The organism is Mesorhizobium sp. NZP2077, from assembly GCF_013170805.1.
GTDB lineage: Bacteria > Pseudomonadota > Alphaproteobacteria > Rhizobiales > Rhizobiaceae > Mesorhizobium.
This window is the reverse complement of sequence record NZ_CP051293.1, coordinates 6529363-6587033: the sequence shown is the minus strand read 5'-3', so window position 1 is coordinate 6587033 and position 57671 is coordinate 6529363. Positions and strand designations below refer to the sequence as shown.

Below are 57671 nucleotides of genomic sequence, written 5' to 3'. Positions count from 1 at the left end.
CGGCTGCGGCACCGTCGCCGCGGCCACCGTGGTTCCGGCAGGGACGATCTTCATTGTCTTCACCGGAATGGTCGGAATGCTTTGTTCCTGGCTGGCGGCTGCCTGCCGCTCGCTCGTCGGCAATGCCAGCCAGAGCGCCACCGCGGCCACGCCGAGCAGCGCGGCGGTGCCGACCGCTGCAATCACCAGATGCGAGTTCGAACGGACTTCCTGCCAGAAGGACGGCCGCATGTCGTATCCAAACTGCATGGCAAAGCGCCGACGTTCCGGCGTACCGAAACTGAAGGGCTCTCTCACTCTTGCCACCTCCATAAGCGGGCCGGTGTTCTTTCGATCGCTGCCGGAAGTCCGGCGTCTGATCGGCATCGGTCCCAAAAACAACGCGGACAAGCCCGCAGCAATCCCCGAATAATCGCCCAGAAGCGGGAACCTTTCGCCCGCGATTGTGGCATCAGTACGCCTTAACTGGGGATTCTGCGCCTTTGCCGGCATTTGCGCAACGTGCCGCTAGGGCAACAAATGTTACAATGAATATTACAATATTACATGAGGTCGTGATGGCGATCTGATCCTGCCTGAAGCGCATCGCGTCGAAACGGATTCAGGCGGCGCGGTTCTGGCCTTGTTTTCATGCATGTCGTTCTCTCAAAACCGGGGGCCACTTTTGGGCGACATGCACTAAATTCTGTCGCGCAGCGCGAACCAGTTGAGCGCCAGGAAAAGCAGCGGTGTGCGGAAGCGTCGACCGCCGGGAAATGGCGGAATTTTCAGGTCCTCGATCAGCTTCAGCCGGTCGCGATTGCCGGCAACGGTCTCGGCATAGAGCTTGCCGAAGAAGTTCGACAGCAAGACGCCATGGCCGGAATAGCCGCCGGCCGAGATCACATTGGGCATGACTTCGCGCACGAATGGTTTCCGCGGCACGGTTATGCCGACATAGCCGCCCCAGCCATGGGTGATCTCGATATCCTTCAATGCGGGATAGAGTTCCACGATCTGGCGGCGGATATGGATGTGGATGTCCTTGGGGTCATTGACGCCATAAACCTCGCGTCCGCCGAACAGCAGCCGACCGTCCCTCGACCGACGGAAATAGCGCACGACGAAGCGGGAATCATCGACGGACTCGCCCCCGGACAGCACTTTTGAATCTGTCCCCAAAGGCACCGTCGCACCGATGAAGGAGCCGATCGGCATGATGTGCGCCGCACTCACCGGCTCAAGCGTACCGCCATAGGCATTGACCGCGATCAGGCACTTTTGGGCCGTGACCGTACCTCTTGGCGTCGAAACCTTGACTATGCCGCCTGCTGAAACGATGCCTGTCGATGGCGTCCCTTCGAACAGCTGCGCGCCGGCCTGTGCCGCCACCCGCGCCGTGCCGATCACCAGCTTCATGGGATGGATGTGGCCAGTGCCGGTGTCGCGCGTGCCGCCGAAATAGGCGCTCGAGCCCAGCCGCTCCGCTGTCTCCTTCGCGTCCATGAAGGAGATATGCGGATAGGAGAAACGGCTGGCCATGATCTCGGCATGGGCCTTGTAGTCGTCGACATAGCGCGGCTTGTGCGCGACCGAGAGCTGGCCCGGCATGTAGTCGATATCGATCTGATTGATTGCGACGAATTCGATGAGATGCGCCTTCGCCTCCTCGGCGAGATCGAACAGCGCCTTGGCTCGGGACAGACCGTATTCGGCCTCCAGGTCCTCGGCCCAGGCGCGCTGCCCGGTGCCGAGCTGCCCGCCGTTACGCCCGGAAGCGCCGTCGCCGAAACGATACGCGTCGATCAAAACGACATTCGTTCCAGCCTTGGCCAGATGCGTTGCCGCCGACAGACCGGTGAAGCCACCACCGATGATGACGACGTCACAGATCCGGTCGCCGTCAAGCGCCGGGTATTCGGGTCTAGGCCCCGCGGTTTCTTCATACCACGAGCGGCCGGGAGAGATCGGAGATTGATAACTCATGATGGGTCAGACGTTGAGTAGAAGGTACTCCCGCTCCCACGGACTGATCACTTCCATGAACGTCTCGAATTCCGCCCGCTTGATCGCCGCATAGGTGGCGGCGAAGGACTTGCCCAGCAGCGCGCAGAGTTCCTCGTCGCCCTCGAACAGGTCGACGGCTTCTAGCAGGCTGCGCGGCAGGTCGATCTCGTGCGCGTTGGCGGTGGTGAGCACCGGAGGCTCGGCCTTGAGCTTGTTGGTGATGCCGATCAGTCCGCAGGCAAGTGAGGCCGCCAGCGCCAGATAGGGATTGGCGTCGGAGGACGGAATGCGGTTTTCGACGCGCCGCGCCGCGGGATCCGAACGCGGCACGCGGAACGCCGTGGTGCGGTTATCATAGCCCCATTTGTTGTTGACCGGAGCGGAGGCCGCCTGTGTCAGCCGGCGGTAGGAATTTACGTAGGGCGCGAACATCACCAGCGCGTTCGGCACGTGCTTCTGCATGCCGCCGATGAAATGGAAGAACTCCTCGGTTTCCGAGCCGTCTTCGGCCGAGAATATGTTCCTGCCCGTCTTCTTGTCGACGATCGACTGATGGATATGCATGGCCGAACCCGGCTGGCCCTGGATCGGCTTGGCCATGAAGGTCGCGTAGATCTCATGCTTGAGCGCGGCTTCGCGAATGGTGCGCTTGAACATGAACACCTGGTCGGCGAGCTCGATCGGGTCGCCATGGCGCAGATTGATCTCGAGCTGGCCAGCGCCCTCTTCGTGGATGAGTGTGTCGATCTCCAGGCCCTGGCTTTCGGAGAAATGGTAGATGTCGTCGATCAATTCGTCGAACTCGTTGACGCCGGCGATCGAATAGCCGGCGCCGCCGCCGATTGCGCGCCCCGAGCGGCCGACGGGCGGGGTCAGCGGATAGTCCGGATCCGGATTCTTGCGCACCAGATAGAATTCGATCTCGGGTGCCACCACCGGCTTCAGCCCAAGCTTGTCATAGGCGGCAAGCACGCGCTTCAGCACATTGCGCGGCGTGAATTCGACCGAGCGGCCATCCTGGTGGACGAGGTCGCAGATGACGGCGGCCGTCGGGTCTTCTTCCCAAGGCACCACCGTCAGCGTCGACAGGTCCGGCATCAGCTTGAGATCGCCATCGTCTTCCGGATAGTGGAAGCCATTGCCGTCTTCAGGATAGCCGCCGGAAATCGTCGTCATGAAGACGGCCGAAGGCAGCGCCAGCGAGGTGTTGGAGGTGAATTTCTTCGACGGCATCATCTTGCCGCGCGCAACGCCAGCCTGATCAGGCGTGATGCATTCGATGTCCTCGATGCCGCGCCATTCCAGCCATTCGCTGACTTCCTTCCAGTTCTTCACACCACGCAGGTTTTTCACGAAGGCAGGCGTGCGCGCCCGTCCTCCGCGGCTCGACGGACGGACTTCCTTTTTTGCAGGCGGCATCATTCACCAGATTGGGTTGCGGATTTCGGAGTATAGCCGTGCCCCCCTGTGGAAGGGAAGGGGAGCCGCCGCCGGCATTTGCCACTGAGGTTGAAAATCGCGCCGGTCGGCTTAGGTTCGGGCGGCTCGCAACCCGGAAGGCATCGATGCGAAAAAACAGCGAACTGACGACCATCGGCTTCGATGCCGACGACACGCTTTGGCAGAACGAACAGTTTTTCCGCATGACGGAAAAACGCTTCGCCGCCATGCTTGCCGACCATGGCGAGGAGAAACGGATTTCGACGCGATTGCTCGAGGCCGAACGGCGCAACCTTGCCGTATATGGCTTCGGCATCAAGGGATTTACCCTGTCGATGATCGAAACGGCGATCGAGGTCACAGACGGGCGGGTGCCGGCCGCGGTCATAGCGGAGATCCTCGACGCCGGCCGCGAGATGCTGAGCCACCCGATCGAGGTCCTGCCGCATGTGCGTGAGACGGTGGAAAAGCTCGCAGGCGATTACCGCCTTGTGCTGATCACCAAGGGCGACCTCTTCGACCAGGAGCGCAAGCTGGCCGGCTCCGGCCTCGGTGACCTGTTCGACGCGGTCGAGATCGTCAGCGACAAGAATGCCGCGACCTATGCGCGCCTCTTCAGCCGCCACGGTGACGGTCCGGCAAAGAGCATGATGGTCGGCAATTCGCTGAAGTCGGACGTGGTGCCGGCGATCGAGGCCGGTGGCTGGGGTGTCCATGTGCCACACGAACTGACCTGGGTGCTCGAGCATGTCGAGGCGCCGGTCGCCGTGCCGCGATTCCGCCAGATCGCCGATCTCGGGCTATTGCCCGAATTGGTCGAAAGTATCACGAGTTGATCGTGGTTTAGCGGCTGATCAGGCGATCGATCACCGGTTGCAGCCGCTCGGGCGTGATCGGCTTGGCGACCACGACGTCAATCACGCTTGACAGGCCCAGGCTCTCCGGCGTGCCGGTCTTGGTTGAAAGCAGGATGACGGGAGGATGCGATTTGCCCGAAGCCCGCCGCAACGTTTCGATGCCGGACATCAGAGTGTCGCAGTCCTTGTTGTCTGCGCCGCCGTCCAGCACAATCACGCCTGGCACCAGCGTCCGCAAGGTTTTCGCCGCCATATCGGGCGATTCCGAGATCGGTCTGAGCCCGGATCGCTCGACGATCTTCGACACCACCACGCGATTGATCGGCGATTTCGCGACAACAAGCACTTGCGAGGGACTGCGGGTCATCTCGGCGCTTGAATCCTGGGTCACCAGATTCGGATGTTTTGCGGTCTCGCCCTCGCTATTCACTGGGCACCCAAGTCGGCCAAGAAGCTCCCCCCTATTTCAATGCAGAGTTGAATCTGGCCGACAATTGGCGTGAGATCGCACCCCATGTCAAGTTGAAATAAAAGGCCTTTGGAAACTCTTCCTCCGACAGTGGAGCCAAGCAACAGTACTGTACTGCCCTGTCCATGGATTGGTTGCGTAAAAATAAGATTCACCTGCGCATACGCTGCGCAGGTGAAGGGTCGGTTGCAACGATTTCCGGTCAGCCATGGCTCTGCTGGGTGACGATCACCGGGATCAGCAGATCGCCCCAATTGCCGTCGCCGCCATGGTGCCTGGCCGAGCGCACGAGTTCCACGGAAACGCCCGCCTCGACCGCCTTCATCACCGACTGGTTCAGTCTGTGCAGGTCGTTGGCCAGCATCCGGATCGTCGCCTGCTGGTCGACGCTCATCGTCGTCGATTGTTCTTCCGCCCGTTCCTTGACGCGGCTTATCGATGCCATTGGTCTTCTCCTGTGTCTGAAGCCCTGGTGGGCGTTTCCTCGGTGTTTTCTGATCCGCTATTCGGCGGCCGGCTTGAACTGTGCGTGCTCGGTCGATTCATGCATGGCGGTGGTCGACGACTTGCCGCCGGTGATCGCCATCGACACGGCGTCGAAATAGCCGGTGCCGACTTCGCGCTGGTGTTTGGTCGCGGTGTAGCCATTGGCCTCCGCCGCGAACTCGGCTTCCTGCAGCTCCGAATAGGCTGCCATCTGCCGTGCCTTGTAGCCACGCGCCAATTCGAACATGCCGTAGTTGAGCTGGTGGAAGCCGGCGAGCGTGATGAACTGGAACTTATAGCCCATGGCGCCGAGTTCCCTCTGGAATTTGGCGATCGTCGCGTCGTCGAGATTCTTCTTCCAGTTGAACGAGGGCGAGCAATTATAGGCGAGCAGCTTGCCCGGATGATGCTTACGCACACCCTCGGCGAATTTCTTGGCCTGTGCCAGGTCTGGCTTCGAGGTCTCGCACCAGATCAGATCCGCGTAAGGCGCATAGGCGACGGCCCGGGCGATGCAGGGCTCGATGCCGTTCCTGACCTGGTAGAAACCTTCCACCGTGCGGCCGGCTGCGTAGTCGACGAAAGGCTGGTCGCGTTCGTCGATATCGGATGTCAGAAGCTTTGCGGCCTCGGCATCGGTGCGCGCCACGACCAGCGTCGACGTGCCCATCACATCGGCTGCCAGCCGCGCCGCATTGAGGTTGCGGATATGCGCGGCGGTTGGGATCAGCACCTTGCCGCCGAGATGGCCGCACTTCTTTTCCGATGCCAGCTGGTCCTCGTAGTGGACGCCGGCGGCACCCGCCTCGATGAACGCCTTCATGATCTCGAAGGCGTTGAGCGGTCCGCCGAAGCCGGCTTCGGCGTCGGCGACGATCGGCGCGAACCAGGTCTCGACCGAAAGCCCGTTGCCCTCGGAGGTCTCGATCTGGTCGGCACGCTGCAGCGTGCGGTTGATGCGCTTGACCAGTTCAGGCGCCGCATTGGCCGGATAGAGCGACTGGTCGGGATACATCGCCGAGGCTGTGTTGGCGTCGGCAGCGACCTGCCAGCCCGACAGGTAGATCGCCTTCAGCCCGGCGCGCACCTGCTGCATCGCCTGGTTGCCGGACATGGCGCCGAGCGCGTTGACGAAATCTTCTTCGTGGATGAGTTTCCACAGCCGGTTGGCGCCCATTTCGGCCAGGCTCTGGCGGATCTGCACCGAACCGCGCAGCCGCTTCACATCCTCCGGCGAATAGGGACGTTCGATGCCGTCGAAGCGACCTTCCGGCGCCGAGGGAACGAGATTGTAAAAATCAGTCATGGGTCACTCCGAAGGATTGCTGCACTACGTCCGGTGGCCAATCGTTTGCCCCCGTTGGAATGTGACTGAATTTACATTGCGGTGCGAAATGAGCCAGATAAATCAACCAATATGGCAGGATATAAGGGAAAACCTGTATTGTGTTTGACAGAAGGCTCTTGTAAATTTGTCACGATTGTAAAGGTGCCGGTGGCATGGAGTGCCGCCAAGTTGTGTAAATTCCTGTCAGGGGCAGTCGATGGCCGACCAGAAGATTTTCGCAGGGCCGCGCATCCGCCGCATCCGCAACGCCAAGGGCCTGACCCAGACGGCGATGGCCGAGGGGCTCGGCATCTCGCCGTCCTATCTCAACCTGATCGAGCGCAACCAGCGGCCGCTGACGGTGCAACTGATCCTCAAGCTGGCGTCCGTCTACAAGGTCGACCCGCACGAGCTGCAAGGCGAGGCAAGGGGGTCGGTCGCGGCCTTGAAAGAGGTGTTCGCCGATCCGCTGCTGGTCGGCGAACTGCCCGGAGACCAGGAACTGATCGAACTTGCCGAGGCGGCGCCCAATGCATCCGCCGCCGTGATAAAACTGTTCCGCGCCTATCGCGAGCAGGCCGAGCGGCTGTCCGACCTCAACGAGCTTCTGGCGCGCGAGGGGCGGGCGACGGCGCTGTCCGGTGCTCGCCTGCCGATCGACGAGGTGCATGAGACCTTCGAGCGGCGGTCGAACCATTTTACAGCACTCGAGGAAGAGGCCGAGGCGTTCACCTATGTGCTCGATCCCGGCGACGATTTGTTCGGTGCACTGAAGGCCTGGCTAAAGCGCGAATACGGCATCGTCGTCAAGGTGCTGCCGGTCGCCACCATGCCGAACTGGCGCCGGCGCTACGATCGCCATTCGCAGCGCCTGTTCCTGTCTGAGCGGCTGTCGCCGTTCGACCAGCTGCGCGAGGTGGCGATGGAGGCCTGCCTGATCCGCATGACGGTTGCTGTCGCAGGCGAGATCCAGGCACTCAAGCTGAGCACCGACGAGGCCCGCCGTCTCGCCCGCTTCGAGCTCGGCCGCTATGCCGCGCATGCGCTGATGATGCCTTACCAGGCCTTTCATGCGGCTGCCGTTCGTGCCCGCTACGACATCGATGTCCTGCGTTCGCGCTTCGGCGTCTCCTTCGAGCAGGCGGCGAACCGGCTGACCATGTTGCAGCGGCAGGGCGCGCCGGGTGTCCCCTTCTTCATGCTGGAGGTCGACAATGCCGGGAACCGCTTTCGCAGGGCCGGCAGCCAGGGCTTTCCGCACAGCCGCTTTGGCGGCGACTGCCCCAAGCTGCCCGTGCATGCCGCCTTCTCTCAGCCCGGCCAGATCTTCGTCGAAGCGGTGGAAATGCCCGACGGCGCCGAGTTTCTGTGCATCGCCCGCACATTGGAAGGGCCGCAAGGCGCGTTCTCGGAACGTCCGCGCCGCACCGCGCTGCTGCTCGGTTGCGACATCGGCTTTCGCGACGACATTGTCTACGGCGCGGCTCTGCCCGGCGCTGCGGCTGCGGGAAAGTCGGGACAAGGCACCGTCGCGGCGACGCAGGTCGGACCTGCCTGCCGGCTTTGCGAGCGCGTCGGCTGCCTGGCGCGCGCCGAGCCGCCGGTGACGCGTCCGCTCGGCCTCGACGAGATGGTGACGGGCCTGAGCGCCTTCGATTTCCAGTAACGCGGCAGCAAAAGGTGCCACAATCGTCGCCGGTGTCTGGATCACCCGCGACTCAAGTCTTTGCGTTACGCGAACAGAGCAGTTTTTTGTCGTCCCTTGCGCATCGTCCCCTCCACAAAAGCTCGACAGTCGCGCCCATGACAGACGCAGCATCATCGCCCGGCCTTGTTACTTCGACATCCTCGCCGCGCGAGGAACGCGTCGGCATGCTTCTGGTCTTCCTGTCGGCGCTGATGTGGAGTTTCGGCGGCACCATCGCCCGCTTCATCACCGTCGGTGACAGTTGGACGGTTATCTTCTGGCGCTCCGTGTGGGCCGCCGCTTTCCTGCTCTCCTTCATGGCCTGGCGTGACGGCTGGCGCGGCATGCTGAGATCCTTTCGCGACATGGGCCTGCCTGGCCTTGCCGTCGGGTTCTGCTTCGCCATCGCATCGACCGCCTTCGTCGTGGCGCTCGCCTACACCACCGTCGCCAACATCCTCTTGATGCAGGCTGGCGTGCCGCTGCTGGCGGCGCTGTTAGCATGGGCGCTGTTTCGCGAACGGGTTGGTGTCGTGACCTGGGTGGCGATCGCCGCCGTCATCGCCGGGGTCGCCATCATGGTGTCGGAATCGCTCGATGGCGCCGTCTCGCCCATAGGCGACGGGCTGGCGCTGCTGATCGCGTTCATGTTCTCGATCGCCACCGTCATCACAAGGCGGTTCGCCAGCGTGCGCATGACGCCGGCGACCTGCCTCGGCACGATCCTGGCCGCGGCCTTTGCCGCCTCGCAGGCGTCGACCTTCACGGTCTCGGCCGGCGACATGGGCTTTCTGTTCGCTTTCGGCGTGGTCAATCTCGGCATTGGCCTTGCCTTCTTCGCCACCGGCGCGCGGCTGATCCCGGCCGCCATCGCGGCACTGCTCGGCACATTCGAACCAATCCTTGGGCCGATATGGGTCTGGCTCGTCCATTCCGAGGTGCCGTCCGGGCGCACCATCGTCGGCGGCGCGGTGGTGGTCACGGCGCTGCTCGTCCATATCGGGCTCGAGTTCAAGCGCCAGGCACGGCCGCAGCGGGCAGGGGTCACCGGGGTGCCGTCGCCGAATTGATGCAAGCCGCTGAAGCTTTGCCATTGACAACGTCGCCGCCGCCCGGGCAGGCTGTGAGCACGGCAACAACAAGACAGGCGTATCTTGCCAAGTCTCCCCGCCGGTCCGATCGAGACCGGTCCATATTTCTGTATTTCGGTCCGCGCGGCGGCGAAAGCTTCTGACGGCATCGTGATTCCTTCCAGTCCTGGACAATTGCCCAGTCCGGGGCAATTGCGCGGCCGCGATCGGCGCGCCAATTGGCGCTTGTTGTCCCCTGGAAAGCTCAATAGTCTGAAACAAATGCCCGGCCGCGCGCATGTCGCGACGAGCCGGCGATGGAACACTCACCAAAGGAGAATAGCATGATCCGCAAAGCGCTCTGGCTTTCGGCAACCTCGGTATTTCTGACATTGTTCACGCCTGCCGGGCACGCCGAGGACCGCGTCGTCAATGTCTTCAACTGGTCCGATTATATCGACCCGACGATCATCGACGACTTCACCAAGAAGACCGGCATCAAGGTCGTCTACGACACGTTCGATTCCAACGAGATCCTCGAAACCAAACTGCTCGCCGGCGGCAGCGGCTATGATGTCGTCGTGCCGAGCGGCAATTTCCTTGCCCGCCAGATCCAGGCCGGCGTGTTCCAGAAGCTCGACAAGTCGAAACTGCCCAACCTCTCCAACATGTGGGACACGGTTTCGGAAAGAACCGCCAAATACGACCCCGGCAACGAGTTTTCGATCAACTACATGTGGGGCACGGTCGGCATCGGCTACAACATCAAGAAAGTGCAGGCAGCGCTTGGCACCGACAAGATCGACAGCTGGGACGTGTTCTTCAATCCCGAAAGTCTCGCCAAGCTGAAGGACTGCGGCGTGTACGTGCTGGATTCGCCGGCTGACATCATTCCAGCGGCGCTGAAATATGTCGGCCTCGACCCGAACAGCACCTCGCCCGACGACATCGCCAAGGCCGAGGAAACCCTGATGAAGGTCCGCCCCTTTATCAGGAAGTTCCACTCGTCCGAGTATATCAATGCCCTCGCCAATGGCGACATCTGCCTGGCGGTCGGCTGGTCCGGTGACGTCTTCCAGGCCCGCAATCGTGCGGTCGAGGCCAAGCAAGGTGTCGAAATCGGCTATTCCGTGCCGAAGGAAGGCGCCCAGATGTGGTTCGACCAGATGGCGATACCGGCCGATGCGCCGCATGTCGCCGAGGCGCATGAATTCCTCAACTACATGATGACGCCGGAAGTGATCGCCAAATCGTCGAACGCCGTGCTCTACGCCAATGGCAACAAAGCCTCCCAGCAGTTCGTCGACAAGGCCCTGCTGAGCGACCCGGCCGTCTATCCGGACGACGCGACCTTGCAGAAGCTCTACACGGTCTCCCCCTACGATCCCAAGACCCAGCGCGTCATCACGCGCACCTGGACCAAGATCGTCACCGGCCAGTAGACAATTCGACACGGACCCCGGCAGCCAGCTGCCGGGGTCGATTTCTCTGCAGCAATTCCAGGAAAAGTGGGGGAACGGTTTTCCGTCCGGAATTGCGTCAAAACCAGGAGATGGAGCGGTTCTGCGTTTCCGAGAAACGATGAACAGCGCCGGGGAACTACAAAGCACGGAGTGGGGATATGAAATCGCTTGGCAGCATCCGCAGGGATTTCGCGCCATGGAACGACCCGAACGCCAAGCCATATATCCAGTTCGACAACGTCACCAAGAAGTTCGGTGACTTCACCGCCGTCAACAATTTGTCGCTGACCATCTTCGAGCGCGAATTCTTCGCCCTGCTCGGCGCCTCGGGTTGCGGAAAGTCGACGCTTCTGCGGATGCTTGCCGGCTTCGAGGAACCGACATCAGGCCGTATCCTGCTCGATGGCCAGGATCTGCGCGGCATCCCGCCCTATCGCCGGCCCGTCAATATGATGTTCCAGTCCTATGCGCTGTTCCCGCATATGACGGTGGAGAAGAACATTGCCTTCGGCCTCAAGCAGGAAGGCATGCCGGCGCCCGATATTGAAAAGCGCGTCGCCGAGATGCTGAAGCTTGTCAAGCTTGAGCAGTTCGCCAAGCGCAAGCCGCACCAGCTGTCGGGCGGCCAGCGCCAGCGCGTCGCGCTGGCCCGCTCGGTCGCCAAGCGGCCGAAAGTGTTGCTGCTCGACGAGCCGCTCGGCGCTCTCGACAAGAAGCTACGCGAGGAAACCCAGTTCGAGCTGATGGATTTGCAGCAGAACCTCGGCCTCACCTTCGTCGTCGTCACCCACGACCAGGAAGAGGCGATGACGATGGCCGATCGCATCGCCATCATCGACAAGGGCGAGGTGATGCAAGTGGCGACGCCGGCCGAGGTCTATGAAGCCCCGGCCTCGCGCTTCGTCGCCCATTTCGTCGGCAATGTGAACATGTTCGAGGGCAAGGTCTCCGAGCGGTCGGCCAACACCACCCGCATCACGGGCGCAACAGGTGCCCAGATCGTTGTCGAAAACAGCGCCGCTGCCGCAGCCGGTTCCGATATCGTCTTCGCCATCAGGCCGGAGAAGATCAAGATCTCGTCGAAGAAGCCGGCCGATGCCGTCAATGCGCTGGAAGGCGAGGTCTACGACGTCGCCTATCTCGGCGACATGACCGTCTACCACATCAGGCTGGATGACGGGCAGATCATCAGGGCAAGCGCCTTGAACGCGGCGCGCGTGACCGAGGATCCGCTGACCTGGAACGACCGCGCCTGGGTCTCCTTCCGGCCGGACGCCGGCGTCGTGCTGGCGCGGTAGGGGGCTGATATGTCCAACATCGCCGTCACCGATGCCGCGGCCCCATCGACTGCCGCCAAGCCGTTCCTGACGCGCCTGGGTGCCGGCTTCGTCAACCGGCTGGTCATCATCGTCCCTTACCTCTGGCTGCTGTTCTTCTTCCTCATTCCCTTCGTCATCGTCTTCAAGATTTCGCTGTCGCAGACGGCGATCGCCATGCCGCCCTACACGCCCGTGCTCGATTTCAGGGACGGCATTTCCGGCTTCTTCGCCGGCTTCCGCAACCTCAACTTCGACAATTATGTCTGGCTGACGCAGGACTCGCTCTATTTCAAGGCCTATGTGACAAGCGTCATCATTGCCGCCATCTCGACCGTCCTGACGCTGATCGTCGGCTACCCGATCGCCTATGGCATGTCACGCGCGCCGGCGACGGTCCGTCCGACATTGCTGATGCTGGTCATCCTGCCGTTCTGGACCTCGTTCCTGATCCGCGTCTATGCCTGGATCGGCATTCTCAAGCCCGAGGGGCTGCTCAACCAGCTGCTACTGTCGCTGCACATCATCAACCAGCCGCTGGTCATCCTCAACACCTATACGGCGATCTTCATCGGCATCGTCTATTCCTATTTGCCGTTCATGGTCTTGCCGCTCTATTCGTCGCTGGAAAAGATGGACTGCTCACTGATCGAGGCGGCCAAGGATCTCGGCTGCCCGCCGACCTCAGCCTTCTGGAAGATCACCTTCCCGCTGTCGCTGCCCGGCGTCATTGCCGGCTGCCTGCTGGTGTTCATCCCGGCCGTCGGTGAGTTCGTCATCCCCGATCTGCTCGGCGGCTCGTCAACGCTGATGATCGGCAAGACATTGTGGAACGAGTTCTTCGCCAACCGTGACTGGCCGGTGTCGTCGGCCGTCGCCGTCATCCTGCTGTTGTTGCTGACCGTTCCGATCATGCTCTTTCAGCAGGCGCAGGCTAAGGCGCAGGAGCAGGGCAAATGAACGCCACCTGGAGCCGCTTCAACGTCACCTCGATCGTGCTTGGCTTTGCCTTCCTGTATTTGCCGATCGTGCTGCTCATCGTCTTCTCGTTCAATGAATCCAAGCTTGTCACCGTTTGGGGCGGCTTCTCGACGAAATGGTATGTGTCGCTGTTCCACAATCAGGGCCTGATGGACGCCACCTGGGTCACGGCGCGCGTCGGCGTCATTTCGGCGACGGTAGCGACCGTGCTCGGCACGCTGGCGGCACTCACCCTGACGCGCTACACGCGGTTCCGGGGCAGGGTGCTGTTTTCTGGCATGGTTTTCGCGCCGCTCGTCATGCCGGAAGTCATCACCGGCCTGTCGCTGCTGCTCCTCTTCGTTGCCGTCGGTCTCGACCGCGGCTTCTTCACGGTGACGCTCGCCCACATCACGCTGACAATGTGTTTCGTGGCGGTCGTCGTGCAATCGCGCCTGGTGTCTTTCGACCGATCGCTGGAAGAGGCAGCGATGGATCTCGGCGCAACGCCGGCCAAAACCTTCTTCCAGATCACGCTGCCGGTCATCCTGCCGGCGATCGTGTCCGGCTGGATGCTGGCCTTCACGCTGTCGCTCGACGATCTGGTCATCGCCAGCTTCACCTCCGGCCCGGGCGCCACCACGCTGCCGATGAAAATCTACAGCCAGGTCCGCCTCGGCGTGACGCCGGAGATCAACGCCGCCTGCACCATCCTGATCGCCGTCGTCGCGGTCGGCGTCATCATCGCTTCGATCGCCAACAAGCGGCGCGAGGTGCAGCGCCAGCTCGACGAACAGGCGGCGCAGCGCGGCTGAGTATGATCCCGAAAAGTGAAAGCCGGTCTTCGGGCTAAAGCAATTCCAGGAAAAGTGTGAGCGGTTTTCCGTCTGGAATTGCGTCAAAACAAAGAGTTAGAGCGTTTCGCCGTTTCCATGAAACGGTGAAACGCTCTAGCACTACTTTGGCAGATTGTTAGCGGAGAGGGCTCTGCGGCAGTGGGGACAACGGATTGGGGGCGGCTGCGCTAGCGCGGTGAGGATGGCTTGCCTGACGGGGGGGGTAGGCTCGGTTGGGGCGGCGGGCCAACGATTCTTTTTTTTCCCCCCTCCCGCTTGTTTGAGGCGGCGAGATTGCAGGAAGGCGTAGGCGATCATCGTCATCAGCGCGTGCCGGTGCAGGCCGGTCCATGAGCGCCCTTCGAAGTGGTCGAGGCCAAGTTCCTCCTTGAGCTGCTGATGCGCCTGTTCGCAGACCCAGCGCGCCTTGATGGCGCCTGCGATCTGCTTGAGCGGGGTGTCGGCGGGCAAGTTGGAGAGGTAGTATTTGCGCTCGCCGGTCGAGCGGTGCTCGCCGATCACCCAGACCTCCTCGCCGGGCAGATGCTGAGCGCCCATGTCGCGGATGCGCTGGGGTGGGCCATCTGCAACCCGGACACGGACAGCGGCGAAGCGCGCCGAGAGGCGGCCTTTGGTGCCACGCCGCCAACTGACCGCGCGCCATGGGGCTGTCTCCAGCATCGCCTTCGCGGTCATCGACTTCACATCGGGGATATGCCGCTGGCGCGGACGGCCGCGTCCGGCAACGGGAAAGATCATTGCCACGTCGGCGGGATAGACCTTCTGCTTGAACGGGATGCCGACGGCCCAGGTAAGGCCGCGCTCGGTGAGCGCCTGCCGGAAGGGGGGGGGGCGCTCAAGCCATATCCGGCATCGGCGAGCACGCAGCCAAAGCGTAGGCCGGCTGCGCGAGCCCGGTCGATCTCGGCCAGCGCGATTTCGGGCTTGGTCCTGTAGGCACGATGGTCCTCGGGCACACCGGCACGGTCGAGCCGGGCGGGATCGGAAGTCCAGCTCTCGGGCAGAAACAGCCGCAGTCCCACCATGACCGGCACTTCGCTAGAGGCCAGCGTCAGCGACACCAGCGTCTGGCAGTTGGCGTTCTTACCAAGCGCCGAGGCATATTGCGGCGCGACGCCGACCGAGTGGCGCCCCTTCTTGGGGAGCGCTGTGTCGTCCACGATCAGCCATGCATCGTTCCCGCCAACTTGTCTGTCGGCCTCCGCAAGTAGCACCTTCTCCAGCGGCCCAGCATCCCACACGCCGCTCGCGATGAAGTGGTGCAGCTGGTCATAGTTGACGCCTGCGTCGCGCGCCGCCATCGGTTGGATGCTCTTGCGATCCCCAAGGCCAATCAGCCCAGCAATATAGGCCGGACACATCCGAGCACGCGTCTTGTGCCTCAACGCCGAGACGAACGGCTCAAGCCACTGCTCCAGATCGACTTGCCAATCCCTGTTCATGGCCGGCCCCTCCAACAGCCGACCTCTCATGAATCACGCAAAACCGCTCTTGGGAATCCTCAAACGCTCCCAGAACCAAAAAAATGCCAAAGTAATGCTAGATCATGCTTAACTGGACGAAAGCAGGCGTCGGAGTTATTCGCCCGAAACGCCGCGGCTTATCGGGGAAATGAACGGCGTGCTCCACGTTCCGCCGACGAAGAAGGACGACTGGTTGGGTCCCTGCTGGCCGGTCTTCTGTGTCGCCGCCTGGTCCGGCTGGATGACGCCGCCGGACAGCGCCAGCCCGCGCCCTGCATAGGAGGCGATGCCGGAAAGCCAAATCTTGTATTTCGCCGAATTGGCCTCGGCCTTGTCCAGCCTCGCTACGCCTCGCGAAATGGTTGCCTTCACTTCGGCGCCGTCGATCGGCAGCGTGCCGTCCGAGACATCGTCAAGCGCGAAGAAGCCACCCTGTTCGGAATGTTTGAGAAAGGCCGGCAGGTTGAATTTGCTGAGCGCGCCGGGGCCGAAGGTCGCCGAGACCGAACCATCAGCGTTTTCAAAGATCGAATCCCAGGTCCTGCCCGGCCCCTTGAGGATGACCGAAACGGTGCCGGTGCCGACCGGCACCAGCCGGGTCATGCCGGCTGCCGTGCCGAACGCGCCGCCATCGACATCCGACGCAAGCAGCCTGATCTCGACCTGGGTGCCCTCGGGCTTGCGGTCGAAGCGAAGGCTGGTCTGGATAGTGCCGCCAAAGGCCGAGGCGTCGGAGATATCGAAGACAGAAAGACCATCCTTGACCTGGGCGGTGGCGGCGACATCGGCAAGCTGGATAGCGCCGGCCGTGGCATGCGCCGCCGACAACCTGAGATCGAGATTGACCCGGTCGGCGAAACTAGCCTCGACGTCCCCTGACCCAGCCCCGCTTGCCGGCCCCAGCGGCGTGAAGGCGGACAGGAATGACCTGAGATCGAGCGTGTCGAAAGCGAGCGTGCCCGAAATCACCGGCTGGGCGTCGCCAAGCGACAGGTCCAGCGCGCCCATGCCTGGATTGTTGTCCAGCGCCAGCGCGGTGTTTTCGAACTTGATGCGTCCGGCCGAGGCCGTGACCTTGCTCGAAATGCTGACGGAGCCGATCGCCGCGCTCGGCGCGATGCCAACCTGCGACCATTCCAGCACGCGGCGCAGCGAAGGTGCCGCGAACTTCACCTGGCCGTCGTAATAGGCGTTCTCGGACATGCTGGCCGTGCCGTCGAAAGAGAAGGTGGCGGGCGCGGCCTTGAAGGACAGAGTGAGCGGTGCCACGCCACCGGCGAACAGCACCAGCGGCTTCGGCGAGGCCGCGTCGACGGTCACACTTTCGCCCCGCCAGATTCCGGTTGCCGATAGCGTCGCATTGCTGTTCATCGCCGCCCAGCTCGCCTGGCCGCTGAGGCTGCTTAGGATTTCCACGTCCTTGCCGTTGACGGAAGCCACCATGCGGCCGTCCCTGAACTCAACCGTGCCGAAGGCGTCGGTCGGCAGCTTGTCGAGGTCGGGCTTGGCGGGATCGGCACTGACCACGCCGCGCGCCGTGTCGATGGAACGCGCAATGCGCCCGCCCGTCGGCACGGTGGGCAGGAACAGGCCATCTGCCGTGTGCTGGACCCGGATCGTCGGCCGCACCAGCCGCGCCGTGGAAAACGCCACATCGCCCTGCAAGGCCGCCATGGCCGAGAGGTCGATCTCGACCCGTTCGGCTTCGACGACCGGCGGCGCGTCGGTGTCCGTCCACTTGGACAGCGTCACATCGGTCAGGATTGCACGGAATTTCGGCCAGACCTCGATGCGCGGCGAGCCGTCAATGGCGACCCGGAAGCCGCTCCAGGCGCTCATCTCCCAGGCAATGCGGTCGCGCACGATGCGCGTCGAGGCGATCAGCGGCAGCGTGGCGACCACCAGAGCGATGACGATCACGGCAGCGCCGATCGCCCATACTCCGCGGCGGATCAAGGATGATGGCATCTCGCCTATATGCTTCCGTTCCGATTAATCGCCCGACATGTGTAAACCCGGTCGTCACCACGACCCCAGTCGTCACTACGACTTAGGACTGAGGCATTTCAAGTCTTTATGGCCCGGCGATGGCATTTGCGCACACCTGGCCGCTTGCGCCCAACAAAATCTTGCTCTGCTGCGCTGCGATATGCATAAGCGATGACGACCGTGGGAGGATCGATCATGGCTGCCGAAGTACCGCTCTGGACCCCGACGCAAGACCAGATTGACGCTTCGCCATTGACCGCTTTCATGCAAGCGGCATCAGCCAAAACCGGCGCGCCCTTCTCCTCTTATGCCGACCTTCACCGCTGGTCGGTCGAGGACCGCGAGGGGTTCTGGAACCTGGTCTGGGACTTTTCCGGCATCGTCGGCGACAAGGGCGAGCGCGTGCTCGTCGACGGCGACAGGATGCCCGGCGCCTCGTTCTTCCCCGACGCGTCGCTGAATTTCGCAGAGAACCTGCTGAAGAAGACAGGCGCGGGCGAGGCCATCGTCTTTCGCGGCGAGGACAAGGTCGAGCGGCGGCTGTCGTGGAATGAGCTGCATGGCCTGGTCTCGCGCCTGCAGCAGCTTCTGCTGTCGCTCAAGGTGAAGAAGGGCGACCGCATTGCGGCGATGATACCCAACATGCCGGAAACCGTTGCCGCCATGCTGGCCGCCGCCTCGATCGGCGCTGTCTGGTCGTCCTGCTCTCCTGACTTTGGCGAACAGGGCGTGCTCGACCGCTTCGGCCAGATCGAACCTGTCGTCTTCATCGCGCCTGACGGCTACTGGTACAATGGCAAGGCAATCGAGGTCGCCGACAAGGTTGCGGCGGTCGCGGCCAAGCTCGGCAGTGTCGGCAAGGTCCTGCTCGTCGACTATCTAGGCACCTCGGCTGACGTGGCCGCAACCATCGACAAGGCGGTGGCGATGGAAGAGGCGCTGGCGCCCTTCGCCGTCAAGCCTGTAACCTTCGAGCGGCTGCCGTTTTCGCATCCGCTCTACATCCTGTTCTCATCGGGAACGACCGGCATTCCCAAGTGCATCGTCCATTCGGCCGGCGGCACGCTGATCCAGCATGTCAAGGAACACCGGCTGCATGCCGGGCTGATCGACGGCGACCGCTTCTTCTATTTCACCACCTGCGGCTGGATGATGTGGAACTGGCTGGTGTCGGGCCTCGCCTCCGGCGCGACGCTACTGCTTTACGATGGCTCGCCCTTCTTTCCCGACGGCAATGTGCTGTTCGATTTTGCCGATGCCGAGAAGATGACCTTCTTCGGCACCTCGGCCAAATTCATCGATTCCGTGCGCAAGGCCGGCCTCAAGCCGATCCGCTCGCATGATCTGTCCACGGTGCGCAGCATCTCCTCCACCGGGTCGCCACTGTCGCCCGAGGATTTCCGCTTCGTCTATGACGGCATCAAGAAGGATGTGCATCTCGCCTCGGTTTCCGGCGGCACCGACATCGTCTCCTGCTTCGTGCTCGGCGTGCCGACGCAGCCGGTGTGGACCGGCGAGATCCAGGGGCCCGGCCTCGGCCTTGCCGTCGATGTCTGGGACGATGACGGCAAGCCCATCAGGCAGGAGAAGGGCGAACTGGTCTGCACCAAGGCGTTTCCGTCGATGCCGATCGGCTTCTGGAACGACCCCGAGGGCAAGAAGTATCAGGCGGCCTATTTCGAGCGTTTCGACAATGTCTGGTGCCATGGCGACTTCGCCGAATGGACGGATCATGGCGGCATGATCATCCACGGTCGCTCCGATGCCACGCTCAATCCGGGCGGCGTGCGCATCGGCACGGCGGAGATCTACAACCAGGTCGAACAGATGCCGGAAATCCTGGAGGCGCTGTGCATCGGCCAGGATTTCGACAATGACGTGCGCGTCGTGCTGTTCGTGCGGCTGGCCGCCGGCGTGCAACTCGACGAGGATCTGGAAAAGCGCATCCGCACCAAAATCCGCACCGGCGCCAGCCCGCGTCACGTGCCGGCAAAGATCGTCGCCGTCACAGATATTCCGCGCACCAAGTCAGGCAAGATCACCGAGCTTGCGGTGCGCGACGTCGTGCATGGCCGTGCCATCAAGAACAAGGAGGCGCTGGCCAATCCGGAGGCGCTGGAGCTGTTCAGGAACCTGCCGCACCTTGCCGACTAAGGGGCGGACGCCATGGTTAACGAAATATGTCGGTAGAATTTACCTAGATTTCATGAGTGGTACACATTCGTAAATTTTTCGACGAACTGGTAAGGAGTTGTTAAGGCCCGGCGTCGATAGTCGCATGTAACTTGAGGGAGAAATCCCGTTCCTCAGCCCCCGGAGGATCTGAATTCGCTCAAGCCCCCGTTGTGACAGCAATCCCATCTCTTAAGGCGTCCTCTGGACGCCTTTTCTTTTGCGCTTGCTATTCCGCGAGCACGCGGGTCGACGGAAACGCGACCTCCACCAGCGTGCCTTCACCAGGCGTCGAATTGATGGTGAAGCGGGCGCGGTTTGCTTCCACCATCGCTTTGGTCAGCGGCAGGCCAAGGCCGGTGCCGTCGCCGCGTCCGCGCTTCAAGGCGTTGATCTGCTTGAACGGCTTCAGCGCCTGTTCGATCTCGGCCTGGCTCATGCCGATGCCGGTGTCGCGCACCCGCATGACGACATCACCTGAAGTCTCATAGGCGGTCGAGACGATCACCTGGCCGCCGGCCTGGGTGTAGCGGATGGCGTTCGATAGGATGTTGAGCGCGATCTGGCGCACGGAGCGCAGGTCGGCCACTACCTCCGGCAGCCGCGAGGCGAAGCTGGAACGGATGATGACGCGTTCGCGGTTGGCTTGCGGCTGCATCATCGCCACGGTCTCGGCCAGCGTGTCGTTGAGCGACACCGCCTCATAGGCCATCTCCTGCTGGCCGGCCTCGATCTTCGAGATGTCCAAGAGGTCGTTGACCAGATCGAGCACATGGTTGCCCGAGCGGTTGATGTCGCGCAGATAGTCGCGGTAGCGGTCATTGGCGACCGGCCCGAACTTCTCGTCGACCATCAATTCGGAAAAGCCGATAATGGCGTTGAGCGGTGTGCGGATCTCGTGGCTGATGCGGGCGAGGAAATCGGTTTTCTGCGAGGAAGCCCGTTCAGCCACCGCGCGCGCCTGGGTGAGATCTTCCTCGGCTCGCTTCCACTGTGTGATGTCGCGCACGACGGCACAGAAGCCGCTGTCATTGGGCAGCCGGCCGATGGTCATGAACAGCGGGATAAAGCGCCCCTGCGCTTCGCGTCCGATCACCTCGCGGCCGTCATTCATGACGCTCGCCACGCCGGGCTCGGACAGGCCGGTGAGATAGTCGCGCGCCGCGCGTTGGCTTTCGATGGCAAACAGCGAGGCGAATGGCTTGCCGGTCACCTCGTCGCTGTCGAAGCCGAACAGCGCTTCGGCCGGGCGGCTGATCGAGCGGATGGTGCCGTCGCAGCCGATCAGCACGACGCCGTCGGTGGCGGTGTCGATGATGGTGCGCATCTCGGCGATGCGTGCCTTGAGCTCGGAAATGTCGGGCTGTGTCGGCTCCTCGCCGACCAGATGCAGGGCAGCGGGTGCTTCGTCCTCGCCGGAACGACGCACGACCAGCATCAGCGCCTTGCCGTCGCGCCAGGGGACCGAGCGCAGGATGGCGTCGATCGGGAATTCCTGACCATCGCGCGTCTTCAGCCGCAGCGCCCGATCGCTGCCGTCGGAAGTGCCTTCATCGGCGTAGGGATCGGCAAACAGAGCGCCCAGGCCGCCGGAATCCTCGAGATCCTCAAGCGTGTCGTAGCCGGTCAGGTCGAGGAACTCCTCGTTCGCATAGTGCAGCTGGTCGCCCGAATGGATGAGCAGCGGCACCGGCAGCTTGCCGAGCAGCGAGGTATCGGGGGCCTTGCTTTCATCGCCAATGGAAAAGGCGGAGGGTACGAACCCCTCGGTCTTGAGCGGCGGTACCTGCAGGCGGGGACGCTGGATCTCGGCTGCAACTTGTGCACGGACAGTCGCGGTGGCTGGCGTAATGGCTTGGCCTTCGGAGATTGTCGATGGCCCGGCATGCTCTACGGCCTGATCATCAACCGCGGCATCTTCAGCGCCGTCGGTCCAATCCTCATTGTCCTCGGCATCGCGAAAATCGGCCGACGTCATGCTGTCGTCGTCGGCTGCGACATGCCCGGCGCCCGCAACGGCCGGTTCCTCCTCAATCGCGGCGGGCTCGGCACTTTCCGGTTCCGTGGCGATCGGCTCAGAGGCCGTAGGCTCGTCATTGTCCGCGATGGGGCTCGGCTCATCGTTGTGGTCGGCGTAGCTGAGCAGCGAGCCTGTCGCACCGGACGGCGCGTCGGCATGCTCCTTGTGAACCACGCCGTCCGGATGGGCGCCATCAAGCCTTACGAGATCCGCCTCGTGCTCTCTATCGACTTCGGTCCCGGACGGTTCGGCCAGCACCGCGTCGTTCTCTGGCGCCGCCACCGGGATTTCGCCGACCTCTGTCGGCCCATGGTGCGGGGCAGCGTCAGGCGTCGAGGCAGCCTCGCCAGCGGATTCGATTGGCGTTTCGGTCTTGGCGGCCGGAGCCTCCGCTGCTGTTTCCGCCGCTGGCGCGGCCGGTGTCTCGATCGCCGGTTGCGTCGGGCTTTCGGTGCCGGGCTTGTCGGTTTCCGCCGGCTCGGCCGGCGCACTGTCCTTCTTCAGCCGCTCGCCGATCTCACGAAAGGCGCTGCGTTCCAGCGTTGACAGTCCCTTGTCATTGGCCGGCTGCCGATGTTCGGCCAGGCGGATGACCTTGTCGGCAAAGCGCCGCTCTTGTTTCGGCACGATGGTCAGCGCCGGCACCTCGCCCCTGAACGGGTCCGCCGCGTTTGGTTCCTCGGCCTTCGGCGCTTCAGCGGGAGCTTCGACGGCTTCCAGTACGGACGCCGCCACTGGCGCCTCGCCGTTGGGCACCAGAGCCATGCCGATCGCTTCCGGATCGACGACGGCGTCACTGGGGCGGGCAACGCCGAAGCCGCGAAAACCTTCGAAGGCACGGCTGCGGCCATAGACAGGCAAGGCCGCGAGGTCGACGGGGATCTTCAGGTCGGTGCCGACGACAGGCCACAGCACGGAGCGGCCGGACCAGGTGTCGCGCCGCTCCAGCAGGCCGGCGATCTCGCCGGACGCATCAAGGCCGAAGGCCGCAGCGACGTCCCTGAAGCGCCGGCCCATCACATCGGCGGCCGGCTTGCCGACGATATCGGCGAATTCCGGCGACAGCGCGCTGAACTTGCCCTCGCCGTCGGTGCGCCAGACGAAGCGCAGCGGTGCCGCCGAGCGGTCAATCGTCCGGGCTGGGGTTGCAATCGTTGCAGCCGGGGAGGTGGCGTCGTCCGGCTTCGCGCTGTCCACCGAAGCCTCGGCGCCAATCGCCTCGGCCACGTTTTCCGGTTCCGGTGTGGCAGGCGCCGGTCGCGCGTCATCCTCGCCGGCATTGAAGTACCAATGATCGTGTTGTGCCGGCGTGCCTCCCGTCGCCGGCTGATCGTTGTCGGCAGCAACCGATGGCGGCCCGGTCGGCTCCGCAATCTCTTGCGTTGCCTGTTCCGGCTTATCTTCAGCCACAGGCTTGGAAGGGGCAGGCTGCTCAATCTCAGCAATGGCTGGCTCGGCAGTGGCTGGCTCGGCAGTGGCGGGGGTCGGCTCTATCGCTTCTGTGTGCGAAACATCCGCCGTCGGCTGGTTGTCTTGGTGAGGCTCGGATGCTGCGGCTGCGCTTTCTGCTGCCGTTGCAGCGCCGCCAATCTCGTTGATGGAGCTTTCCGTTGCTGTGGGGGGCTCGTCCACCGAGGTCTCTGCAGCAGAACCGTTGTCCTCGAGCTGATCCTCGTCGATCACCACCAGCAGATGTCGCTCCGGGGTCAGCCGCGCGAGGCCGGCCGGATAGGAGGTGTTGCCGCCCGGAACCAAGCGCTTGACGATGCGCTCGTCCTCGGCAGCGACATCGGCCACCAGGGCGGCCAGTGTTGCGGGCTGGATGCCGAGCGCAGAAAATCCCTCCGAGGCGGCCTCGACATTGCCCCCGGCATCGATGAAGGCGATGAAATGGCCGTCTTCGGTGAAGCCGCTGATCGCCCGGCTGGCGATTTCGGCAGCGCTGCGCGAGCCTGTCTGGGCTGCAGGCACCGCCAGCATGATCGCCTTCTCGCCGTCGGGCAGGGTCACGGCACTTGCCTGGAAGCCGATGGTCCGGCTGGTCATGCCGGTCGCCAACCTGACGGTAATGCCACGATCATTGCCGATTTCGGGAAAACCGCTGGTCGCCATGATCTGGCGGCGAGCGATCAGCGGCAGCTGTGCGGAGGCGCCGATGATCGCTTCGATGTCGGGGTAGCCGAACACAGCGGCGCCCGGCCCATTGGCCCAGATCACCTGCTCCAGGTCCACCGACAGGATCGCGATCGCGTCGCCGGCGGCAAAGCGCTGGCGGACCGCGTCGAGCACGGCGACGTCGAGGAAGGAATATTCGGACGGCATGCGCTTGGCGAACCCTCACGGAGCAGCGAAATTTGCAGTTAACGCTTTGTTAATAAAAGCCGGAGGCGCGAAGGTCCACAAGCCAGAACGTGCAAAGGTTGGTTTCTGGCCTTTTGGTTAACGGCCAGAAAGAAATTTATGGTGCAGTGCAACAAAGATATTGCAATGCACAAAAATTGCCTTTATATTGCCATCATAACTGAACGAGACGGCTTTCTGTCAAAGCCGCTGCCGCTGAAAAGGATGGAAAATGTCCAGGACCAAGACCGCCGAGACCATTGAAAACGTTGAATTCCCGAGCTTCGACGCTTCCAAGGCCACCGACCAGATGCGCGCTTTCGCCGAAAAGGGCGTTGAGCAGTCGAAAGAGGCCTACGCCAAGCTGAAGACCGGCGCCGAGGAGACCCAGAAGGCTCTGGAGACGACCTACGAAACCGCCAAGACTGTTTCCAGCGACCTGTCGCTCAAGACCATCGCTGCGCTGCGCGCCAATGCCGAAGCCGGCTTCTCGCATCTCGAAGCCTTGATCGGCGCCAAGTCGCTGTCGGAAGTTGTCGAGCTGCAGACCTCCTTCCTGCGCAAGCGGATCGAGTCGACCGTCGAGCAGGCCAAGGACTTCCAGGCTGTTGCCTCCAAGGCGGCCGAAGACGTCTCCAAGCCAATCAAGACCGCCTTCGAGAAGGCAGTGAAGGACATCAAGGCTGCCTAACATTTGCGCATGATCTGAAGATGCAACAAAAGGTCGCATTTTCTTAAAAACGATCAGGCGTATGATGGTAGCCATCAAGGAATACCCGGCGAGCGGAACCTCCTCCCTCTGCTCCCCGGGGTGACCAGCCAGCACCTCCTCCCGCTGGCTCGTAACAGGAAAAGGCCGGCACCTCCTCCCGCCGGCCTTTTTCTTTGTCCGGCGAAACCAGCGCCGCTGCGGCGAGATGTGGGGAAGTGGCCTTTGCCTCGCAAAAGCCTTGAATTAAAATTCATAAGCCCGTATGGACGCATCGCCGAACGACAGAGCGGATCACGGCGACTTTCCACCTCGATCCGTTCAGGCAAATGTGCCGTTGTAGCTCAGATGGTTAGAGCGCCGGATTGTGGATCCGGAGGTCGCTGGTTCGATCCCAGCCAACGGTACCATCAGCCGACATCCCCTTTGGGTCAGCGCAGACCTCTCGCCTTGATCAGAATGTCGTTGGAAAGCGCCGAGACGAGTGCGCGGTCCGCTCCTTTGCTGGGGATCAGCACGAATTCCACATCCTCCAGCTGCGGCAGGCGGCTGATCTCTTTCAGGCCAGCAGGCGACATGCTTTGCGGTTGCACCAGAACCCCCATGCCGGCGCGGGCGGCGGCCGTCAGTCCGCTCAGGCTGCCGCAGGTGCAGACGATACGCCACGGCATGCCATGATGTTCGAGCACTTCCAGCGCAATGCTGCGCGTGACGCTCGGCGGCGGAAAGGCGATCAACGGCAAGGCCGCCAGCGACAGGACGTGTTCCGGATCGCGGGCGAGCCAGACAAGCGGCTCGCGATAGACGAGCCGGCCACGGCTGTCGCCAAGGCGGCGCTTTGCCAGAACGAGATCGAGCTCACCATTGTCCTGCATCTGGTAGAGTACACCGCTCAGCGCGACGGTCAGTTCAAGATCAACGGATGGGTGAGACCGGACGAAATCCTCCAGCACCAGCGGCAGACGGCTGGCGACCAGGTCCTCGGATACGCCGAGCCTCAAAGTGCCCCGCAGCCGCTGCGCGGTGAACAGGGCCTGGACTTGCCCCTCTATGGACAACATGGTCCGGGCATGGCCGAGCAGGGCTTCGCCGTCGGGCGTCAGCACCACCTTGTGGGTATCGCGGGCCAGCAACTGCCTGCCAATCGCGGCCTCCAGCTTGCTGATGTGCTGGCTGACGGTGGATTGTCCGAGCCCCAGCCTCTCGGCCGCGAAGGTAAAACTTCCCATCTGCTGGACAGTGACGAAGCTGCGAAGTTGGACCAGATCGAGCATTAATATCTCAAATTACGATAACTGTTATTCCTTGTATCCCATTTTGCAATGCGCGAAAAGGCGCAGTCGGACCCACTCTGAGCGAACATGTCATGCGCCGCTTTTTACCAGACACCTTTCTGATCCTGCTGTTGTGCACCGTCGGGCTTGCGTCGGTCGCGCCGGCAACCGGGGCGTTTGCGGGATGGTTCGCGATCGCGACCAATCTTGCGGTGGCGCTTCTGTTCTTCCTGCATGGTGCGAGGCTCTCGCGCGATGTTGTTGTTGCCGGCCTGATGCATTGGCGCCTGCACCTGGTGATCCTTCTGACGACTTTTGGCCTGTTCCCGCTGCTGGGTTTGGTGCTTGGCTATCTGCCTGCTTCGATCCTGCCCAAGCCGCTCTACCTCGGCATTCTGTTTCTCTGCGTCCTGCCGTCGACGGTCCAATCCTCAATCGCGTTCACCTCGATGGCCGGTGGCAATGTTCCCGCGGCCATCTGCTCGGCCTCTGCCTCCAACATCTTAGGCATGTTCCTGACACCCTTGCTCGTCGGGTTGCTCTTCTCCATGGGTGGGCATGGCGGATTTTCGTGGGATGCGGTGAGCCAGATCCTGCTGCAATTGCTCCTGCCCTTTGCACTCGGACAATTGCTGGAACCCCGGATCGGCAACTGGATACGCTCTCGCAAGACACTGCTGATGCCTGTCGATCGCGGCTCGATCCTGATGGTCGTCTATCTGGCCTTCAGCACGGCGGTCGCCGAAGGGCTGTGGCACATGTTCACGCTGCGCGACATCGCCGTGGTCGTGGTTGCCGACATGGTGCTGCTCGGCTTGGTGCTTCTGTGCACGACCTATGGCAGCCGGCTTCTCGGCTTCAACAAGGCCGACCAGATCACGATCACCTTCTGCGGCTCGAAAAAGAGCCTGGCAAGCGGCGTGCCGATGGCCAACGTCATCTTTGCCGGCCAGGGTGTCGGCGCGATCGTTCTGCCGCTGATGCTCTTCCACCAGATACAGCTCATGGTCTGCGCCATGATCGCCCAGAAATATGCCAGTGCGGCGCACCGGTCCGCCGCGCCGCAAGCAGCGCCGACGGCCTCGGTGGCTTAGTGCCGTCGAGCGAAACTCTCGGCGATGGCGAGGACCGCGGCATGAATCGGTCCTGAGGTGAGGTTGGGCATGATCGACGCGTCCACGACGAAAAGATTGTCGAGCGCCTTGAACCGTAGATTTGCATCGACGACGGCGTGTTCGTCCTTGCCCATCCTGCAAGTCCCGCAGGGATGATGGTGTGTGATCACCGACCGCGCGATGAAGTCGTCGATCTCGGCCGCACTGTTCAGGCTGCCTGGCAGAAGTTCGCGCTCTCGCCAGCCGGCGAGCTCATCTCTGTGCCCGATTGTCCGTGCGGCCTTGAGCGCTTGGCGAAACAGGTCGCGGTCCCGACCGGTTTGCAGGTAAGCCGGGTCGATGATCAATCGATCGCTGAGCTCAGGCCCGCTTATGCGCATGCTGCCGCGGCTCGTCGGATGGGTGATGCCGAACAGCAGCGAGTAGGCCGTGCCGGCGGCGGGCGCCTGGAAGCATTCGGACACGATCGGCGCGACGCCGCAACCAACGACGATCTCAGGCCGCCCGCCAGCGGTGAAGCTGTCAGCGCGCATATAGGCCATCGACTCCGAATGTTGGAGGCGCGATGGCGGCACCGGCTTGCAGGCCGCATAAAGGTTGCCGGCGCCAAGCAGGTGGTCCTGAAGGTTTTGACCGATTTCAGGCATATCGATCAGGCAGCCAACGCCCGCGGCAGCGAGCACATCGTGCGGACCAATTCCCGAACGCATCAGCAAAGCCGGACTTTCCAATGCTCCGGCACAAAGGACAATTTGGTCCGCAAAGATTTCGACCGAACCCTGTCGCCCCACGACCTCGAGGCTGCGGATCTGATTGCCGCTGAGGTTGAGCCGCCGCACCCGGGATCCGGTAAGGATGGTCAGGTTTTTGCAGTCTCGAACTGCCCCGGTGAGCCAGGCGTCCGCCACAGTGACCCGCCGCCCGTCGCGAATGTTCAAGGAGTTCGGGGTGACGCCGATCATCTCTCCGCTGTTGTGGCCCTCAAGGCGAGGCAGACCCAGCGATGCGCCTGCCTCGATGAAGGCACGAGCAACCGGACTGACTTCGTCCGCCGGCAAATGGATCGGCAACGGCCCCCCTTTGCCGTAAACGCCGTCGCCGCCAAGCGGGTGGTTTTCGATGGCCTGGAAAACAGGCAGCAGTTCATCCCAGCTCCAGCGGCGATCCCCGGTCGCGTCGACCCAGGCCTGGAAGTCGGAAGGATGACCGCGCATGTAGCCCATTGCGTGCAGGCAACTCGAGCCGCCGATCAGCCGCCCGCGCGCCCAATGATGCACCCGGCCCGCGGTGCCGGCTTGCGGCTCGGTGCGATAATCCCAATCGTAGCTACGGCCCTGGAGCGCCGGCCAGGCAGCGGGGTTCCAGATGTCGGGGTCTGTCGCCTCTTCGCCGGCCTCGATCAGCAGAACGCGCCTGTCCGGCTCTTCACTCAGTCGCGCGGCAAGCAACGTGCCGGCCGAGCCGCCACCGACGATGACGATATCGCAATTCGGAGACCTCAAATCCCGTTGTCCATGGAAATCTTGGCTGCCGCTTTCGCCTTCAAGACGTGGTGCTTCGAGGCTTTGCGGGCGGCTTTCTCGTCACCGGCGGCGATGGATTCGAATATCTCCCTCATCTCCGCCAGGCTGCTTTGTGCCCTGCCTTCCAAGGACATCGATCGTCCTCGAAAGAAGCTTATCCTGGCCACCAGGCCGCGATGGACTTCCTCCAGGATCGGGTTCCCGCAATTGGCGAGTATGATCGAATAGAAGTCCGCGGCGGTCATGACCTGCGCCAAGCTGTCATTGCTGGATGCCGCCTCTTCGAATGCGGAAAGCGATTTCTCGAGTTCACGCAACTGTTCCGGCGAAATCCTCAGCGCGCATCGTCCCGCCGCCTCGACTTCCAGCAGCTCGCGAACTTCGTAGATGGCGGTGGCCACCTCCCATGAAAGTGCCGGTACCGACGGCCCGCGGTTGGGTACGATCTCGATCAGGCGCTCGGCCTCAAGACTGCGCAAAGCCTCCCTTAGCGATGGGCGGCTGATGCCGAGTTGTGTGCACAGTTGACTTTCGATGAGGCGGCTTCCCGGCTGAAACAATCCGGAGAAGATGGCGAGCCGTAACTTGTCGACGGTCTCCCGTTGCACTGTCCGTGGCGAAATTCGCAAATTCAAATCTGGGGGCATCGGCAACGTCTCATGGGCTTTTGAGTCGCAAGCTGAAACAGCATACGCCACACCATGCAAATTTGACAGCAGGATAGTCTGATTGTCAAATCTGAAGATTGCAAGAATGTCAGACAATCCGCTTGACGGCCCCCCGGCCGATATGATCCTTTTGCTGGAGACGGGCAGCGGAGGCGAGGATCATGGACATGGCGGCAGACATAGCTTCCGACCCCTTCTTCTCGCGACGCGTCGACATTGGCCGCATCACCTTGAACGTGCGCGAGAAGGGCAACGGCCCGTTGATGCTGTTCTTCCACGGCATCACCTCCAACTCCGCCGTCTTCGAGCCATTGATGGCCCGGCTCTCGGATCGGTTTACGACCATAGCGGTTGACCAGAGGGGGCATGGCTGCAGCGACAAGCCGGAAACCGGCTATGAGGCGAATGACTATGCGGACGACATCGTCGGCCTGATACGCACGCTCGATCGAGGTCCTGCCATCCTCGTCGGACATTCGCTAGGTGCTCGAAATTCCGTCACGGCCGCGGCAAGATACCCCGATCTGGTGCGGTCGGTCATCGCCATCGATTTTACGCCGTATATAGAGATCGAAGCGCTGGACGCGTTGGAAGCGCGCGTGAACGCAGGCAGCCAGCTTTTCGAGGATGTAAAGGCCGTCGAAGCATACCTCGCCGGCCGCTATCCGAATATTCCCGCCGACGCCATCAAGATCAGGGCTGAGAGCGGCTATCAGCCGGTCGACGGCGGATTGCGCCCATTAGCCTCGCCCGCAGCCATGGCGCAGACTGCCAAGGGCCTGCGAGCGGACCTGGTGCCCGCCTACCGGGACGTGACGAAGCCCGTCCTCATCGTGCGGGGCGAGACGAGCAAATTGGTGTCAGCGGCGGCGCTGGCGAAGACAAGCCGGCTGCGGCCTGATCTGCCTGTCGTCGTCGTTCCGGGCGCCGACCATTACGTCAACGAGGTGTCTCCCGAGATCACGTTGAAAGCCATCACCAACTTCATAGACGCCTGACGGCCAAGCGCCGTCTTCTTGTACGCAGCAGGATCCAGAAAATGGCCAACGTAAACAGAACTCCGGGCAAAACGCGTCGTGCCGAGGTCGCCGGCGGCGGCTTTGCCGGCCTGACAGCTGCCATCGCGCTCAGGCAGAACGGTTGGGATGTCAGGCTGCACGAAAAGAGCTCGGAACTGCGGGCATTCGGCGCGGGCATCTATCTCTGGCACAACGGCCTTCGCGTGCTCGAAGGACTGGGCGCCTTGGACGAGGTTCTCGACGGCTCGCACACGCCTCCGACCTACGAGACCTGGATGCACAACAAGTCGGTTTCCAAGGAGACGTTCAACGGGCTCCCCTGGCGCATCATGACGCGCAGCCACCTGCACGATGCCCTGGTCAATCGGGCTCGAGCCCTGGGTGTCGATATAAGCGTCAATTCCGAAGCCGTCGCCGCCGATCCGGAGGGACGGCTGACACTCCAGAACGGCGAGGTCCTCGAAGCCGACCTGATCGTCGGCGCCGATGGCGTTGGCTCCAAGGTCAGGGATTCGATCGGTTTCAAACAGGATCGATGGGTTTCGAAAGATGGCCTCATCCGACTGATTGTTCCGCGCATGAAGAAGGAGCTCGGTCATGGCGAGTGGGATAACACCATCGACATGTGGAACTTCTGGCCGCGTGTTCAGCGTATTCTCTACTCGCCCTGCAATGAGAATGAGCTCTATCTGGGTTTGATGGCTCCGGCCGCCGATCCTCGCGGATCAAGCGTTCCGATCGATCTCGAAGTCTGGGTCGAGATGTTTCCTTTCCTGGAGCCATGCCTGATCGAAGCGGCCAAGCTGAAAACCGCCAGATACGACAAATACGAAACGACCAAGCTGGACAGCTGGACACGAGGCAAGGTCGCCCTCGTGGGGGATGCCGCGCATGCAATGTGCCCGGCTCTTGCCCAGGGTGCCGGTTGCGCCATGGTCAACGCCTTCAGCCTGTCGCAGGACCTGGAAGAGGGCTCTTCGGTCGAAGATGCGCTCGTCGCGTGGGAGACGCGCATTCGCCCGATCACGGATCGCTGCCAGGCCCTGTCCGGCGACTATGCGGCGAACCGCTCGCTCTCGAAAGGAAACATGTTCACGCCAGCAGCGCTGGAAGCCGCCCGCTACGATCCGCTGCGCCGTGTCTTCTCATGGCCGCAGTAAACGTCGAGCAAGCCGGCCAACGAATTAATCGGTGCATGCGCAAGCGCGCGCCCTTCAGGAGATAAAGATGAACTATTCCAGTGAAGTCGAAAGAGACTACGATGTCAGGGGATGGTACTCCTCCGTCCAGGAAAGCCGGCATGACGGCGGCACACCTGGCGAAACCCTCGTCAAGGTCGCGACAGGCGTTGTCATACGCAATCCCTTCGCCGGAAAATTCGTCGCCGAACTGTCCGATCTGACCAATCCAAGTTCAGCGATCGGTCATGCGCTCGGCGAGCGCGCCGTGGCGCTGCTCGGCAACAGGCCTGTCGAAAGCTATGGCAAGGGCGGTATCGCGGGTACATCAGGCGAACAGGAACATGTCGTCGCTTGCATCACCACGGTATTCGGAGATCCGCTGCGGCAGCAGGTGGGTGGTGGCAAGGCCTGGATCTCATCGGTCAGCAAGGTCGCCGTCGCTGGCACTACCATCGATATCCCGCTTGCCCACAAGGACGAGCTCTACATCCGTTCCCACTATGATGCCGTCACCTTTTCCGTGCCGGATGCCCCGCGCCCGGACGAGCTTTTGATCTGCGTCGCCGTCGCGTCGGGCCCGCGCGTGCATCAGCGCGTCGGCGGCAAATCCGTCGCCGACCTGAAGGCCGGCGTCTAGTTCGATCGAAATTGCTGAAGGACGAATTTAAATGCCCCTGAACATCAAGGACCTCAAGATTACGTCAGCGGATTTCAAGCCGCTTGGGAAACTGCGCGACGAACATGCCGGGGACAAGGGCAACGTATTGCCCAAGCTTACCGTCAGTGGCGTCCCGGCAGGGGCGAAAGAACTCGCGGTCATCTGCCATGATCCGGACGCGCCGCTGGCCAACGGTTTCACGCATTGGGTGGTCTACGGCATCGATCCCTCGACCACCGACCTTTCGGACGCGCAGGAGAAGTTTCGCGTCGGCCCCAACGGTGCCGGCGGCAAGCAATATTACGGGCCGCAGCCGCCCGCGGGCCATGGAGAACATCACTACTACTTCTGGGTCTATGCACTCGACACCAAGGTCGAAGGCACGCCCACCCGGGAGGAGTTCCTGCAGAAATATGCCGGCAACATCATCGAGCAGAACCGGATCGTCGGCATCTACGAAAACAAGTGAGATCCGCGGGCCTGGCGACCGCTAACAACAACAAGAATGGCCGCCAGCGCCGCAATGGGAGAATTTGGAAATGACAGACAACAGCCCAGCGCGCCAGAAGGTCTTCGAGGAGCTTGTTACAGCGACGAAGATCCTGCTGAACGAAGGTATCCTGGATACGTTCGGGCATATCAGTGCCCGTGACCCCGAGGATCCCGAAAGCTTCTTCCTGGCGCAGAAGCTTGCTCCAAGCCTGATAACGACCGGCGACATGCAGCGGTTCAACCTCGACGGCGAGACCTCGGACAACCGGCCATCCTATCTGGAACGCTATATCCACAGCGAGATCTACAAGGCACGGCCCGACGTCCAGTGCGTGCTCCACAGCCATTCGCCGGCTGTCTTGCCCTATTGCTTCACCGACCAGCCGCTGCGGCCTGTGACCCATATGGGGGCTTTCCTCGGCGACGCCGTCCCGGTCTACGAGATACGCGACAAGCAGGGAGACGCTACCGATCTCTTTGGCGGCAGCCGGAGCGTCTGTGCGGACATCGCTGAAAGCCTCGGGACCTATCCCGTCGTGCTCATGGCGCGGCACGGCGTCGTCAATGTCGGCAGTTCCGTTCGGCAGGTGGTGTTCCGGGCTTTCTATCTTGAGCAGGAGGCAGCAGCGCAGACCGCCGGCCTGCGGATCGGCACGATCAAGTATCTGTCGCCGGGCGAAATCAAGGCCGCGGGAAATCTCGTCGGCGCCCAGATCGACCGTGGATGGGATCACTGGTCGCAGCGCCTCAGGGAAGCGGGCCTGGCCTAGGGTCCGCAGGTGTTTGAACATACCCGGAAGACCTTGGTCCTGGCCCCGGTTTTCCAGGCTCGATCTCAATGGGTTCCCTGACGCCACGGTGTCAGACGAAGGCAATGAAACGAACCATGCCGCACGCTGAAAGCTACGATTACATCATTGTTGGGGCCGGATCGGCCGGTTGCGTGCTTGCCAACCGGCTGAGCGCCGACCCGAAATGTTCGGTGCTGTTGCTGGAAGCCGGCGGCTGGGATTGCGATCCCATGATCCATATACCGCTTGGCTGGGGCAAGATCCTGACCGAGCGTCGTCACGACTGGATGTATTTCTGCGAGCCGGAAGACAATGTCGGCGGACGCAGGGTCGAGTGCGCGCGCGGCAAGGTTGTCGGCGGATCATCGTCGACCAACGCCATGGCCTATGTGCGGGGCAATCGCGGCGACTACGATCGCTGGGCAGCCTCGGGGCTTATCGACTGGTCATATGACAAGGTGCTGCCGTATTTCCGCAAGCAGGAAAGCTGGGAAGCCGGCGAGAACCAGTTTCGTGGCGGCAAGGGTCCGGTCAGCACCCAGTTCTGCCGCTACGAGGACACGCTGATCGACGCCTTTGCGCAAGCCAGCGTGCAGGCCGGTTACGAGCAGACGAAGGATTACAATGGCGAGCGGCAGGAAGGGTTCGGCCGCCTCCAGATGACGATCTCAAAAGGCCGGCGCGCCTCGACCGCGACAGCCTATCTGCGGCCGGTGCTGAAGCGGCCCAACCTGACCGTTCTGGCAGAAGCGAGCGCAACGAAGATCGTGCTGGAGGGTGCGCGCGCCACCGGCATAACCATCAACCATCGCGGCAGCGAACGCACGGTTCTCGCCCGCAAGGAAGTGCTGCTTTCCGGCGGCGTGATCAACACGCCTCAACTCATGATGTTGTCGGGCATGGGGGCGCAGGATGAGCTTGCCGCTCAAGGGATCCAGACGAGGGTCAACCTGCCGGCGGTTGGCAAGAACCTGCAGGATCACGTCTCGGTCATCCTCATGTACCGGCGCCGGGCTCCGGGCGGCCCTTTCCTGCGCAACATGCGTGCCGATCGGATCGGGCTCGATTTCGTCAAGACCTACCTGACGGGACGAGGGTTTTCCGGCGATGTGCCTGGCGGTGTCGTTGCTTTCCTGAAGAGCAGCCCGGCGCGGCCGTTGCCGGATGTGCAACTGCTCTTCACCGCGGCTCCGCTCGCCGCATGGCCATACTTCAAGCCGTTCAAGGCACCGTTTGCGGACGGCTTCGCAACGCGCATCGTGGCGACACAGCCTGAAAGCCGGGGCGCGGTGAAACTGGCGTCGGCCGATCCTTCCGCGGCGCCCCTGATCCACCAGAATTTCCTGGCCTCGCCGAAGGATTGGGAGTCGCTGCGGGCCGGCTTCCGGGTGGCGCGGGATCTCGCGTCGCAGCCCTCCATGCAGTCCTTCATCGAGGCGGAGTTTTTCCCCGGGCCGAAGTGCCAGAGCGACGACGAGATCGACGAGCATATCCGCAAGACCTCCATCACCGTGCATCATCCGGCCGGGACCTGCCGGATGGGCGCCGACGAAGCCTCGGTCGTTGACCCGCAATTGCGCGTGCGCGGCGTTCAGGGTCTGCGCGTGGTGGACGCTTCCGTCATGCCCGACCTGGTCTGCGGAAACATCAATGCGGCAGTGATCATGATCGCCGAGAAAGCCGCTGATCTCATCGCCAGTTCGAAAGAAAGCAGGGCAGTGTCATGATCCAGCGTATCGCCATCATCGGTATGGGCACGATGGGTCCGGGCATGGCCGCCCGGCTCGCCAGAGGCGGCCTTCAGGTCGTCGCCTACGATGTTGCCCCGGCAGCGATCGAGCGCGCGCAAACCATGCTGGGCGTGGCCGAGACCGTTCTCGATTCCCTGGGTATCGCGCCGCCATCGGCCGGCGGCGGAACGGTTCGCTTCACCGACGACATCGGCGATGCGGTATCCGGCGCCGACCTCGTCATCGAGAACGTTCCTGAAAACATTTCGGTCAAGGCCGACGTCTATCACGCGATCGATGGCCTGATCGCATCGGGCACGATCGTCGCGTCCGACACGTCCGGTATCCCGATCACCAAGCTGCAGGCGCATATCTCGCATCCCGAGCGGATGGTGGGCATGCACTGGTCGAACCCGCCGCACATCATCCCGATGATCGAGGTGATTGCCGGCGAGAAGACCGCGCCGCAAACCGTGGCTGTCATCCGCGACCTGATCCGCTCTATCGGCTTGCTGCCGGTGGTGGTGAAGAAGGATGTTCCCGGCTTCGTCGAAAACCGCGTGCTCTATGCGCTGCTGCGCGAGGCCGTCGACCTTGTCGAGCGCGGCGTCATCGATCCGGAGGATCTCGACACCTGCGTGTCGTGGGGCATCGGCTACAAGATCGCCGTCATCGGGCCGATGGCACTGCTCGATATGGCGGGGCTCGATATCTACAAATCCGTCTCTTCCTTCCTCAACGCGGATCTCTCCAATCGCGACGATGTCGCGCCCATGGTGCTGGAAAAGACGAACGCGTCGAAGCTCGGCATCAAGTCGGGCGAGGGCATGTTCTCCTATACGCCCGAGCAGACCAAGGCGCTGCAAGGCGAACGGGCGCGCAAACTCGTCGCGGTGCGGCGCATCCTGGAGGGCCGGGAGTAGTCATGCGCATGGAACCCATTCGAGCAGCCGGCGGTCGGCCAGCCCATATCCGCCACGATGACGACCTGATCTCCGCCAAGGGTGTTTCAGTGGTCATGGCCAGCCAACTGGTTCTGCAGAACATCGATCTTTCGATACCGAAAGGGTCGTTTGTCTCCCTTATCGGTCCTTCCGGTTGCGGCAAGAGCACCTTGCTCAAGGTTCTGGCCGGGCTTGTAAATCCGACCAGCGGCAGCGTTTCGATCGCCGGACTCGCGCCGGTCGAGGCGGCGCGCAAGCGCATGATCGGCCTCGTTTTCCAGGACGCCAATTTGCTTCCCTGGAAGAATGCCGTCGACAACGCATCGATGCTGCTTGGCATCGCCGACAGATCGCTCTCGCGCGCAGATTTGCGGGCACGCGGGCAGGAGATGCTGGAACTGGTGGGATTGAGCGACAGCGCCCACAAGCGCCCCAATGAATTGTCCGGCGGCATGCGCCAGCGCGTCGCCATAGCGCGGGCCCTGGCGCTCGATCCGGCGGTGCTGCTGATGGACGAGCCGTTCGGCGCGCTCGACGCCATAACCCGCGATTCGATGGGTCAGTCGCTGCTGGAGATCTGGCAGCGTACCGGCAAGACCATCGTGCTCGTCACCCATTCCATAGACGAGGCCATCCATCTGTCGCGCCATGTCCACGTCATGGGGATCAAGCCCGGGCGGATCACCGAGAGCCTCGACATCGGCCTGCCCTATCCGCGCGATCTGTCGGTGACGGAAGATCCGGAGTTCGTCAGGCTGGTGGTTCAGCTGCGGGTGATGCTGCGCGCCAGCCATCAACCGGGAGGCACGTCGTGAGCGATCAACCCTTCACCAATCTCTCCGAGCCGCGGCCCGAGTCCCGGCTGACCTCAAGCTGGGGTGCGGCGACAGGCAGCTGGCTGCCAGCGGTCATCCTTCTGCTGGCGACGATAGTGGTGTGGGAAGCCGTGGTGCGGATCTTCGCCATATCCGCCTTCATCATTCCCGCCCCCTCCGAGATCGCGCAATCGCTGGTCGCGCAATGGGCAACGCTGATGCAGGCGACACTGGTGACGGCAGGCGAGATCCTGTTCGGATTCCTTGTCTCCGTCGTGGTCGGCATTGCCATTGCGCTGGTTATCGTGCGCTTCGACTGGCTGGGGCGCGCGCTTTATCCGCTGGTAGTGCTGTTCCAGAACGTGCCCAAGGTGGCACTGGCGCCCATCTTCATCCTCTGGTTCGGCTACGGACTCGCGCCCAAGATCGGCCTGATCCTGGTCATCGCCTTCTTCCCGGTGACATTGTCGATGCTGGCGGGCATGCAGTCGGTCGACCGCTCGCTGCTGTCGCTGATGAATTCGGTCGGCGCCAGCCCGACGCAGATCCTGTTCAGGATTCGCGTCCCGCATTCGCTGCCGAACCTGATGGCCGGAACCAAGATCGCCGCGACGCTCAGCGTCATCGGCGCCATCGTCGGCGAATTCGCCGGCGCTTCGGACGGGCTCGGCTACGTCATCCAGTTCGCCTCGACCCAGCTCGACACCGCGCTGGTCTTCGCGGCCCTGCTCCTCGTTTCGGTGCTGGGCATCGCCTTCTACTACGCAGCCGAAATTCTCGAACGCATCATGGTGCCATGGGCACCGAAATTCAGCCACGCCTAGGCCCCTAGGACAGTCAACAAATAGGAAGGATCGATCAATGCTGAGACGCTCACTCATCAAGGCGGCCACGCTCGCGGCGTTTGCCGGCGCGCTTGGCTTTTCAGGCGTAGCACTCGCGGCCGACAAGGTCAGCGTCCAGCTCGACTGGGTGGTGCGCGGCAACCACGCCATGTTCTTCGTCGGCAAGGAGAAGGGCTTCTTCGCCAAGAACGACATCGACCTGGCCGAGATCCGCAAAGGCTCCGGCTCGCCGGACGCCATGCGGCTGGTCGGCAATGAGAACGCGGATTTCGGTTTCGGCGATCTTCCCACGCTCGCCGTCGCGCGCTCGCAGAATGTCCCGGTCGTGGCGCTGGCCGCCGTCAACCAGCACTCGCCGCTGGCGATCATCTCGCTGGCCAAGACGGTAAAGCTCACCAAGCCGGCTGATCTCAAGGGTCTCACCATCGGCATTCATCCAGCCGGTTCAACCTACATTTTCTTCAAGGGCTTCCTGGCGGCCAACGGCCTGACCGAAAAGGACATGACGCTGAACAGCGTCTCGCCGCCCTATGAAAGCTATCTGCTTCTGGGCCGGGTTCAGACGGTGGTCGGCTATGTCGACGCCGAGGTTCCCGAACTGGAGGCCAAGGCGGGCGGTCCCGGCTCGCTCAGCATCATGATGGGCGCCGACCATGGCTGGAAGGCTTACGGCTCGGGCCTGTTCACCTCGCAGGCCATGATCAAGGACAAGCCCGAAATCGTCGCCAGATTCGTCAAGGCATACAGCGAGGCCTTCGACTATGTCGTGGCGCATCCCGAAGAGGCAGCCGAGATCACGGCCAAGGCTGCACCCGGTTATGCGGACAAGAAGGACGTGCTGCTGGCGCAGATCAACGCCGATATCGCGTCGACCTTCACCAGCCCGGACACCAAGGAACACGGCCTCGGCTGGATGACGAAGACGCAGTGGGAGGAAACGCTGAAGACGCTCACCGATCAGGGCGTGCTCAAGACTGCTCCCTCGGCGGACGATGTCTTCACCGACAAATTCCTGGCAAAGAAGTAAGAGGCGCGCGGTGTTGGGCGGGGCAAGTCGATGAGCGCCTACCGGCAGACCAGGCTGTCCTGCTCCATGACGCAGGACACGGCGCGTTCGCCTTTCGCCGCGTCGGTGCGGTCGAGCGTGATCTGCACGCGTGTGGCATATGCGCGGCCGGCCAGGCCGCACCACAGCCGCTCGACTGGCAGGTTCTCGCGCTTGTCGTTGAGGATCGTGAACGTACCGGTCTTCGCATCGAACCACAGTTCGACCCGGGCGCTCTTGCCCGGCTCGACCGTCGCGATCCCGGCCGAATACCAGTGCGCGAAGTCGGCATTGCAGGACAGCCCTTCGCTGCCCGCATTCGAAATCGTCAATGGCACCATGTTGAGCCCGTCAGTTCCGGTGCGGACGGTGACATGGTGCAATTCAACCGCATTGGCGAAAGACGTAAGCGCCAGCATCACCGGGAGAATATAACGAATCTTCACTTTGCCTGAGCTCCGTAGGGTGGGTTTGTGCAGGCAGTCTATCTCGCTTCCGCGCAATAACAATAAGAATGATGATTGGCAGTCAACCAGAGAGGGTAAAATGTTAAAGCTTCTTAAGAGCAGTGTGAGTGCAGTTATACTGAGCGGCGTCTTGTTGAGCGGTGCGTTTGCCGGCGAAGTCAAGTCGATCGCTATTCTGACGCCCGAAGAAGGCACCGATTACGGCTGGAACCAGCAGGGCATCGATGCCGCCAAGGCGGCGGGCAAGGCTGCCGGCGTCGAAGTGGTCGTGGCCCAGGGGCTCGGTTATGGCGATGTTCGTCCGACCTTGCGCGAGCTCGCGTCCGACGGCGCCAGCCTGCTGATCGCGCATGCCAGCGGCTACAACACCTCGGCGCCTGAAATCGCCAAGGAATTGAAGGTTCCGGTCGCGATCGTCGATACGCCGAACGGCCTGGAGAAGGGTCTCGTCGCCGACTACACGCTGAGCGGTCACCAGGGCGCTTATCTCGCCGGCCGTCTCGCCGCCAAGATGTCGCGTTCCAAGTCGGTCGGCATTGTCGTGTCGGGCGAACCGCCATCATGGAACTCGCAGTCGGCGGCGTTCGCGCAAGGCGTGAAGGCGGAGAGCCCGGACGTCAAGATCACCTATGCGGTGATCGGCCCGGCCGCCTACAGCGACGCGGCCGGCGGCAAGCGCGTCACCGAAAGCGTGATCGCGTCGGGCGCCGACATCATCTTCGGCCAGGGCAACGGTTCGAGCTTCGGCATGCTGCAGGCGGTCGAAACCACCAAGGCAGCCGATGGCGGCAAGGTCTATTTCATCGACGTCATCGGTGACAAGTCGCCGATCGACAAGGGCTTCCTGCTGTCGTCGGTGGTGTGGAACATCGAGCCTGTCTATGCGGCGATGATCGCCGACCTGAAGGCCGATACGTTCGGCACCAAGCACTATACGATCGGCCTCAAGGACGACTCGGTGAAGCTGCTGAAGACCGCTGCCATTCCGGACAATGTCTGGACCGAAATCCAGGCGCTGCGCGAAGACGTCATTTCCGGCAAGATCAAGGTCGATCCGGTGTTTGACGCAGCCGCAGTCAGGGCGCTGATGACCAGCGTCGCCCAGTAAGGCGATCAAGGTCGGCTGCCGGAGGGGTGATCCGTTCGCCTCTCCGGCCGATTACCATTTTTTGGTGTTGGGCTTTCATGAGCGGTTCTTCTTCATCGTCCGTTGCCGGGCGCGACATCGTCGCGCTTGAAGGCGTGACCAAACGGTTTCCCGGCATCGTCGCCAATGACAGCGTCGATCTGTCGATCCGCCCGGGCGAGGTGCATGTTCTGCTGGGCGAGAACGGTGCCGGAAAATCGACATTGATCGGCATGCTGTCGGGACTGCAGCAGCCGGACGAAGGGCGCATACTGGTCGACGGCAAACCGACCCCGATCACCTCGCCGCGCCATGCGCTGGCCCTGGGCATCGGCACCGTCTTCCAGCACATGATGCTGGTGCCGACGCTGACGGTGGCGGAAAACCTGTTGCTTGGCGGACCCTGGTGGCAGCGCCCCAGGACAGAAGAGCTTGAGGCGCGCGTCGCCGAGATCACCCGCAGCCTCGGTATCACGGTGAAGCTGCACGCCAAGGTTTCGGAGCTTTCGCTCGGCGAGCAGCAGCAGGTCGAAATCCTGCGCGCCATGGTGCGCAACAGCCGGTTGCTGATCCTTGACGAGTCCACCTCGATGCTGACGCCGAAAGGCATAGACGAACTGGGCGCGCTGATGCGCCGCCTTGTCGAGCAGGGCCTGGCGATCGTCTTCATCACCCATAAGCTCAAGGAGGCGGCGGCCTTCGGCGACCGCATCTCGGTGCTGAAGCTCGGCCGCAAGGTCGGCGAGATTCCGCCCGAGCGGTTTCGTGCGCTGGGCGAACAGGCGATCATCTCGGAGATCGTGGAATTGATGTTCGGCAAGCAGAAGGACGATCCGGAAGCGGTCGAGCGCCCGGTCCGTACAGTCCGCACTGATGCCGCTCCACTGCTTCAGGTCGCGGATCTTGCGGTGGCGCCGACCGACAATGCGCCAGGCCTGTCGTCGATCTCCTTCGACATCCGCCCGGGCGAGATCCTGGGCATCGCCGGCATCGACGGCAACGGCCAAAAGCAGCTGGCGGAAGCGCTGGCCGGCCAGCGCGCGGCGACCGGCGGTTCGGTGCGGCTGGAGGGCGTTGCCATCGAGGCGCTGAGCGTCGGCGAACGCCGTCGGCGCGGACTGCGCTACCTGACCGACGACCGGCTCGGCGAAGGCACTGTCGGCACCTTCCCGGTCTCGATCAACTTCTTCCTCAAGCAGGTCGGCGCGGCCCCGTTCTGGCGCAATGGCGTCGAGCAGCGCGGCGAGATCGACAAGCGCGCCGCTGAACTCGTGCGCGAATACGACGTGCGCACGCCAAGCCTGAAGACGCCGGTCGCCCGCCTGTCCGGCGGCAACATCCAGAAGGTGCTTCTGGCACGCGAACTGGCAGAGGGCGCCAAGGTGGTGATCTTCAACAAGCCGACCTATGGGCTCGATCTCGCCAACACATTGGCGTCGCGCCAGCGCATCCGCGATACGGCGGCCCGCGGCCTTGCCGTGCTGCTCATCTCCACCGACCTCGAGGAGTTGCTGAGCATGTGCGACCGCGTCGCCGTCATCGCCAACGGAGCGCTCGTCGGCACCGTCGAGAATACCGACGACGCCCGCACCAAGGTCGGTCGCCTGATGATCGGACTTGCCGCATGAGCATCGACACCGCACCCACAGCCAATGCCACCGCACTCGATGCCACGAACGCGGCGGCCACGCGCCGCGACATCCTGCATCGGCTGCTGATGACGCTTGGCCCGATCCTCATCGCGCTCGTTATCGCCGGCTGTATCCTGCTTGCCGTGGGCGTCGACCCACTCGCCTATTACGGCTTCGTGCTGGAGAAAGGACTGTTCTCGCCGCTCGGTATCCAGCAGACGCTGACGCGCATGGCGCCGCTGCTGTTTCTTGCCGCCGGCCTGATCGTCGCCTTTCGCGCCGGCATGTGGAATCTCGGCGGCGACGGCCAGTTCCTGCTCGGCGCGGTGACGGCGGCGGCCGGCGCTCCCGTGTTCGTTCAGATCATGCCGTCCTGGCTGGCGCTGACCTGCGCGTTCCTCATCGCCATGGCGGTGGCGATGATCTGGTCGCTGGTGCCGGCGCTGCTGCGGGCCTATCAGGGCGTCAACGAAATCATCACCACGCTGATGATGACGTTCCTCGGCACCTCGCTCGCCAATGTGCTGGTCAAGCTGGTCTTTCGCGATCCCTCCACGACCGTGCCGCAGACCCGCACGCTGCCGGTGGAAGACCGGCTGCCGCGCCTGTTCGATACGACCATCACCAGCGGCCTGCTGCTTGGGCTGGCGGCGATCATCATCGTGCATCTGGTGATGACGCGCACGGCGTTCGGGCTGAAATTGCGCATCGTCGGCGCCAACCCGCGCGCGGCGGTTCATGCGGGGCTGGGCGTGTCTGGCCTGACGGTTGCCGTCTTCGCCATTTCGGCTGGGCTCGCCGGTCTTGCCGGCGCCGTCGATATCATCGGCGTCCAGGGCAATGTCCGCGCCGACTGGAATCCCGCCTACGGTCTCGCCGTCATTCCCGCCGTGTTTCTCGCCCGCATGAACGGCTTTGCAGCCATTGGCTTCGTGTTCCTGCTCTCGGTGCTGTCGATCGGCGGCGAAAGCGCGGCTCGGCGGCTCGGCGTGCCCAATCATTTCACCCTGGTGCTGGTTTCCATCGTGCTGATCGTGCTCGCCCTCGCCGAATATTTCGACCATCGATACAACCAGTCGCGGAGGGCTTGAGGCATGACCGGGCTCTTCAGCGAAGTCTTTCTCAGCGCGCTGCTGTTCGGCGCCGTCACCGCGGCGATCCCGCTGCTGCTGGCCGGCCTGGGCGAGCAGATGTCGGAGAAGGCCGGCGTGCTCAACATAGGCATCGAAGGCATGATGCTGGCCGGCGCTTATCTTGGCTTTGTCGGCGCCTTCTATTCCGGGTCGCTATGGCTGGGGTTCCTCACTGGTGCCGCCGGCGGCGTCGCGGTGGCGCTGATCATGGCGCTGCTTTGCGTGCGCATCGGGCTGAACCAGATCGTCATCGGCATCGCGCTGACGCTCGGTCTCGAAGGCCTGACGGCGCTGCTTCATCATTTCCAGTTCTCGCGCAGCTATCCCCGCCTGCCAGCGGCGGACGCCACAGTCATTCCGCTGCTGTCGGATATTCCTGTCATCGGACCCGCCTTCTTCAAGCATCATCTGATCGTCTATCTGGCGGTAGCGCTGGTGTTCGCCATGGGCTACCTCTATCGGCGCACACAGCTCGGCCTCAATTTGCAGGCGGCGGGCGACAAGCCGGCCGCGCTCGACGTCGCCGGTATCGACGTCATCAGGACCCGGACCATCGCTGTGCTGACGACCGGCGCGCTGGCCGGACTCGGCGGCGCCTACCTCGCCAATGTCGGGGCCGGGCTGTTCATTCCGTTCATCACCAACGGCGCGGGCTTTCTCGGCATCGTGCTGGCCATGCTGGCGCGCGGTCGCCCGATCTGGGTGCTGTTCGGCGCGTTGCTGTTCGGCGTCTGCCTGTCGCTGACGACGGCCATGCAGGTGGCGGGCATCAACATACCGACCGACATCATCCAGATGCTGCCATTCCTGGCGGTGATGATCATGCTGGTGCTGTTCGGCCGGCGGGCCAGCCTGCCGGCGGCACTTGGCATTCCATACGAGCGCGGCGCGCGCTGACAACAATCAGATGCGCGGAAGGGACCCGCGCCAAAACAGGAGGCAAGAATGTCGGATACCAAGGTCTACCTGCTCGACGGCGGCTCGCTCGTTCTCGACGGCTATCATGTGTTCTGGAACCGCGGCCCTGGCGGCGAAGTGCGCTTCCCAGTCTATTCGATCCTGGTCGAGCATGCCGAGGGACGCTTCCTCATCGACACCGGCTACGACTACGACCATGTCATGAAGGTGCTGCCCTTCGAAAAGCCGATCCAGGAAAAGCACCAGACCATTCCCGGCGCACTTGCCTTGCTCGGACTCGAGCCCAGGGATATCGACGTCGTCGTCAATTCGCATTTCCATTTCGACCATTGCGGCGGCAACAAGTATTTTCCACACGCCAAGAAGATCTGCCACCGCACCGAGGTGCCGCAGGCGTGCAATCCGCAGCCTTTCGAGCATCTCGGCTATTCCGATCTGAGCTTCTCGGCTGAAGCGGCCGAAGCGCGTGGCGCGACCGCGCAACTGCTGGAAGGCACGACGCGCGCCAACTCGACCTTCGAGGGCGTCGACGGCGACATCGAGCTCGCCAAGGGGGTCAAGCTGATCTCGACGCCCGGTCATTCGATCGGCCATTACAGCCTGCTGGTCGAGTTCCCCAAGCGCAAGCCGATCATGTTCACCATCGACGCCGCCTACACCCAGAAGAGCCTTGAAACGCTGTGTCAGGCGGCCTTCCACATCGACCCGGTGGCCGGCGTCAATTCGATGCGCAAGGTGAAGAAACTGGCCGAGGACCACGGCGCCGAGCTGATGTACTCGCACGACATGGACAACTTCAAGACCTACAGGACCGGCACGCAATTCTACGGCTGACCGCCGCCAATCCGGAGACAACACTATGCGCTATCCCGAACATGCCGATCCGGTCATCACCCTGACCGCGGGGCCGGTGAACGCCTATCCAGAAGTGCTGCGCGGCCTCGGCCGCACCGTGCTTTACGACTACGATCCGGCCTTCCAGCTCTTCTACGAGAAAGTGGTCGACAAGGCGCAGAAGGCGATGCGGCTGTCGAACAAGCCGGTCATCCTGCATGGCGAGCCGGTGCTCGGCCTCGAGGCGGCGGCGGCGTCGCTGATCACACCGGACGACGTCGTGCTCAACCTTGCATCGGGTGTCTACGGCAAGGGTTTTGGTTACTGGGCGAAACGTTACTCGCCGCATCTGCTCGAGATCGAAGTGCCCTACAATGAGGCGATCGATCCGCAGGCAGTCGCCGACATGCTCAGGGCGCATCCGGAAATCACCGTTGTTTCCGTCTGTCACCACGACACGCCGTCCGGCACCATCAATCCGATCGACGCCATCGGCGCGCTGGTTTCGGCGCATGGCGGCTATCTGATCGTCGATGCGGTCTCGTCCTTTGGCGGCATGAAGACGCATCCCGAGGATTGCAAGGCCGATATCTATGTCACCGGCCCCAACAAATGCCTTGGCGCGCCTCCCGGCCTCACCATGATGGGCGTCAGCGAGCGGGCCTGGGCCAAGATGAAGGCCAATCCCCAGGCGCCGCGCGCATCGATGCTGAGCATCGTCGACTGGGAAAATGCCTGGTCGAGGGACAAGCCGTTTCCGTTCACGCCGTCGGTCTCGGAAATCAACGGGCTCGACGTCGCGCTCGATCTCTATCTCAATGAGGGACCGGAAGCGGTGTGGGCGCGCCACGCGCTCACCGCCAGGGCCATGCGCGCGGGCGTCGCCGCGATGGGCCTATCGATCTGGGCCGCCAGTGACAGCATCGCCTCGCCAACCACGACCGCCGTTCGCACCCCCGAAGGTGTCGACGAGAAGGCGCTTCGCCAGGCCGCGCGCGCCCGCTACGGCGTGGTGTTTTCGTCGGGCCGCGGCGAAACATTGGGGAAGCTGACGCGCATCGGCCATATGGGACCGACCGCCCAGCCGATCTATGCGATCGCCGCGCTGACGGCACTTGGCGGCGCCATGAACGCGGCCGGCCAGAAACTGGCGATCGGAAAAGGCATCGAGGCGGCGTTGGCCGTTATCGACGCCGACGCCTGAACAGACACCATTGAATCACGGATTAAGGGAGTATTTTCATGACTGAAAGACTTGCGGGAAAGACGGCCCTGGTCACGGGTGCCGCGCAGGGTATTGGCAAGGCGATCGCCGCACGGCTTGCCGCCGACGGGGCGACCGTCATCGTCAGCGACATCAACGCCGAAGGCGCCAAGGCGGCGGCCGCGGCGATAGGCGGAAGGGCGAGGGCGATCGCCGCCGATATTTCCGATCCGGCATCGGTCAAGGCGCTCTTCGCTGAAATCCAGGGGTTGACCGGGGGCGTCGATATTCTGGTCAACAATGCCAGCATCGTGCCGTTCATCGCCTGGGACGATGTCGACCTCGACCATTGGCGCAAGATCATCGACGTCAATCTGACAGGGACCTTCATTGTCACCCGCGCCGGCACCGACCAGATGCGGGCGGCAGGCAAGGCTGGACGGGTGATCAGCATCGCCTCCAACACCTTCTTTGCCGGCACGCCGAACATGGCAGCCTATGTCGCGGCCAAGGGTGGCGTCATCGGCTTCACCCGGGCGCTCGCGACTGAGCTCGGCAAATACAACATCACCGCCAATGCGGTGACGCCCGGCCTGATCGAGAGCGACGGCGTCAAGGCGAGCCCGCACAACGAGGCGTTCGGCTTCGTCGAGATGCTGCAGGCGATGAAGGGCAAGGGCCAGCCCGAACACATCGCCGATGTCGTATCGTTCCTGGCCTCCGAAGATGCGCGCTGGATCACCGGCCAGACACTGAATGTCGACGCCGGGATGGTCAGGCACTGAATCTGATTACTGCTGCTCGGCACCGCAATGCGACCGGCGGCCGTACCATGGCCGCCTTGTCGCACTTGCCGGGTCAGGCTGCATATCTGGCAATCACGCCCGGTTGCCTCGACCACTGGGCATACCAGCTGTCGAACAGTTTGAGCTGCGCCTCGGCATAACCGCGCTGGCTGTCGGTCAGTGCGTCCGTCTCGTTGAAGTGCAACTCATATTCGGGGGCTCCCTTCAGCACCATCATATGCTTGAAATAGATCACCAGGTCGGGACCTTCGTCGAAAGAGGACAGGACGGCGAGCGCGGCGTCCAGTTCCAGCGCGCTCTGGCGGGCCTCGACGTCACCCTTGGCTGCCGCCTGGCTCAAGCCCACAAGGTGCAGCACCTCCTTGGGCAGGACGTTACCGATGCCGGTGATGGCGCCGGACGCGCCGCAATTGACGAAGCCGTGGAAGACGGCGGTATCGACACCGATCATCAGGGCCACCTCATCGTCGCGGCTGGTGATGTTTTCCGCCGCGTAGCGCAGATCCGGCGGGCCGCCGAACTCCTTGAAGCCGACCAGGTTCGGATGTTCAGCGCGCAGGGCGAAGAACAGCTCGGCGCGTGTGGCAAAGCCGTAATAGGGGCTGTTGTAGATAACTGCCGGCAGGTCGGGCGCCGCCGCCAGAATCGCCTTGAAATGGTTGCGCTGCGCCGTCACCGAGGGGCCGCGCGATAGAACACGCGGGATCACCATCAGGCCCCGGGCGCCGACCTTCTGGGCGTGCGCCGCATGGGCCACGGCCTTGGCGGTGTTGACCGCGCCGGTTCCCACGATCACCGGTATGCCGGCCTTCACCAGGCGCTCGACGCCCTCCATGCGCTGCTCGTCGGTCAACAGCGGCCAGTCGCCCATCGAGCCGCAATAGACGACGGCCGACATGCCGGTAGCGATCAGTTCGCGTCCCTTGCGCACCAGCGCATCGAAGTCGGGCTGGCGATCCTGCGTGCACGGTGTCATCAACGCCGGCATGCAGCCGGAAAAAACATTAGAGGTCATTTCGGATTCTCCTTGAGGCTGGCACGCAGATTGACCAGTTTGTCCCGAGCGGCATGGCTTGCCAAGCAAAATAGTCGTGGCCGCCAGGGATCAACGCAGGAACAACAATGCGCACCAAAACCAGCATTCATGTCGTCGGCTGCCATGCCGAAGGTGAGATCGGCGACGTTATCGTCGGCGGTGTCTTGCCGCCGGCGGGTCGCACGATGATGGAGAAGATGATCACGATGGAACGTGATCATGACCATATCAGGCGCATGCTGATCTGCGAGCCGCGCGGCAGCGTGGCGCGCCACGTCAACCTCCTGGTCCCATCGACGCGCGAGGATTGCGCCGCCGGCGCGATCATCATGGAGCCGACGGAATATCCGCCGATGTCCGGTTCCAATACGATCTGCGTTGCCACGGTGCTGCTCGAGACCGGCATGGTGCCGATGCAGGAGCCCGAGGCGCGCTTCAAGCTCGACATGCCGGGCGGCGTCATTGAGGTTCGCGCCGAATGCCGCGACGGCAAATGCGTCTCGATCACCTTCCGCAACGCGCCCGCCTTTGCCGAACGTCTCGACGCTGCCATCGAGGTCGAAGGGCTTGGCACGCTCACGGTCGACATCGCCTATGGCGGCATGTTCTACGCCATCGTCGATGCCAAGGCGCTCGGCTTCTCGGTCGTCCCCGACGAGGCGCGCGAGCTGGCGGTGGCCGGCGAGAAGGTCCGCCGGGCCGCGCGCGAACAGTTCGATGTCGTCCATCCGGAATTCGAGCATGTGCGCGGCGTGTCGATCGTGCAGTTCGCCATGCCATTCCAGGGGCCGGGCAACATCACGCGCAACACTTGCATCGTCTCGCCGGGGCGCTCGGACCGCAGCCCGACGGGAACCGGCACGTCGGCCCGCATGGCCGTGCTGCAAGCCCGGGGCTTGATGGGCGTTGGCGACGTGTTGATCCATGAATCGATCATCGGCTCGCGCTTCACGGGCAGGATCGTGGAACTGGCGGAAATCGGCGCCCGCAAGGCGATCGTTCCGGAGATCACCGGCCGGGCCTGGATCACCGGTGAGCACAGCTACTATCTCGATCCGACCGATCCTTATCCCCAGGGCTACGTGCTGTCGGATACCTGGGGCACCTCCACTTCGGTGAAGCAGTAGTCAGAGCCGGCCTTCTCGAGAGTCGGCAATTCGCTGGACTGGCGAGTTCCCGCCAGGCGAGAATGGTCTTAACGGCGGCATCCGTCACTTTCGCACTTGGTGAGAATTCGCGCATGAACATAGATGGTATCTGCGATCCGCGCTTTGGCGCCGTGCGCGAGGCATTCGCCGCGTGTTTCGACCACGGGCTGGAACATGGCGGTGGCGTATCCGTCGTCGTCCACGGCAAGACTGTCGTTGACCTGTGGGGCGGCCACGCGGACGCCGCACGCACCCGCCCTTGGCGGCAGGACACGCTGATCAATGTCTGGTCCTCCACCAAGGGCGTCGTGGCGCTGGCGATCGCCATGTTGGTGGAGCGTGGCAAACTGGATTATGCCGCGCCAATCTCCCGCTACTGGCCGGAATTCGCGGCCGGCGGCAAGGAACGCATCACGCTTGATCAGGTCATGTCGCACCAGGCCGGGTTGAATGGCCTTGCCGTGCCGATGGACGAGGCGGGTCTGCTCGCGTGGACGCCTTTTGTCGACGCGCTTGCGGCCATGTCGCCGCTATGGGAGCCCGGCAGCCGCTGTGTCTATCACGCGCTTACTTACGGCCATCTCGCTGGCGAAGTGCTGCGACGCGTCGACGGGCGAAGCATAGGCAGCTTCATCGCGGAAGAGATCGCCGGCCCGCTTGCAGCCGATTTTCATGTCGGTCTGCCGGACCGCGAGGATTCCAGGGTCGCCGAGATGATCGAGGGACCCAGGACTTCGGACTGGGTCGAGTTTGTCCGCGCCTCGCCATTTCCCCATGCAAGCGACAATCCGGCGCCGCGTGCATTGGCCCCCAACGACCGCGTCTGGCGCGCCGCCGAAGTGCCGGGCGGCAATGGCCAGTCGACGGCGCACGCACTGGCGCGCATCTACGGCATGATGGCAGCTGGCGGTGTGTGGGACGACAAGCCTCTGATCAGCCGCGCGGCAATCGAAGCGGCGGCGCGACCGCGTTTTCGCGGCATGGATGAAAGCTTTGCCGCACCGGCCGCCTTCGCCGCCGGCTATCAAATGGAGGATCCGGTCTATGCCGGCCGCGCATCGCCGCAAACGTTCGGCCACACCGGCTGGGGTGGCGCCATCGGCTTTGCCGATCCCGGCGCCGGCGTCGGTTTCGGCTACGTCACCAACCGCATGCTGGGTTTCGACGACATGGACCCGCGCCGCAAGGTGTTGATCGATGCCGTTTACGATGCGCTCAGCACTGGGGGTGGTCGACGCGCCGGTCCTTAGGCCGGCATCAAAACCTGCGGCGCCGACGCGGCTACTTTCGCTGTCCCGGCACAGCCAGGGTCTCTATGTCACCCGTCGCGGCTGGTTCGAACCCGCCGTCAGGCTGGGCGACAGCGTGACTTCGGGGCAGCTGGCCGGCTGGTATCACGACCTCAAGAACGCTCTGCCCTGAGACCCAGTTCAGGGCGTCCCAGTGGCGCGGCATAATCAGGCGGCAGTATAAGGATCGACGCCGCGCGAGAATCTCGGCCCGGTAGTGCTAACGGCTCTTCGCGTAGAACGCCGTTCGGAGGGGAGCATCCAATGTCGACTGGAACGAACACCCGCATCGTGCTGGCAGCACGACCGCAAGGTCGGCCGAAGCCGAGCGATTTCCGCATCGAGTCCGTCGGGATCGCCGAGCCGGGCGAGGGTGAACTGCTGCTGCAGATCCTCTATCTGTCGCTCGACCCTTATATGCGCGGCCGCATGAACGCCGCCAGATCCTATGCCAAGCCGGTCGAGATCGACGGCGTGATGGAAGGCGGCACCGCTGCGCGTGTCGTCAGATCCCGCCATGCCGATTTCGCCGAAGGCGATATCGTGCTGTCCCACTCGGGATGGCAGAGTTTTGCCCTGTCTGATGGTGTCGGGCTGCGCAAACTCGACCCCGCGGCGGTTCCGATTACGACCGCGCTTGGCGTGCTCGGCATGCCGGGCTTCACCGCCTATGCCGGCCTGCTGACGATAGGCCAGCCAAAGGCTGGCGAGACTGTGGTCGTTGCGGCGGCCAGCGGCGCGGTCGGCTCGGCTGTCGGCCAGATCGCACGCATCAAGGGCGCGCGCGCCGTTGGCATCGCCGGCGGCGCCGACAAATGCGCCTTCGTGCGGCAGGAGCTCGGCTTCGACGCGGTCGTCGATCACCGGGCCGACGATTTCGCCAAGCAGTTGAAGGCGGCTTGCCCGGATGGCATCGACGTCTATTTCGAGAATGTCGGCGGTCCTGTCTGGGATGCGGTATTTCCCCTGCTGAACGAGTTTGCGCATGTGCCGGTCTGCGGCTTGATCGCGCAGTACAACACCATCGCTGCTTCCGGCACCGACCGGTTGCCGACGCTGATGCAGCAAGTGCTCCACCGCAGCCTGACGATAAGGGGTTTCATCCAGCGCGAATTTGTCGACCAGCGCCCGGCCTTCTATCGCGAGATGGCCGGGTGGATCGCGTCCGGGCAGGTCCGCTACCGGGAAGATATCGTGGACGGCCTGGAGAATGCGCCGCAAGCCTTTCTCGGCCTTCTCGATGGCAAGAATTTTGGCAAGCTCATCGTGCGGGTCGCGCAATAATTGCGCCGGGCGAAAGTCAGTCGGGTTGACGGTCCGCGGCCGGACGGCGCCCGTCGATCCACAGGGCAAGCAATGTGCAGGCGGCACCCGACAGCAGATAGGCGCCGGCGGCGATGAGGCCGAAATTGCCGGCCAGCAGCAGGGCTGCGAGCGGCGCGAAGCCGGCGCCGAACATCCAGGCCAGATCCGAGGTGATCGCCGAGCCGGTATAGCGATGTTGGCGGGAAAAGCTCGAGGCGACGACGCCCGACGATTGCCCGAAGCTCAGCCCCAGCAGAATGAAGCCCAGCACCATGAACAGCGCTTCGCCGATGGTGCCGCCATCCAGAAGCTGTGGGGCAAAGCCGCTGAACGTCGCGATGGCGATCGCCGAACCGCCGAGCAGCGCGCGGCGTCCGACGCGATCAGCCAGCGGACCCGATGCGACGATGGCCGCAATGCCGAACAGCGCGCTCACCGCCTCGATCGCCAGGAAGCGCGCCGGCCCCTCATTGGTGAACAGGAACACCCAGGAGAGCGGAAACACCGTCACCATGTGGAACAGGGCGAAACTCGCCAACGGCGCGAAGGCGCCGACGACAACGTTGTGGCCCTCGGCCCTGATCGTGTCCCTTATGCGCGTTGGCTGCAGGTCGCCGCTCTCATACAATTTCGAGAATTCGGGCGTGACAACAATGCGCAGTCTGGCGAACAGCGCCACGACATTGATGGCGAAGGCGACGAAGAAGGGATAGCGCCAGCCCCAGGCGAGGAAGTCGTCGGCCGACAGGTTGGCGACGAAGAAGGCGAAGAGGGCGCTGGCCACGATGAGGCCGATCGGCGCGCCCAATTGCGGGATCATGGCATAGAAGCCGCGCCGATTCTCAGGCGCGTTCAGCGCCAGCAGCGAGGGCAGTCCGTCCCATGTGCCGCCAAGCGCCAGCCCCTGTCCGATGCGGGCAAGCGCCAAAAGCCAGATCGCGACCGCACCGATGTCGCCATAGGCCGGCAGAAACGCGATGGCGACGGTCGAGGTGCCAAGCAGGAACAGAGCGATCGTCAGTTTCGCGCCGCGGCCATAGGCGCGATCGATGGCCATGAACAGCACGGAGCCGAACGGCCGCGCGACGAAGGCGAGCGCGAAGATCGAGAAGGAATACAGCGTTCCGGCAAGCGGATCATGCGTCGGAAATATGAGCTTGGGAAACACGATGACGGACGCGATCGCATAGACGAAGAAGTCGAAGAACTCCGACGTCCTGCCGACGATCACGCCGACCGCGATATCGCCGGCGCTGACCTGGCCATGATGCGAGCCGATCAGCTCGCTGTTCGTTTCGGCAGTCGAAGTCTGTGCCATCTTATCCGTCGCCACCGCGTGGAATGAAGTCCCGAGACCCAATTCTGGGGATTCCCCAAGGGTTCCATTGTGCACTGCACACTGCGCCAAGCCATGCCGGCTGGGCATTGGACAAATTGTCCAATGTTGCCGCGCCGCCGCGAGCAGTAGCCCTTGATACCGCACTGCAACATGAACGGTTGCGGCGGTCCATCGAGGGCAGCGTTTGATGAAACGATTTGGAGCCTTGCTTCTGTTTCCCCTGGCCGGGCTGCTCAGCGGCTGCGATCTGGTCGTGCTTGCGCCAGCAGGCGATGTCGCGGCCCAGCAGCGCGACCTGCTGGTCGTCTCGACCCTGCTGATGCTGATCATCATCGTGCCGGTCATGGCGCTGACCGTCTTTTTCGCCTGGCGCTACCGGCATTCCAACGCGTCGGCTACCTACGCGCCGGACTGGGATCATTCTACGAAACTGGAGTTGGTGATCTGGGCAGCGCCCCTGCTCATCATCATATGCCTTGGCGCGCTGACCTGGCTTGGCACGCATCTGCTCGACCCCTACCGAAGGATCGACCGCATCGAGCCCGGCCAGCCGGTCACACAGCTGCACAAGCCGCTGCGGGTCGAAGTCGTGGCGCTCGACTGGAAATGGCTCTTCATTTATCCGGACTATGGCATCGCCTCGGTCAACGAGTTGGCGGCGCCGGCCAACCAGCCGATCGACTTCCGCATCACCTCGTCGGCGGTGATGAATTCCTTCTACATTCCAGCCCTTGCCGGGCAGATCTATGCCATGCCTGCAATGGAGACGAAGCTGCACGCCGTCATAAACCGGCCGGGCACCTATGTCGGCTTTTCGGCCAATTACAGCGGCGCCGGCTTTTCCGGCATGCGCTTCGCCTTCCACGGCCTGTCCGAGCAGGCCTTCGACCAGTGGGTGGCGCAGACGAGGACCGCGTCGGCGACGCTTAGCCGCGAGACCTATCTCGAACTCGAAAAGCCGAGCGAGAACGAGCCGGTCCGCCACTATGCCTCCGTCGATCCCGACCTCTATGGCGCCATCCTCAATCTGTGCGTCGAGCGCGGCAAGATGTGCATGAGCGAGATGATGTCGATCGACGCCAAGGGCGGCCTCGGTCTTGCCGGTGTCCGCAACACGCTGCCGCTGCAATACGACAAGCTCGCCCGGCGTGGCGCGGTGTTCGGCAACGAACCGTCCTATGTCGCCAGCATCTGCACGGCTGAGGAAGCGGCTGCTGCACGCGCGGCCAGCAATGCCACGCCGAGGGATTGGCCGGCCAGGAATCTTTCCCCGCTACGCGGGGCGGGGCTGCTGAGGCCCGGGACCGAGAGCCGTCGCGCCGAGGCGGATACGCCGTCGCTCGGCCTGCTGCGGCGCGAATTGTGAGAGACAGCCAATGCCCGATACGCTGACCAAATTCATCTTCGGCCGTCTCACCTGGGACTCGCTGCCGCTGCACGAGCCGATCGTCGTCGCCACCTTCGTCGCAGTGGCGCTCGGCGGCATCGCCCTTCTCGGCGTCATCACCTATTTCAAGCTCTGGGGTTACCTCTGGCGCGAGTGGTTCACCAGCGTCGACCACAAGAAGATCGGCATCATGTACATGGTGCTTGGCCTGGTCATGCTGCTGCGCGGCTTCTCCGACGCCATGATGATGCGCCTGCAGCAGGCCATCGCCTTCAACGGTTCCGAGGGCTACCTCAATTCGCATCACTATGACCAGATCTTCACCGCGCACGGCGTGATCATGATCTTCTTCGTGGCGATGCCCTTCGTCACCGGGCTGATGAACTTCGTCGTGCCGCTGCAGATCGGCGCGCGCGACGTCTCCTTCCCCTTCCTCAACAATTTCAGCTTCTGGATGACAGTCGGCGGCGCCATCCTGGTCATGGCGTCGCTGTTCGTCGGCGAATTCGCCCGCACCGGCTGGCTCGCCTATCCACCGCTCTCCGGCATCGGTTACAGTCCCGACGTCGGTGTCGATTATTACATCTGGGCGCTGCAGGTGGCGGGTGTCGGCACGACGCTGTCGGGCATCAACATGATCTGCACCATCATCAAGATGCGCGCACCCGGCATGACGATGATGCGCATGCCCGTCTTCACCTGGACGTCGCTCTGCACCAACGTGCTGATCGTGGCGTCCTTCCCGGTGCTGACGGCGGTGCTTTCGCTGCTGGCGCTCGACCGCTATGTCGGCACCAACTTCTTCACCAACGACTTCGGCGGCAACCCGATGATGTATGTGAACCTCATCTGGATATGGGGTCACCCTGAGGTCTACATCCTCATCCTGCCGCTGTTCGGCGTCTTTTCCGAAGTCACCTCGACCTTCTCCGGCAAGCGCCTGTTCGGCTACACCTCGATGGTCTACGCCACAGTGGTCATCACCATCCTGTCGTACCTGGTCTGGCTGCACCACTTCTTCACCATGGGCTCGGGTGCCAGCGTCAATTCCTTCTTCGGCATCACCACGATGATCATCTCGATCCCGACGGGAGCGAAGATCTTCAACTGGCTGTTCACAATGTATCGCGGCCGAATCCGCTTCGAACTGCCGATGATGTGGACGATGGCCTTCATGCTCACCTTCACCGTCGGCGGCATGACCGGCGTGCTGCTTGCCGTGCCGCCGGCGGACTTCGTGCTGCACAACAGCCTTTTCCTGATCGCCCACTTCCACAACGTGATCATCGGCGGCGTGCTGTTCGGCCTGTTCGCCGGCATCGGCTACTGGTGGCCCAAGGCCTTCGGCTTCAAGCTCGACCCGTTCTGGGGCAAGGTGTCGTTCTGGTGCTGGGTGGTCGGCTTCTGGTTCGCCTTCATGCCGCTTTATGTCCTCGGCCTGATGGGCGTGACGCGCCGCATGCGCGTCTTCGACGATCCTTCGCTGCAGATCTGGTTCGTCATCGCCGCCTTCGGCGCGGTGCTGATCGCCTGCGGCATCGCCGCCTTCCTGGTCCAGATCTTCGTCTCCATCCGCAAGCGCGAGGCCCTGACGGATCCGACCGGCGATCCCTGGGACGGGCGCACGCTGGAATGGTCGATGTCCTCGCCGCCGCCCGCCTACAACTTCGCCTTCACGCCGGTCGTGCGCGATAACGACGCCTGGTGGGACATGAAGAAGGCCGGCTACATCAGGCCGCTCGCCGGCTTCAAGCCGATCCACATGCCAAGCAATACCGGCACCGGCGTCATTTTGGCCGCCTTCAGCGTCGCACTCGGCTTCGGCCTGATCTGGTATATCTGGTGGCTGGCGGCGCTGAGTTTCGTCTGCCTCATCGCCACCGCGATCGGCCACACCTTCAACTATATCAGAGACTTCCATATTCCGGCTGCCGAGGTCACGCAGACGGAGGAGGCGAGGACGACGCTCCTCGCCGCTCAGGGCTAGGGTTTGAGCATGGCTTCGATAGCAACCACGGCCGGCACCGAACCGGTCTTCCATCTGGAAGAAGAGCATGTGCACGCCGAAGGCAGCAGCACCATGCTCGGCTTCTGGCTCTATCTGATGAGCGACTGCCTGATCTTCGCCATGCTGTTCGCGGCCTATGGCGTGCTCGGCGGCAACTACGCGGCGGGGCCGGCGCCGAAGGACCTGTTCGACCTCGATCTGGTGGCGGTCAACACCGCCATGCTGCTGTTCTCCTCTATCACCTATGGCTTTGCCATGCTGACCATGGACAAGGGCCGCATCGCAGCGACTCAAGCCTGGCTTGCCGTGACCGGCTTGTTCGGCCTCGCCTTCCTGTCGATCGAACTCTACGAATTCTCGCACATGATCCATGAGGGCGCGACACCGCAGCGCAGCGCCTTCCTGTCGTCATTCTTCACGCTGGTCGGCACGCACGGCCTGCACGTCACCTTCGGCATCGTCTGGCTGGTGACGCTGATGACGCAGGTCGCCCGGTTCGGCCTTACCGAGGCGAACCGCCGCCGGCTGATGTGCCTCTCGATGTTCTGGCATTTCCTCGACGTCGTCTGGATCGGCGTCTTCACCTTCGTCTACCTGATGGGGATGTTGCGATGAGCGCTCATGATCATGCCAAGGGTGACGGCGACGCGCATGGCGGAGCCGCGCACGGATCGTTCAGGGGCTATCTGATCGGCTTCGCCCTGTCGGTGATCCTGACCGCCATCCCGTTCTGGCTGGTCATGAGCGGCGTCATTGACAACAAGCAGGCCACGGCCATCGTCGTCATGGCCTTCGCCGTGGTGCAGATCGTCGTCCACATGGTCTTCTTCCTGCACATGAACACCGCTTCGGAAGGCGGATGGTCGATGCTCGCCCTGATCTTCACGCTGATCCTGGTCGTCATCGTGCTGTCCGGCTCGCTCTGGGTGATGTACCACCTCAACGCCAACATGATGCCGGGGCTGCACGACATGCGCGAGATGCCGTGAGCCCGGCGCCGGGCGCGGGGAGGACCATTATCGAGGCACGGATCGCGCAGGCCGACATCAGCTTGCGTGCCGAGCCACGAAAGGACGCAGGCAGATCGCCAGCGTCGCGGCTTTTCCTCGCACTGCTCGGGCTCCTCGGCGTGCTGATGTTTCTGGGGCTTGGCATATGGCAGCTGGAAAGGCGGGTCTGGAAACTCGACCTGATCGCCCGCGTCGACCAGCGCATCCACGCTCCGGTTGCCGATGCGCCCGGCCGGGAGAACTGGGCCGGCATGACCGCAGCGGGTTACGAATACAGCCATGTGCGATTGGCCGGACGGTTTCTGGGTGGCGAGAACAC

At 63.0% G+C, this 57671-nt stretch carries 49 protein-coding genes, 1 tRNA gene and 2 pseudogenes (2 of these 52 only partly in view); 37 read left to right on the top strand and 15 right to left on the bottom strand.

The window, feature by feature from the left end:
* The 3 genes from HGP13_RS32525 to HGP13_RS32515 all read right to left on the bottom strand — a co-directional run.
* Positions 1-297, bottom strand: partial view of an SH3 domain-containing protein gene (locus tag HGP13_RS32525; RefSeq protein WP_246707200.1) — the start only. It extends 582 nt beyond the left edge of the window; the window shows 297 of its 879 coding nt (coding positions 1-297); it begins with the start codon at positions 295-297; its stop codon lies beyond the left edge, outside the window.
* Between the two features lie 381 nt (positions 298-678).
* Complete coding sequence (locus tag HGP13_RS32520) at positions 679-1965, bottom strand: FAD-binding oxidoreductase (RefSeq protein WP_172233767.1); 1287 nt, start codon at positions 1963-1965, stop codon at positions 679-681.
* Positions 1966-1971: 6 nt separating this feature from the next.
* Positions 1972-3408: a glutamine synthetase family protein gene (locus HGP13_RS32515; RefSeq protein WP_172233764.1), complete on the bottom strand. Its 1437-nt coding sequence runs from the start codon at positions 3406-3408 to the stop codon at positions 1972-1974.
* A gap of 143 nt (positions 3409-3551) precedes the next feature.
* On the opposite strand from HGP13_RS32515, the gene HGP13_RS32510 reads away from it, so the two are divergent.
* Positions 3552-4262, top strand: coding sequence for an HAD family hydrolase (locus HGP13_RS32510; RefSeq protein WP_172233761.1), 711 nt, complete (start codon positions 3552-3554; stop codon positions 4260-4262).
* Between the two features lie 7 nt (positions 4263-4269).
* On the opposite strand, the gene HGP13_RS32505 is transcribed toward HGP13_RS32510, so the two are convergent.
* From HGP13_RS32505 to aceA, 3 genes are all read right to left on the bottom strand, one after another.
* Positions 4270-4650 (bottom strand): response regulator, encoded by a 381-nt coding sequence (locus HGP13_RS32505; RefSeq protein WP_246707199.1) that lies wholly within the window; start codon positions 4648-4650, stop codon positions 4270-4272.
* Between the two features lie 304 nt (positions 4651-4954).
* A complete protein-coding gene (locus HGP13_RS32500; protein ID WP_006202762.1) occupies positions 4955-5197 on the bottom strand; it encodes a hypothetical protein in 243 nt (80 codons plus the stop codon).
* A 57-nt stretch (positions 5198-5254) separates the two neighbouring features.
* Entirely contained in the window at positions 5255-6544 is a 1290-nt protein-coding gene (gene aceA / locus HGP13_RS32495) for an isocitrate lyase (protein ID WP_172233755.1), read from the bottom strand.
* A gap of 238 nt (positions 6545-6782) precedes the next feature.
* Here aceA and HGP13_RS32490 point away from each other — a divergent pair, with 238 nt between their 5' ends.
* From HGP13_RS32490 to HGP13_RS32465, 6 genes are all read left to right on the top strand, one after another.
* Positions 6783-8231: an XRE family transcriptional regulator gene (locus HGP13_RS32490; protein WP_172233752.1), complete on the top strand. Its 1449-nt coding sequence runs from the start codon at positions 6783-6785 to the stop codon at positions 8229-8231.
* A 137-nt stretch (positions 8232-8368) separates the two neighbouring features.
* Complete coding sequence (locus tag HGP13_RS32485; protein WP_172233749.1) at positions 8369-9322, top strand: DMT family transporter; 954 nt, start codon at positions 8369-8371, stop codon at positions 9320-9322.
* 344 nt (positions 9323-9666) lie between these two features.
* Entirely contained in the window at positions 9667-10764 is a 1098-nt protein-coding gene (locus tag HGP13_RS32480) for a polyamine ABC transporter substrate-binding protein (RefSeq protein ID WP_172233746.1), read from the top strand.
* Positions 10765-10943: 179 nt separating this feature from the next.
* On the top strand, positions 10944-12083 hold the full coding sequence (locus tag HGP13_RS32475) for an ABC transporter ATP-binding protein (RefSeq protein ID WP_172233743.1): 1140 nt from the start codon (positions 10944-10946) through the stop codon (positions 12081-12083).
* 9 nt (positions 12084-12092) lie between these two features.
* Positions 12093-13061, top strand: a complete 969-nt coding sequence (locus HGP13_RS32470; RefSeq protein WP_172233740.1) for an ABC transporter permease subunit — start codon at positions 12093-12095, stop codon at positions 13059-13061.
* Entirely contained in the window at positions 13058-13876 is an 819-nt protein-coding gene (locus HGP13_RS32465; RefSeq protein WP_019860323.1) for an ABC transporter permease subunit, read from the top strand. Before HGP13_RS32470 ends, HGP13_RS32465 begins: the two co-directional genes overlap by 4 nt.
* Positions 13877-14017: 141 nt before the next feature.
* Here HGP13_RS32465 and HGP13_RS32460 read toward each other — a convergent pair.
* Both HGP13_RS32460 and HGP13_RS32455 read right to left on the bottom strand, forming a co-directional pair.
* Positions 14018-15360 (bottom strand): annotated as a pseudogene (locus HGP13_RS32460) (IS701 family transposase).
* 135 nt (positions 15361-15495) lie between these two features.
* Positions 15496-17349 (bottom strand): AsmA family protein, encoded by a 1854-nt coding sequence (locus HGP13_RS32455; protein ID WP_172233737.1) that lies wholly within the window; start codon positions 17347-17349, stop codon positions 15496-15498.
* A gap of 216 nt (positions 17350-17565) precedes the next feature.
* Here HGP13_RS32455 and HGP13_RS32450 point away from each other — a divergent pair, with 216 nt between their 5' ends.
* Positions 17566-19524, top strand: coding sequence for an acetoacetate--CoA ligase (locus tag HGP13_RS32450; protein ID WP_172233734.1), 1959 nt, complete (start codon positions 17566-17568; stop codon positions 19522-19524).
* 247 nt (positions 19525-19771) lie between these two features.
* On the opposite strand, the gene HGP13_RS32445 is transcribed toward HGP13_RS32450, so the two are convergent.
* Positions 19772-23884, bottom strand: coding sequence for a PAS domain S-box protein (locus HGP13_RS32445; RefSeq protein ID WP_172233731.1), 4113 nt, complete (start codon positions 23882-23884; stop codon positions 19772-19774).
* A 250-nt stretch (positions 23885-24134) separates the two neighbouring features.
* Between HGP13_RS32445 and HGP13_RS32440 the strand changes: the two genes are divergently transcribed.
* Positions 24135-24593, top strand: coding sequence for a phasin (locus HGP13_RS32440; protein WP_172233728.1), 459 nt, complete (start codon positions 24135-24137; stop codon positions 24591-24593).
* A 351-nt stretch (positions 24594-24944) separates the two neighbouring features.
* Positions 24945-25021, top strand: a tRNA-His gene (locus HGP13_RS32435).
* Between the two features lie 21 nt (positions 25022-25042).
* On the opposite strand, the gene HGP13_RS32430 is transcribed toward HGP13_RS32435, so the two are convergent.
* On the bottom strand, positions 25043-25885 hold the full coding sequence (locus tag HGP13_RS32430) for a LysR substrate-binding domain-containing protein (RefSeq protein WP_172233725.1): 843 nt from the start codon (positions 25883-25885) through the stop codon (positions 25043-25045).
* Positions 25886-25977: 92 nt separating this feature from the next.
* On the opposite strand from HGP13_RS32430, the gene HGP13_RS32425 reads away from it, so the two are divergent.
* Positions 25978-26979, top strand: a complete 1002-nt coding sequence (locus HGP13_RS32425; RefSeq protein WP_172233722.1) for a bile acid:sodium symporter family protein — start codon at positions 25978-25980, stop codon at positions 26977-26979.
* On the opposite strand, the gene HGP13_RS32420 is transcribed toward HGP13_RS32425, so the two are convergent.
* Both HGP13_RS32420 and HGP13_RS32415 read right to left on the bottom strand, forming a co-directional pair.
* Positions 26976-28448, bottom strand: a complete 1473-nt coding sequence (locus HGP13_RS32420) for a GMC family oxidoreductase (protein ID WP_246707198.1) — start codon at positions 28446-28448, stop codon at positions 26976-26978. The two genes, HGP13_RS32425 and HGP13_RS32420, sit on opposite strands and share 4 nt — an antisense overlap.
* A gap of 50 nt (positions 28449-28498) precedes the next feature.
* Positions 28499-29287: a GntR family transcriptional regulator gene (locus HGP13_RS32415; protein ID WP_246707197.1), complete on the bottom strand. Its 789-nt coding sequence runs from the start codon at positions 29285-29287 to the stop codon at positions 28499-28501.
* 65 nt (positions 29288-29352) lie between these two features.
* Here HGP13_RS32415 and HGP13_RS32410 point away from each other — a divergent pair, with 65 nt between their 5' ends.
* The 10 genes from HGP13_RS32410 to HGP13_RS32365 all read left to right on the top strand — a co-directional run bounded on the left by HGP13_RS32410 (position 29353) and on the right by HGP13_RS32365 (position 38693).
* Entirely contained in the window at positions 29353-30189 is an 837-nt protein-coding gene (locus tag HGP13_RS32410; RefSeq protein WP_172233716.1) for an alpha/beta hydrolase, read from the top strand.
* A gap of 41 nt (positions 30190-30230) precedes the next feature.
* On the top strand, positions 30231-31370 hold the full coding sequence (locus HGP13_RS32405; protein WP_172233713.1) for an NAD(P)/FAD-dependent oxidoreductase: 1140 nt from the start codon (positions 30231-30233) through the stop codon (positions 31368-31370).
* 67 nt (positions 31371-31437) lie between these two features.
* A complete protein-coding gene (locus tag HGP13_RS32400; RefSeq protein WP_172233710.1) occupies positions 31438-32028 on the top strand; it encodes an amino acid synthesis family protein in 591 nt (196 codons plus the stop codon).
* A gap of 31 nt (positions 32029-32059) precedes the next feature.
* Positions 32060-32518 (top strand): YbhB/YbcL family Raf kinase inhibitor-like protein, encoded by a 459-nt coding sequence (locus HGP13_RS32395; protein WP_172233707.1) that lies wholly within the window; start codon positions 32060-32062, stop codon positions 32516-32518.
* Positions 32519-32588: 70 nt separating this feature from the next.
* Positions 32589-33311, top strand: coding sequence for a class II aldolase/adducin family protein (locus HGP13_RS32390; RefSeq protein WP_172233704.1), 723 nt, complete (start codon positions 32589-32591; stop codon positions 33309-33311).
* Positions 33312-33427: 116 nt separating this feature from the next.
* On the top strand, positions 33428-35059 hold the full coding sequence (locus HGP13_RS32385) for a choline dehydrogenase (protein WP_172233701.1): 1632 nt from the start codon (positions 33428-33430) through the stop codon (positions 35057-35059).
* Complete coding sequence (gene fhmpcd1, locus HGP13_RS32380) at positions 35056-35985, top strand: 5-formyl-3-hydroxy-2-methylpyridine 4-carboxylate 5-dehydrogenase (protein WP_172233698.1); 930 nt, start codon at positions 35056-35058, stop codon at positions 35983-35985. Before HGP13_RS32385 ends, fhmpcd1 begins: the two co-directional genes overlap by 4 nt.
* Before the next feature lie 2 nt (positions 35986-35987).
* Positions 35988-36821, top strand: coding sequence for an ABC transporter ATP-binding protein (locus HGP13_RS32375; protein ID WP_172233695.1), 834 nt, complete (start codon positions 35988-35990; stop codon positions 36819-36821).
* Complete coding sequence (locus HGP13_RS32370; RefSeq protein WP_172233692.1) at positions 36818-37645, top strand: ABC transporter permease; 828 nt, start codon at positions 36818-36820, stop codon at positions 37643-37645. The genes HGP13_RS32375 and HGP13_RS32370 overlap by 4 nt, the downstream gene beginning before the upstream one ends.
* A gap of 37 nt (positions 37646-37682) precedes the next feature.
* Positions 37683-38693 carry an ABC transporter substrate-binding protein gene (locus HGP13_RS32365; protein WP_172233689.1) on the top strand — a complete coding sequence of 337 codons (1011 nt, stop codon included), beginning with the start codon at positions 37683-37685 and terminating at the stop codon, positions 38691-38693.
* A 38-nt stretch (positions 38694-38731) separates the two neighbouring features.
* On the opposite strand, the gene HGP13_RS32360 is transcribed toward HGP13_RS32365, so the two are convergent.
* On the bottom strand, positions 38732-39157 hold the full coding sequence (locus HGP13_RS32360; protein ID WP_172233686.1) for a hypothetical protein: 426 nt from the start codon (positions 39155-39157) through the stop codon (positions 38732-38734).
* A 100-nt stretch (positions 39158-39257) separates the two neighbouring features.
* On the opposite strand from HGP13_RS32360, the gene HGP13_RS32355 reads away from it, so the two are divergent.
* From HGP13_RS32355 to HGP13_RS32325, 7 genes are all read left to right on the top strand, one after another.
* Positions 39258-40286: a BMP family protein gene (locus HGP13_RS32355; RefSeq protein WP_172233683.1), complete on the top strand. Its 1029-nt coding sequence runs from the start codon at positions 39258-39260 to the stop codon at positions 40284-40286.
* A 77-nt stretch (positions 40287-40363) separates the two neighbouring features.
* Complete coding sequence (locus HGP13_RS32350) at positions 40364-41932, top strand: ABC transporter ATP-binding protein (RefSeq protein ID WP_172233680.1); 1569 nt, start codon at positions 40364-40366, stop codon at positions 41930-41932.
* Positions 41929-43026 (top strand): ABC transporter permease, encoded by a 1098-nt coding sequence (locus tag HGP13_RS32345; RefSeq protein ID WP_172233677.1) that lies wholly within the window; start codon positions 41929-41931, stop codon positions 43024-43026. The genes HGP13_RS32350 and HGP13_RS32345 overlap by 4 nt, the downstream gene beginning before the upstream one ends.
* Before the next feature lie 3 nt (positions 43027-43029).
* On the top strand, positions 43030-43965 hold the full coding sequence (locus HGP13_RS32340; RefSeq protein WP_172233674.1) for an ABC transporter permease: 936 nt from the start codon (positions 43030-43032) through the stop codon (positions 43963-43965).
* 48 nt (positions 43966-44013) lie between these two features.
* Positions 44014-44820: a 4-pyridoxolactonase gene (locus tag HGP13_RS32335; protein ID WP_172233671.1), complete on the top strand. Its 807-nt coding sequence runs from the start codon at positions 44014-44016 to the stop codon at positions 44818-44820.
* Between the two features lie 25 nt (positions 44821-44845).
* A complete protein-coding gene (locus HGP13_RS32330; protein ID WP_172233668.1) occupies positions 44846-46024 on the top strand; it encodes an alanine--glyoxylate aminotransferase family protein in 1179 nt (392 codons plus the stop codon).
* 38 nt (positions 46025-46062) lie between these two features.
* On the top strand, positions 46063-46809 hold the full coding sequence (locus tag HGP13_RS32325) for an SDR family NAD(P)-dependent oxidoreductase (protein WP_172233665.1): 747 nt from the start codon (positions 46063-46065) through the stop codon (positions 46807-46809).
* A gap of 73 nt (positions 46810-46882) precedes the next feature.
* Here the strand turns inward: HGP13_RS32325 and HGP13_RS32320 are convergent, their stop codons facing one another.
* Entirely contained in the window at positions 46883-47845 is a 963-nt protein-coding gene (locus tag HGP13_RS32320) for a dihydrodipicolinate synthase family protein (protein ID WP_172233662.1), read from the bottom strand.
* A gap of 107 nt (positions 47846-47952) precedes the next feature.
* Between HGP13_RS32320 and HGP13_RS32315 the strand changes: the two genes are divergently transcribed.
* The 4 genes and pseudogenes from HGP13_RS32315 (at position 47953) to HGP13_RS32300 (ending at position 51587) form a co-directional block, all read left to right on the top strand.
* A complete protein-coding gene (locus HGP13_RS32315) occupies positions 47953-48993 on the top strand; it encodes a proline racemase family protein (RefSeq protein ID WP_172233659.1) in 1041 nt (346 codons plus the stop codon).
* 113 nt (positions 48994-49106) lie between these two features.
* Complete coding sequence (locus tag HGP13_RS32310; RefSeq protein WP_172233656.1) at positions 49107-50264, top strand: serine hydrolase domain-containing protein; 1158 nt, start codon at positions 49107-49109, stop codon at positions 50262-50264.
* A pseudogene (locus HGP13_RS32305) lies at positions 50236-50421 on the top strand (deacylase); the annotation flags it as partial. The gene HGP13_RS32310 and the pseudogene HGP13_RS32305, both read left to right, overlap by 29 nt.
* A 146-nt stretch (positions 50422-50567) precedes the next feature.
* Positions 50568-51587 carry an NADP-dependent oxidoreductase gene (locus HGP13_RS32300; RefSeq protein WP_172233653.1) on the top strand — a complete coding sequence of 340 codons (1020 nt, stop codon included), beginning with the start codon at positions 50568-50570 and terminating at the stop codon, positions 51585-51587.
* A 16-nt stretch (positions 51588-51603) separates the two neighbouring features.
* Here HGP13_RS32300 and HGP13_RS32295 read toward each other — a convergent pair whose 3' ends face one another.
* Positions 51604-52926 (bottom strand): MFS transporter, encoded by a 1323-nt coding sequence (locus tag HGP13_RS32295; protein ID WP_172233650.1) that lies wholly within the window; start codon positions 52924-52926, stop codon positions 51604-51606.
* Positions 52927-53134: 208 nt separating this feature from the next.
* Between HGP13_RS32295 and cyoA the strand changes: the two genes are divergently transcribed.
* The 5 genes in view from cyoA to HGP13_RS32270 are tightly spaced (at most 10 nt apart) and all read left to right on the top strand, a layout consistent with a single transcriptional unit that may run on beyond the window.
* Entirely contained in the window at positions 53135-54313 is a 1179-nt protein-coding gene (gene cyoA / locus HGP13_RS32290) for a ubiquinol oxidase subunit II (protein ID WP_172233647.1), read from the top strand.
* A gap of 10 nt (positions 54314-54323) precedes the next feature.
* Complete coding sequence (cyoB, locus tag HGP13_RS32285; RefSeq protein WP_172233644.1) at positions 54324-56321, top strand: cytochrome o ubiquinol oxidase subunit I; 1998 nt, start codon at positions 54324-54326, stop codon at positions 56319-56321.
* A 3-nt stretch (positions 56322-56324) separates the two neighbouring features.
* A complete protein-coding gene (gene cyoC, locus HGP13_RS32280) occupies positions 56325-56957 on the top strand; it encodes a cytochrome o ubiquinol oxidase subunit III (protein ID WP_172233641.1) in 633 nt (210 codons plus the stop codon).
* Positions 56954-57331 carry a cytochrome o ubiquinol oxidase subunit IV gene (gene cyoD / locus HGP13_RS32275; protein WP_172233638.1) on the top strand — a complete coding sequence of 126 codons (378 nt, stop codon included), beginning with the start codon at positions 56954-56956 and terminating at the stop codon, positions 57329-57331. Before cyoC ends, cyoD begins: the two co-directional genes overlap by 4 nt.
* On the top strand, positions 57328-57671 hold the start of the coding sequence (locus tag HGP13_RS32270) for an SURF1 family protein (protein WP_210266336.1). 469 nt of this gene lie beyond the right edge of the window; only the first 344 of its 813 coding nucleotides appear in the window; it begins with the start codon at positions 57328-57330; its stop codon lies off the right edge, out of view. Before cyoD ends, HGP13_RS32270 begins: the two co-directional genes overlap by 4 nt.

Excerpts from the sequence above, each read along its gene's own strand:
- HGP13_RS32520 (WP_172233767.1), bottom strand. The coding sequence starts at position 1,965 with ATGAGTTATCAATCTCCGATCTCTCCCGGCCGCTCGTGGTATGAAGAA.
- HGP13_RS32515 (WP_172233764.1), bottom strand. The coding sequence starts at position 3,408 with ATGATGCCGCCTGCAAAAAAGGAAGTCCGTCCGTCGAGCCGCGGAGGA.
- HGP13_RS32510 (WP_172233761.1), top strand. The coding sequence starts at position 3,552 with ATGCGAAAAAACAGCGAACTGACGACCATCGGCTTCGATGCCGACGAC.
- HGP13_RS32505 (WP_246707199.1), bottom strand. The coding sequence starts at position 4,650 with ATGACCCGCAGTCCCTCGCAAGTGCTTGTTGTCGCGAAATCGCCGATC.
- HGP13_RS32500 (WP_006202762.1), bottom strand. The coding sequence starts at position 5,197 with ATGGCATCGATAAGCCGCGTCAAGGAACGGGCGGAAGAACAATCGACG.
- aceA (WP_172233755.1), bottom strand. The coding sequence starts at position 6,544 with ATGACTGATTTTTACAATCTCGTTCCCTCGGCGCCGGAAGGTCGCTTC.
- HGP13_RS32490 (WP_172233752.1), top strand. The coding sequence starts at position 6,783 with ATGGCCGACCAGAAGATTTTCGCAGGGCCGCGCATCCGCCGCATCCGC.
- HGP13_RS32485 (WP_172233749.1), top strand. The coding sequence starts at position 8,369 with ATGACAGACGCAGCATCATCGCCCGGCCTTGTTACTTCGACATCCTCG.
- HGP13_RS32480 (WP_172233746.1), top strand. The coding sequence starts at position 9,667 with ATGATCCGCAAAGCGCTCTGGCTTTCGGCAACCTCGGTATTTCTGACA.
- HGP13_RS32475 (WP_172233743.1), top strand. The coding sequence starts at position 10,944 with ATGAAATCGCTTGGCAGCATCCGCAGGGATTTCGCGCCATGGAACGAC.
- HGP13_RS32470 (WP_172233740.1), top strand. The coding sequence starts at position 12,093 with ATGTCCAACATCGCCGTCACCGATGCCGCGGCCCCATCGACTGCCGCC.
- HGP13_RS32465 (WP_019860323.1), top strand. The coding sequence starts at position 13,058 with ATGAACGCCACCTGGAGCCGCTTCAACGTCACCTCGATCGTGCTTGGC.
- HGP13_RS32455 (WP_172233737.1), bottom strand. The coding sequence starts at position 17,349 with ATGCCATCATCCTTGATCCGCCGCGGAGTATGGGCGATCGGCGCTGCC.
- HGP13_RS32450 (WP_172233734.1), top strand. The coding sequence starts at position 17,566 with ATGGCTGCCGAAGTACCGCTCTGGACCCCGACGCAAGACCAGATTGAC.
- HGP13_RS32445 (WP_172233731.1), bottom strand. The coding sequence starts at position 23,884 with ATGCCGTCCGAATATTCCTTCCTCGACGTCGCCGTGCTCGACGCGGTC.
- HGP13_RS32440 (WP_172233728.1), top strand. The coding sequence starts at position 24,135 with ATGTCCAGGACCAAGACCGCCGAGACCATTGAAAACGTTGAATTCCCG.
- HGP13_RS32430 (WP_172233725.1), bottom strand. The coding sequence starts at position 25,885 with ATGCTCGATCTGGTCCAACTTCGCAGCTTCGTCACTGTCCAGCAGATG.
- HGP13_RS32425 (WP_172233722.1), top strand. The coding sequence starts at position 25,978 with ATGCGCCGCTTTTTACCAGACACCTTTCTGATCCTGCTGTTGTGCACC.
- HGP13_RS32410 (WP_172233716.1), top strand. The coding sequence starts at position 29,353 with ATGGACATGGCGGCAGACATAGCTTCCGACCCCTTCTTCTCGCGACGC.
- HGP13_RS32405 (WP_172233713.1), top strand. The coding sequence starts at position 30,231 with ATGGCCAACGTAAACAGAACTCCGGGCAAAACGCGTCGTGCCGAGGTC.
- HGP13_RS32400 (WP_172233710.1), top strand. The coding sequence starts at position 31,438 with ATGAACTATTCCAGTGAAGTCGAAAGAGACTACGATGTCAGGGGATGG.
- HGP13_RS32395 (WP_172233707.1), top strand. The coding sequence starts at position 32,060 with ATGCCCCTGAACATCAAGGACCTCAAGATTACGTCAGCGGATTTCAAG.
- HGP13_RS32390 (WP_172233704.1), top strand. The coding sequence starts at position 32,589 with ATGACAGACAACAGCCCAGCGCGCCAGAAGGTCTTCGAGGAGCTTGTT.
- HGP13_RS32385 (WP_172233701.1), top strand. The coding sequence starts at position 33,428 with ATGCCGCACGCTGAAAGCTACGATTACATCATTGTTGGGGCCGGATCG.
- fhmpcd1 (WP_172233698.1), top strand. The coding sequence starts at position 35,056 with ATGATCCAGCGTATCGCCATCATCGGTATGGGCACGATGGGTCCGGGC.
- HGP13_RS32375 (WP_172233695.1), top strand. The coding sequence starts at position 35,988 with ATGCGCATGGAACCCATTCGAGCAGCCGGCGGTCGGCCAGCCCATATC.
- HGP13_RS32365 (WP_172233689.1), top strand. The coding sequence starts at position 37,683 with ATGCTGAGACGCTCACTCATCAAGGCGGCCACGCTCGCGGCGTTTGCC.
- HGP13_RS32355 (WP_172233683.1), top strand. The coding sequence starts at position 39,258 with ATGTTAAAGCTTCTTAAGAGCAGTGTGAGTGCAGTTATACTGAGCGGC.
- HGP13_RS32350 (WP_172233680.1), top strand. The coding sequence starts at position 40,364 with ATGAGCGGTTCTTCTTCATCGTCCGTTGCCGGGCGCGACATCGTCGCG.
- HGP13_RS32345 (WP_172233677.1), top strand. The coding sequence starts at position 41,929 with ATGAGCATCGACACCGCACCCACAGCCAATGCCACCGCACTCGATGCC.
- HGP13_RS32340 (WP_172233674.1), top strand. The coding sequence starts at position 43,030 with ATGACCGGGCTCTTCAGCGAAGTCTTTCTCAGCGCGCTGCTGTTCGGC.
- HGP13_RS32335 (WP_172233671.1), top strand. The coding sequence starts at position 44,014 with ATGTCGGATACCAAGGTCTACCTGCTCGACGGCGGCTCGCTCGTTCTC.
- HGP13_RS32330 (WP_172233668.1), top strand. The coding sequence starts at position 44,846 with ATGCGCTATCCCGAACATGCCGATCCGGTCATCACCCTGACCGCGGGG.
- HGP13_RS32325 (WP_172233665.1), top strand. The coding sequence starts at position 46,063 with ATGACTGAAAGACTTGCGGGAAAGACGGCCCTGGTCACGGGTGCCGCG.
- HGP13_RS32320 (WP_172233662.1), bottom strand. The coding sequence starts at position 47,845 with ATGACCTCTAATGTTTTTTCCGGCTGCATGCCGGCGTTGATGACACCG.
- HGP13_RS32315 (WP_172233659.1), top strand. The coding sequence starts at position 47,953 with ATGCGCACCAAAACCAGCATTCATGTCGTCGGCTGCCATGCCGAAGGT.
- HGP13_RS32310 (WP_172233656.1), top strand. The coding sequence starts at position 49,107 with ATGAACATAGATGGTATCTGCGATCCGCGCTTTGGCGCCGTGCGCGAG.
- HGP13_RS32300 (WP_172233653.1), top strand. The coding sequence starts at position 50,568 with ATGTCGACTGGAACGAACACCCGCATCGTGCTGGCAGCACGACCGCAA.
- HGP13_RS32295 (WP_172233650.1), bottom strand. The coding sequence starts at position 52,926 with ATGGCACAGACTTCGACTGCCGAAACGAACAGCGAGCTGATCGGCTCG.
- cyoA (WP_172233647.1), top strand. The coding sequence starts at position 53,135 with ATGAAACGATTTGGAGCCTTGCTTCTGTTTCCCCTGGCCGGGCTGCTC.
- cyoB (WP_172233644.1), top strand. The coding sequence starts at position 54,324 with ATGCCCGATACGCTGACCAAATTCATCTTCGGCCGTCTCACCTGGGAC.
- cyoD (WP_172233638.1), top strand. The coding sequence starts at position 56,954 with ATGAGCGCTCATGATCATGCCAAGGGTGACGGCGACGCGCATGGCGGA.